Raw genomic sequence first — 56752 nt, forward strand, 5'->3', positions numbered from 1 at the left:
ATGGTAATCAGGCTTGTCATCCTGTTCCGGGCGGTCATGTCCGTATCCCTCAATGATGGTTAGCATCCGCACATTAATGCTTTTTGACAATTGTTAAAAGTTTACGACTTGCTATATCTTAAAAATTGAGTCCCAGGCCACGTTATTACATTGCGTTACGTAAAAGCTTTGGAGTGACAGGTTCGAACCGACTTAATTTATGTCATGGAATGTCATCCACCACAGGGTTTGTTACATTGGAAGTCACGTCATCGGTTCTCTCTGCTCGCTATCACCGTGGTCGGTTGCTGGCCTGTATCGGTGCGCTGTCGCTGACAGGATGCCTGTCTGGCGGTGACAGCCAGAAGGCTGATCCGGTTGTGGTCGAGGAGCCGGTTGCCTACATAGAACGGCAACTTGTATTCAATGAAAACACCGGATCGCTGGTTGAGGATGACCTTGCGAACCCCGCAGAATTCAGGCCAGGCGCCCGCCTTTTGCTGAAGTCCAGCGCCGCAGCACGATCTTCGGCAAAGGATATATCCTCTGCTGCCTTATCTGGTGGTACCCCTGGACAGGGGGTCTACGATGTCAAAGATCTTCACGTGTCCCAGGATGGAAACCGGTTACTGTTTGCCCTGCGTGCCCCAGAGATAGAGGGTGCCGACGATGACGAACAGCCCACCTGGAATATCTGGGAATACGATCGAACCGCGGCATCGCTTCGCCGTATTATTGATTCGGATGTGACCGCCCGCGCGGGTCAGGACGTGTCGCCGGCTTATCTGCCTGACGGCCGGATTGTTTTCTCATCCACACGCCAGCGCGTATCCAAGGCGATTCTGCTGGATGAGGGCAAGCCTCAGTATTCCGGCCTGGACGAGGAACTGGACAGTCCGGCGTTTCTGCTTCATGTCATGGATGAGGATGGCCGCAATATCGAGCAGATCACCTTTAACCAGAGCCATGACCTGGACCCCGTGGTTATGGGCGATGGCACCATCATTTTCAGTCGTTGGGATAATGCCGGTCAGACTCGAAACAATGGTGTGAACCTTTATCGCATCAATCCTGACGGTACCGGGTTGAGCTACCTTTACGGCCGGCATTCCCATGAGTCCATTCCGGAAGCCGGCGACATCCAGTTCCTGCGGCCTCAGGCACTGGATTCAGGCAACCTGCTGGTCCAGTTGCGCCCCTTTGAAAGCGACGACTATGCGTCGGTGCTGGCAGAAATTGATGTTGAAAGCTTTGTTGAGGCCAATCTTCGCGTCGATGGCACTGAGGCTGTGGGACAACGCTCATTGATTCCGGGCATTCGCCTGAATGGAGAGTTGTCTCTTGACGGGCGCTACGGGTTTGCGTCGCCGCTACTGGATGGCACCGGCCGTTACCTTGTCAGTTGGACTCCTTGCCGATTGCGGGAAGTTGCGACCGATCGCATTGTAAATTGTACGGAAGACCGACTGGCTTCTGACCAATATCGTCCGGCCCCCCCGGTGTATGGGCTCTGGCTTCTGGATGCGGCTGAAAGCACCCGCCGTCCGATTGTGACTGCGGTAGAAAGCGTCCAGTTTGACGAGGCCTTGCTGATGCGAAGTCGCCCTCTGGAACGTTTTATTCCAGAGGCCCAGTTCCCCGGCGATGCTGGCGCGTTGGCGGATGACGGCTACGGAATTCTGCACATTCGCAGTGTTTACGATCTGGACGGCACGGACACCACGCCAGCCGGCATCCCCGCCATGGCCAATCCGGTGCAAACGCCCCCGGAGCAGCGGCCAGCAAGATTCCTGCGGCTAGAGAAGCCCGTGGCGATACCCGATGACGACGTACGGGATTTTGACAACAGCGCTTATGGGCGAAGCCGTGGCCAGCTAATGCGTGAGATCCTCGGTTATGTGCCTGTTGAGCCGGATGGCTCGGTGAAAGTGGCGGTCCCTGCCAATGTTTCCTTTGCGATCAGCGTGCTGGACGGGCAGGGGCGAAGACTCGGGCCAAGGCATGAGAACTGGCTGTCCGTGCGCCCTGGCGAGACCCGGGAGTGTTCAGGTTGCCATGATCCGGATAGCTCCGCTCCTCATGGCCGCACCGATGCCGGCCCCGCGCCCGCCTGGGCTGGGGCGCCAACCACTGGCCGGCCTTTTCTGAACACTAATCCTGCACTGTTTGCCGACATGGGCGAAACCATGGCCGAGGTCTATGGTCGCATCAACGGCATTCGCCGACCGTCACCGGATCTTGAGTACGAAGATGAATGGACCGACCCGAATGTGGCGCCATTGGGCGCGAGTTTCGCGTACGCTTACGGTGACCTGGACACGGCTCCGCCCATTTCCGGTGTCTGTGCTGGGGAGTGGTCGCCGAACTGCCGTATTGTGATTAACTACGAACAGCATATCCATCCACTCTGGGGTAAGCTCCGGCAGGAAGTGGACCCTGTCACCATGGACGTCATTTCTGATTCCACCTGCACCGGCTGCCACACTACCGCCGATGCAGCAGGCGCTGCTCAGGTGCCCGCCGGGCAGCTGGATCTGGGCGATGGCCCGTCATCTGCAGAGCCGCTGCACTTCAATTCTTATCGCGAACTCCTCTATCCGGACAACGAGCAGGAGTTGATGAACGGCGCCCTCGTGGATGTGCGGGTGGATTCCGGGGAGGTGCTAAGGGATGAAGAGGGCAATCCGATTCTTGATGCTGATGGGAACGAGCAACCGATCATGGTCACCGTGCCGGTTCGGCCATCCATGTCTGTCAATGGCGCTCGGTTCAGTCGATTCTTTGGTGTGTTCGCAGCCGGTGGCAGCCATGAAGGTTTTCTGAAGCCTTCCGAACTGAGGCTGATTTCAGAATGGCTGGATATTGGTGGCCAGTATTACAACAACCCCTTCGATGCCCCGGAAGACTGATCCAAGGACTCAAGCTCGCGCCATGCCCATCGCCATTCTCATGATTTTACTCTTGCTCCCTGCCCAGAGTTGGGCCGGTGGGTTATGGGGCTCGGAGGGCCAGGATGTGGCCCGGGTGCAGGTAACCGAAGCCTATCTGTCCTGGAGGACGGGCCCGGCATCCGGATACCCGGTGTTCCATACAAGTGAGAAAGGGGAGTGGCTGACCATCCTTCAGCGCAAGACCAGCTGGATCAAGGTGATGGACTCCCGAGGCAGGGAGGGCTGGGTGTCGGTGGCGGACCTGGCTCAAACCGTGGATGTCACGGGAGAGACCGTGAGCCTCCAGGTTCCTGACCTGGATTCGTTCGGGAAGCGACGGGCAGAAGCCGGTTTGATGATGGGCGAGTTTGACGGTGCTGCCGTGATGGCTGGCTATGGAGGTCTTTGGCTGACCCGGAATCTGTCTGCAGAGCTGTGGGGGTCTCAGATTCTTGGCAGTGCCTCCGAGATTCGGATGGTTAATGGCAATTTGGTGCATCAGCCATTTCCGGACTGGCGGATATCGCCTTTTTTCACCCTGGGGATTGGCCACATCTGGGTTGAGCCGAAAGCGTCTCTCGCCCAGCCGGAGGAACGTGATAACAGCATCGGCCATGCCGGCCTTGGAATCAGGGCCTACATCACTGATCGATATTTCATCCGTGCCGAGGTGAAGGACTACAAAGTCTTCACGACCCGGTCCACCAACGAAGAAGCGACAGAATGGAAAATCGGACTAAGCATCTTTTTCTGAAACCACTGTGCCTTGCGGCAGGCCTTTGCACCGCTGCGGCAGGACAGGCGCAGGAAGACCGCCCGCTGATCGAGCCCGATGTGACGCCGGTGCCGGTTACCGAAGCCCTGATCGATACCGAAAACTTCGAGATCGGGGCATTTGTGGGTGTGCTGAACATAGAGGATTTTGAATCGTCCCTGTTGTACGGCGGCAAGCTGACATACCACCTGAGCGAATCGTTCTTTTTCGAAGCAGGTGTGGGCTTTGCGGAAGGCGGCGAGACCAGTTTCGAGAAGCTGGCCGGAGATGTGGAGGTGCTGACCGACAGTGAACGGGACTATAGCTACTACAACATCAACCTGGGGTACAACGTGCTGCCGGGTGAGGCGTTCCTCACAGAGAATTACGCCTTCAACACCAATTTCTATCTGATTGCCGGGGCAGGGGCCACGGAGTTTGCCGGCGATACCCGTTTCACCCTGAATGCGGGTGCCGGCTATCAGGTTTTATTGACCGACAGCGTGTCGGTGCATTTTGGGGTACGGCAACACTTTTACGACATTGATGTGCTTGGGGAAGAGAAGACCTCCGTCAATACCGAGGTCAGTACCGGGTTGTCTGTGTTTTTCTGAAATTAAGGAGGAATGGCTGTGAGAGCATCCATAGCAAGACTGGCATTGGCGGGTGTACTGGCCTGCGCGAGCCCCTTGGCCGCGGCTGAGGCCATTAACGTACCGGCGCCAGACTTTACCCTGGAAAGCCGCTCCGGGGAGAACCTGCGGCTGGAGGATCATCGGGGCGAGGTCGTTATGCTCAACTTCTGGGCTTCCTGGTGTGGGCCCTGCCGCCAGGAAATGCCCCTGATGGACGAGCTATACAGCCAGTACAAGGATCTCGGTTTCATCATTCTGGCAGTGAACGTGGATGAGAATCGGGACGAAGCCCTCCGTTTCCTCGACAAGGTGCCGGTCAACTATCCGATTCTTTACGATCCGGAAAGCTCGGTCAGTGAACTGTATGAGGTTCAGGCCATGCCAACGACGGTGATGATTGACCGGAACGGCAATGCCCGATATCTGCACTACGGCTACCAGCCAGGTTACGAGGATGAATACGAGCAACAGATTCGCGAACTGGTGCGCGAGTAACTTCTGGACGGTGCCCGCTATGCGAATTTTGTCGATCCTGTCGTCCCTGTCTCTGGTTGCACTGCTGCTGATGGCGACCGGCTGCAGCTCGGTAAAACCCTGGGTGAAACCCTACGAGCGTGACAATCTGGCGGATCCGGTCATGAGTCTGAGCAGGCATGGCACGGCTGACGCCTACATGCATCACGTCTATCAGGCCAGAGAATCCGCTCGCGGCGCTGAAGGCGGTTCAGGGGGTGGCTGTGGCTGTAACTGACAGATTTCGGGTTGCTGCACTCAGTCTGATGGCCCTGATGGCGTTACTCACGGTTCAGTCCGCCACAGCGGCGACCTTACCCGTGGACAAAGTAGACGTGCTCTATCATCGTTACGATGGTGGCGGCATGGTGATTGATGGCCCGTCGGTGCTGGTCCGCAAAGGCATTGGACCCCAGGTCTCATTTTCCGGTCAGTATTACGTGGATTCTGTGTCTGCTGCCTCGGTGGATGTATTGGCGACAGCCAGTGCCTACGAGGAGGAGCGCACAGAATACACCGTGGGTGTGGATTACCTGTACGACAAGGCCATTCTGAGTCTGGGTTATACCAACAGTACGGAAAATGATTACGAAGCCAATACCCTCTATTTTTCGGTGAGCCAGGAATTCTTCGGAGGCATGTCCACGGTGACCATGGGCTATGCCAGTGGCTGGGACGAAGTGGGTCGGGTTGGTAATGATTCCTTCAGCGAGGAAGCCGATCGTCGTAACTACCAACTGGGCCTTAGCCAGGTCGTTACCCGTAACAGTCTGGTAGGCCTGGACCTCGAAGTGGTCACAGACGAGGGTTATCTGCAAAACCCGTATCGTGTGAACCGCTACATTAATCCCGATAATCCAGCGGAGTTCCTGACTCAACCGGAACAGTATCCGGAAACCCGAACCAGTACCTCCGTGGCCGTGAGAGCGCTTTACTATCTGCCGTATCGCGCCTCAATACGCGGTGAATACCGCTATTTTTCAGATACCTGGGGCATTAACGCCCATACCATGGAACTGGGCTACGTGCACGGGTTGACCCAGCACTGGACCCTTGAAGGTTCCGTCCGCTATTACACCCAGAACGAGGCGGATTTTTACAGCGATCTTTTCCCGTTCAAGAACTCTCAGACCCATCTTGCCCGGGACAAGGAGCTCAGCTCGCTTTCAGGGACAACCCTGGCAGTAGGCGCGGTGTACGAATGGAAACAGACGTCGCTTCCGGGCATTGATCGTCTGCAGTTCAGTCTGTTGGTGGACTGGCTGAATTTTGATTATGACAACTTCCGGGATGTCACCGCGGCCGGAAACTATCTCCCCGGCGAAGAACCCCTTTATTCCTTCGATGCCTATGTCACCCGGGCGTCATTGATTCTTGAATACTGAGCATGCAGGAAGAACGACCATGGCCACTTGCTTGAACTCCCGATTTCCGGCGCTGTTAGCGGCATTGACCCTCGCCCTGACAGCCCCTGCCTTCGCCCAGTCCAATCCCGGGGAGGAGAAGGACGAGACCGCGGTCGCCGAGCAGGTTGAGGCCCTCAAGAAGAAGGTTATCCGGCTTAACCGGGATCTGTTTATCCTTGAGGAGGACCTGCTGTTTCCGGCCAACACCCAGGTTGCGGTGTTTCTCAGCGTGGATGCTGGCAAGTTTCTGAAGCTGGATGCGGTCAAGCTGAAGGTTGACGACGAGATCGTTGCCTCTCACCTCTATACCGAGCGTCAGGCGAAAGCACTTGAACGCGGCGGTATGCAGAGGCTTTACGTGGGCAACCTGAAGACCGGAGCCCATCAGGTGACGGCGTTCGTTGAGGGCATCGGGCCGGATCAGCGGCCTTACAAACAGGCAGCGTCGCTGGAATTCGAGAAGGGCACCGGCACAGCTGCACTGGAGGTCCGTGTTGAGGATCGCTCTTCCGATTATCAGCCCTCAGTTTCCATCGTGGAGTGGGAGTAAGCCGCGCCGTGGGATTGACAGTGATCAAGCCATTTCGAACGCGTTCGGTATTGTTTACCGGCGCTTTGTTATGGCTGACGATGGTTGCTCCGGCCCAGGCCGATGAGCCCGGACCTGAGCGGGCGAAGGACCTTCGGTACGGTTGGGCTCTGTATGAGTATCATCAGGGCAATGTCTTTGAGGCTCTGACCCAGCTGGCGGTTGCCAGTGAGCAAGGCGGTATCGAAGGACATGGTGATCACCCGGCTTTGGTAGAGGGTGGGCTGATGTTGTCCTGGGGCATGACCCGTGAGGCCAGCAAATTGTTCACGGAACTGCTCGGTAGTGACGGCGCGGGTAGCACACTTTCGCCGGAGGTTCGCAATCAGGCCTGGTTCTATCTGGGTAAGGTGTTTTTCCTGGAAGGTAATCGTGAGCTGGCCGGCGAGAATCTTGAGCGCGTGGATGGTGAGATACTCGCTGAGGCCAACCATGACCTCTTTCGGGAGTGGGTTTATCTGCGAGCACGAGTGGCCATGATGTCTTCGAGGATCGAAGACGTATCGAAGCTGACGTCGCTAAAGGAACAACTGGAAGACACGGACATCTGGTCCCTTTACCTGCAATACAATTCTGCCGTCGCCGCTCTGGACGCGGGAGACGTCGCGACAGCCGAGGCTGAACTGCAGACACTCATCGCCATCATTCAACAGTCTGCCGATTCCGCCGAACCAGAGGCCGAACGCGAAGGCCTGTTGGACAGGGCCCGACTGTCACTTGCCCGGCTTTACCTCAGGGATGGCCGGTTCGACGCGGCGCTTGAGATCCTTGGCGACATGCCGCTGAATGGCGTATTCGCTGACCAGGCCCTTTTCGACTATGCCATAGCGGCGGCCGGGCAGGGCAGGCCGGATCGGGCACTTGATGCGCTCGATACGCTGTCGAGCAGGGATCTGTTTTTGCCATGGCGCCAGCAGGTTCCGTTCGCCCGGGCCTATGTTCTTGAGCAGATGAACAAACCACAGCGAGCATTGCCGGCCTTCAGGCAAGCGGCCGACCTTTACCAGGCCCGTATTGAGGAGCTGGACATTATCCGGAATCGGCTCACTGAAGAGAGTCTGATGGCGCAGCTTGACTTCACTCGTGACAGCGACGGGATTCTCACGGATTCCTACGGCCGTTTGCGGGTCCAGCCTTCCGATTTCGGCATGGCCGAAGTGCTGGCTTCGGAGACTTTCCAGCAGGCGCTTGCAGAATTGAACGAGCTCTACCAAATGCAATCCTTTATCGCCGAGCGGCAGTCCCGGTTTGAATCCTTCCGAATCATGCTGGAAACCCGCGAACAACAGCGTCAGGTGCGGATTGCGGAAACTCGTCGGGCGCTCGAAAGCCAGCAGGCGAACCAGTGGCAGACATTGCATGAGGAATTCAGGGAAACGATCGCCACTGCGTTGGCTGAAGAAGACGCTCAATTCTTCATGACCGCAGAACAGAAAGCACTGAGAGACAAGCTCAACGAGGTTGAAGAAACTCTGGCGGGCTTGCCTGACGACGCCACCACGGCCAGGCAGCGTGAGACTTACCGGAGGATGCGTGCCTACTTCGACTGGTGGATTGCGGATGACTATGGCTTGAATCGCTGGGCGGCGCAAAAGCAGTTGCGGGAGCTGGATCGTGAAATGCAGCACTTCCAGGCCCAGCGGCAGAGGGTTGAAACCCTGATGTCCGACGATGGCCGCCATGCTGAACTGGCTCGCCGCATTTCTGCCAGCGAGCGCGAACTCGCCACCCTTGGCCAAGAGGTGGCGGTTGCATTGAGCAACGCCCGGCGAATCCTCCTGAGCCAGGTAGACAGCATGCTTGTCGCCCAGCAGGAGGAGCTCAATGGGTATCTGGTGGCTTCCCGCCATGCCCAGGCCAGGTTGGCGGACCAACTGTTCCGTAGATCGCAAAACCCGGGAGCCGGTGATGAGTAACGGGACTCCTGGAAAGATGGTGAAAGGCCTTGTCGTAGCAGGTGCGCTGCTCATGGCCAGTGGCTGTCAGATGTTACAGTCGATGATGCCCGCCGGCGACGAGGAAATGCCCAGGGTCCGTGAGGGTACCCTGGCCGCGCTTCCGGCGACTGAAACCCGTCAGGTTCAGGGTATCGAGGCTGGCAGCGGCCCCGCGGATGATGTCTCCATCGAAACAGTGATGGAAAGCTACAAGGCGCTTTTGCCGCTGGTGGACGATCCCCGCAAGCTGGTTACCATCCGCCACCGGCTGGCCGATCTGGAATTCCAACGGGCGGAGCGGAAAATGGCCGATACCGCTGTCGATGAGCTCGCCGGTGCTATCGAGGCCTACCAGCGTCTTCTGTCCGAATACCCGGAGCGCGAGGGCAATGACAAGATCTATTATCAGCTTGCCAGGGCCTGGGAGCTTCGGGGCGCGACGCCCCAGCAACTCGATACTCTGGATACTCTGGTCCGGCGGTACCCCGATTCGGACTACTGGATAGAAGCTCAGTTTCGCCGCGGCGATCTGCTGTTTATCGATGGCCGATACCGGGATGCCGAGCAGGCCTTCAACGAGGTTACTCTGGCCAGCCAGGAGCGTATGGCCGATGCCTCATTTCTGGTGAACGCGCATTACATGAAGGGCTGGAGTCTGTTCAAGCAGGCGCAATACCAGGAAGCCCTGTTCAGCTATGTAGAAGTGCTTGATTTGGTGATGCCTGAGGGGCAGCCGGTGGAAGATGTGGATCAGCGGAGCCAGACCCTGATCGAGGATCTGTTCCGGGTCGTAGGGCTGTCCCTGTCTTACCTTGATGGCGCGGAAACCCTGCAGGCGTTGTTTCGCCAGACGGGCGGGCGTCCATACGAAATTCTGGTTTATGACCGCTACAGTGGGCTTTTGGTCGAGAGGGAACAATACGGTGACGCCATCGACGTATTTGAAGCCTTCATAGAAGACCACCCTGCGAGTCCCTGGGCGCCTCGCTACCACATGCGGATTATCGATACCCTGGAACTGGCCGGTTTCACCCGTACTGTGCCTGAACGAAAGGCCGACTTTGTGAGCCGTTACGGAATTTACAGCGCCTATTGGCAGTCAGCGGGCCCCGATGCGATGGGTTTCATTGAGCAACAGCTGGAGCAGCTTCTGCCTGAGCTGGCAGACCGTCAGTATCTGTTGGCGGGGGAAGTCATGGATGAACAGCAGGCCAACGATCACTACCGCAAAGCCGCCAGTTATTACGCCGAGTTTGCCGCTACCTTCCCGGATCATCCCCGCACACCGGAGCGTCTGTTCCTTCTGGGTGAAACCTATCTGGAGCTGGAAGACTGGGCGGAAGCCATCGCCGCTTTCGAGCGTGTGGCCTATGACTACCCGCAGGACACCGTATCCGGGCGGGCAGCCGAAGCCGGCTACGCGTCGGTTCTGGCTTTCCGTGAGTATTCAATAACCTGGAACAGTCTATCCGTATCAGAACAGGCGGCTTATCAGGAACTGCAGCAGTTGAATCGGCTGCGGTTTGCAAATGCGTTTCCCGAAGACCCCAGGGCCCCGGCGGTGTATTACATTGCACTGCAGCGGGAGTTTGACCGGAAAAACTGGGAAGAGACCGTCAATATGGCGGCCCGGCTTGTGACCTGGCAGCCCACGCCTTCCGCTGAGTTAACGACAGAAGCCTTGCTGTTGTCTGGCCACAGCCTCTCTGAACTGGCCCGATACTCCGAGGCGGAGCAGGCTTACCGTGATGCCCTGGCAACCATGGCCGAGGATGATGAGCGAAGAAGCGGGGTACGTGAAAACCTGGCCGCTGCGGTCTATCGGCAGGCCGAGCAGTTGGCCGATGCCGGTAATGTGGAAGCTGCCGTCAGCGAGTTCCTGCGAGTCGGTGCTGTGGTTCCGGAATCCGCACTAAGGGCAAACGCTGAATACGATGCCGCCTCACTTCTGATAACCGCCAAGCTCTGGGAACCGGCCATTGGTGTGCTGACCAGTTTCCGAAGGGCTTTCCCGGACCACGAATTGATTGATACGGTCCCGGCAAAACTGGCGTTGGCCTATCGTGAAACGGCGCAGTGGGAGCGAGCAGCCGACGAATTGCAACAAATGGTGGCTCTGGCGACAACGCCGGAAGAGCGAAGAGAAAACCTGTTGATTGCAGCAGAGCTGTACGATCAGGCCGGAAACCGTGACAAGGCCATCGATACCTGGCGGAATTACGCCAACAGCCATCCCGAGCCGGCCGATGTCTACATGGAAGCGGCCAATCGGCTGGCTGAGCTCTATCAGCAAGCTGATGACACCGTAAAAAGAGATTACTGGTTGCGCAAGCAAATGGAAACGGTGGACCGGAATCCGGACGCGGCGGACGACCGCATGCGCTACCTTGCCGCGTCAGCCTCGGCCATTCTCGCCCGCGAAGCGCTTGCCCGGTATGACAGCATTCGCCTGACGTTGCCACTGAATGAGAGCATGGCTGCAAAGACCGATGCGCTTGAACGGGCAGTTAATGCCTACAAGAAAACCGCCAGTTACGGCCTTTCGACGTTCGCAACCGAGGCCGGATACCAGATTGCCCATATCTATGGACGCCTCGGTGCCGATCTGATGGGTTCGGAGCGGCCCACCGGGTTGAGTGAGCTTGAGCTGGCCCAGTACGAGCTTTTGTTGGAAGAGCAGGCCTATCCATTCGAAGACAACGCCATCGATATCCACGAGCAGAACATCCGGCGGGCCCGGGAGGGCATTTTCGATGAGTGGGTCAAGCGCAGCTACGAGGCCCTGGGAGTCCTGCTGCCAGGACGCTACCGGAAGGAAGAAGTGACGTCGGGGGTTGTCTATGAACTCGATTAAGTCCGGTGGTCTCTGTCTTTGGTTGTTAGTTGGGTTGTCTGGATGTGTCACGGCCCCGACGCCGCCAGAATCTGATCCTCAGGCCGAGCTGGCTGTCCTCGAGGCGTCATTCAGGGAAGCGGTCCGGGCCATGGAGCAGGGCAACTTTGCCGAAGCCCGGACCGTTTTTGAACAATTGGCCCGGAACTATCCGGACAAAGCCGGCCCCATGGCCAACCTTGGCATCATTGCTTTCCGGGAAAGGGACGCCGATGGCGCGAAAGAATGGTTTGAGCTCGCGCTGGCAGTCAATCCTGAGCATGTCCAGGCGTTGAATCATCTGGGCGTGATTGCCCGAAATGCCGGAGAATTCGATGAGGCGGAACGGTATTACCGAGCTGCGTTGGCGGCGGATCCGGATTACGCGCCTGCGATTCTTAATCTGGCCTTCCTGCTGGATATCTATCTGGGTAACCCTGCCGATGCGATCGAACTCTATGAGCGTTATCAGTCGGCTGCCAGCGAACCGCACCCGAGACTGGAAGACTGGATATTTGATGCGAAAAACAGGATCTGATTTGGATAGGCTGATATGAAACGTCTTGCGCCGATCATTCTGGCCGCCTCCGCTCTGATAGCTGCGGCGCCCATGCTTTACGCCCAGGACACCTCGGGTGTGGTAACCATCGAAGGTACCCGCATTCGTGGCGACCAGGAAGTGCCCACAGTCATGTATCTGGTGCCCTGGCAACCACCGGAAGTTGAACAACTTCGGGCGCCAGACGAGCGGCTCATGGTTAATCAGGGGATTGCGCCGCTGGAACGATATGAATTCCAGAGGCTGGTGCAATACCACAACGAATTCCTGAAACAGACACAACCGGCAGATGAATCGCCAGAGTGAGACATTCCTCACATCTGCTCTGTGTTCTTGCGCAAAAATAAACAAACCCTCACACAGACTTGCGCGAACTTACCCTGTCCGGGCGAGCTCGCGAATAGACTGATCTGAAAACGGACCATGGAGTGCCCAGAAAATGATCGATACCGCCGTTCGCTTCTTCCAGGAAGGTGGCTTTTTTATGTTTCCGATCGCCGTTGTGCTGATCATCGGACTCATTGTTGCCATTGAACGTTACGTCTACCTTTCCGCCCAGAAACTGACCAACCGTCGGGATTTCAACCGCCTGCATCAGATGATTGCAAAGCGCGATCTGAAGGGCGCCTTGAATTACACTCAGGAGTCCGGTAGTGCCATGTCCACCATGATCGGCTTCGGCCTTCAGCGCCTCGCCCGCCGCCAGGGTCGCGAAGAGATCGAATACGCCATGGAAGAGGGGTTGCTGGATGTTATGCCTCGGCTGGAAAAGCGCACACAGTACCTGGCAACACTGGCCAACATTGCCACGCTGCTGGGCCTGCTTGGTACCATTATCGGCCTGATTGCCGCCTTTACCGCAGTAGCCGCAGCGGATCCGGCCCAGAAAGCGAGCCTGTTGTCCCAGAGCATCTCGGTCGCCATGAACACTACAGCGTTTGGCCTGATGTCAGCCATTCCGATGCTGCTGATCCATTCGCTGCTGCAAACCAAGACCAACGAGATTGTTGATAGCTTCGAGATGGCCGGCATCAAGGTTCTGAACCTCCTCAGCGATGGCTCCGGCAACAAGTCCGGTGCACAACCACAGGGTCAGACTGCCGCTGCGCCGGCACAGGTCGCGACACCGGCCGGTAGCCCGGCCTGATAACCAGCCAGAAGGATGTCAGGCCATGAGACGGAAGCATCGTCGCCTACAAAGTGAGGCAGATCTCGACATCACGCCCTTCATGAATCTCATGATAGTGCTGGTGCCGGTACTGCTGCTGAACATGGTGTTTGCCCACACCAGCGTTCTGGAACTCAACTTCCCGACCGGCGAGAGCCTGTCGGCAGAGCAGGCCGAAGAACTGCAGATCCAGGTTGTGATCTATGAAGATCGGCTGGTTGTTGCAGACAACCAGGGCGGCGTCATCAAGGACATACCCCGGCGGGAGGGCGAGTATGATTTTGCTCTGCTCAAGGATGTCATGAAAGAGATCAAGAGTCGGGTGCCGGACAAAAAGGATGTGATCATCATGCCGTCCCGGCAGACCTCCTATCAGTCTCTGGTTTCCGTTATGGATACGGTGCGCTCCTATGAAGCCGTAGTGGCTGGCAGTGTTGTCGAGGCAGAACTGTTCCCCGAAATCTCCCTCGGAGATGCACCTGCCCAGGCCTCGGGCTCCGCGGAGGTAAGTTCATGAAAGAATCCGCGAAAGCCCGTCGTCTGAAACGGCATTACCGGCGCAACAAAAGCCAGGGAAAAATGAACCTGGTGTCGCTGATGGATATTTTTACCATCCTCGTGTTCTTCCTGATGGTGAACTCTTCGTCTGACGTACAGGTACTCAACCAGAACAACACCATCAAATTGCCCGATTCGACTGCCCAACAACCCCCGGGTGATGTACTGGCACTAACCGTGACCGACCGGGATATCCTGGTGAACGGCCGGCTGGTGGTGAAACGCAACGCGTTCCAGACCTTCGAGGGGCAGGTTGAGCCATCGCTGAAGCAGGAGCTCGACTACCAGGCCAGTCGTGCGTCGGCGCCAGCACCGGAGGCAGGTCGCCCCATTACCATTCTTGCGGACCGGGAACTTCCTTACGAGCTGCTCAAGAAAATCATGTCCACCTGTGTGGACGCCGGTTATGCCAGCATTTCCCTGGCGGTTAATCAGCGCACGGAACAGGGGGCCTGAAGCTAATGGATTATCGCTACGGATTGCCCTGGAATCAGGAGAGGGGAGAGCGCAAGAGACTGTTTGCGGCGGCGGTTGTCGTGGTGCCCCTGTTTCTGATTTTTGCGGGCTATGTGAGTTGGGTTGAGTTGCCGGAACAGGATCGGCAGGAACAGGAAGCCTTGCCGCCCCAGTTGGCGAAGCTGATTGTTGAGAAAAAGGAGCCACCCAAGCCGGTATTGCCAGAGCCCGAGCCGCCAAAGCCTGATGAAAAGCCCGTGGAGCAGGCGAAGCCTGAGCCAAAACCCGAACCCGCTCCAGCGCCGGTTGTTCCAGAACCGGAAGTGGCTGAAAAGCCGGAACCAGAGCCCAAACCGGAAGAGGTGGCCAAGGCTCGGGAAAAGGCGAAAAACACAGGTATTCTGGCCATGGGCAACGAGCTGTCGAAGATCAGTTCGCTGGCGGAATCGGTCAAACTGGATAGTCCGGTTACCAATACGGCCGAGCCGATCGCCAGGAAGACCGGTGATACCCTGGCTTCCCGCGCTACCGAAAACACCCGCAGTAGTGGCGTGAACGAAACCGCTTTGAGCCGGGAAACCCGTGAGCTTGCCCTGGCAGAACGGGAGCGCGCGGAGGTGGCCGAGGCGGAACGTGTGGCTGCGGTAAAAGAGACGGTGCGCAGGGAAAAGCAGGAAACTGCCTCGAAATCGCGTAGCCGGGAGGAGTTGCGCCGCACCATGGATGCCAACAAGTCCGCCATTTACAGCATCTACAATCGCGAGCTGCGCCGAAAACCCTCGCTGCAGGGCAGTATCACGCCCGAACTGGTTATCGAGCCAAATGGAGCGGTTTCCAGTTGTTCGGTCGTGGAGTCAACGCTCAATGAACCGGCACTTGAGAGCAAGATCTGCAACCGGTTGCGGCTGGTGGATTTTGGCGCACGGCCAGGGGTAGACAAGACCACCATTCGTTATCCGATCGAGCTGTTGTCGAGCTGACGGTTTGCTCCGGATCAGGGGTGGTGGCTGGGCCGCCCCTGATCAGGCACTTTCAACAGCGTTGGGCGCAAACAGCTTGTAACGGTTCCGGCCATCCCGCTTGGCGCGATACATGGCAATGTCAGCACCGTTGATCAGTTCCTGTACGGTCGTGCCATCTTCGGGATACAGGCTGATGCCAATGCTTGAACCCACGTTTATATGGTTGCCGTTAATCTGATAAGGCCGCTTGTTTACCTCGATTAACCGGTCGGCTACGGCGAACACATCAGAAAGTTGTTCCATCTCCGGTAACAGCACAATGAACTCGTCGCCCCCCAGTCGGGCGAGGGTGTCGTCTTCCCGCAGGCAATCTTTTACCCTGGCGGTGAACTGAAGCAACAGGTCGTCCCCCACGGCGTGGCCCAGGGTGTCATTCACTTCCTTGAAACGATCCAGGTCCATAAACATCACCGCAAGCAGCATCTCCTTGCGGTGGGCATGGCGAATGGCGTGATCCAGCCGGTCTTCCAGCAATCGTCGGTTGGGCACGCCGGTGAGGGCATCGTAGTAGGCAAGCTGTCGGATCTGTTCCTCGTTCCTGCGATTTTGCGTGATATCCGTGAACAGGCCCGCGTAGTGTGTGGTATTGCCGTCATCGTCGGTGATAGCCGTAATGGTCAGAAGTTCCAGATAAAGCTCACCGGTTTTTCGGCGATTCCAGATTTCTCCGCGCCAGTAGCCGTGGGTTTCCAGGGAATTCCACATGCGCCGGTAGAACTCGCTGTCGTGGCGCCCGGATGAGAGCAGATCCGGTGACCGACCGATGACCTCTTCGGCGGTATAACCGGTCAGTTGGGTGAATGCCGGGTTGACGAATTCAATGCAGACGTCTTTGTCGGTCACCATAATGCCTTCAAAAGACGATTCAATGACCCGCTCCGCCAGTTGCAGTGTTCGCCTGGATTTCGCTAGGGCCTGATCCCTTTGTTCGAGGGCTTCGCGAAGATCGTCCAGATACATCTGCTCAGCCCCGGTCAGCATGTCGTGGTAACCGATAAGGCCGGTAACCTCTCCAAGCTGATTGACCACGGCAAGATGGCGGATGCGATGATCTATCAGCAGATCGCGGGCGTGAATCAGCGGGTCTTCTTCGTTTACGGTGAGAAGAGGCCGGGTCGCCAATTCATTGACCAGGGTGTTGCTAGTGTGGCGGGCAATAAACCGGACCATATCCCGCTCGGTCAGAATCCCCAAGCCTTCCTCGCCGCAATCGACCACCACCGCATCGGCATGATGGCGATGCATGTAACTGGCCACTTCCGCCAGAGACTGGTCGCCCCGAACCACCAGTGGCGGGCGCGGTACGGCCGCCCGCACTTCCCGAAGTCGCAAGTAGGGTTCCAGGCCCTGGTTGAGGGCCAGATCGGTTTGGGAAAGGATACCGACCGGTTTGCCACTACTGTTAGTCACCAGAAAATGGCGTTTTCCGGTATCACGCAAACGAACCGCGGCTTCACCGGCATCCAGAGTCTCGGGCAGGGACAGCACAGGTGAGCTCATCACTGTACTTACCGGCTGCCGGAATGTTTCGGGATCTGTAAAGTCGATCGCCAGGGCGTCATGTTCTGTCCAGATACCAACAACCGTTCCGCCATCGGTAATCAAAATGGAACTGACCGAGGTTTCGGACATCCGGGCAGCCGCATCGGCAATGGTTGTGTCCAACTCACACTGAAGCAGGACGCCCGTGTGCATAATGCGTGATATCGGAAGCGGCTGCCCCATGGGCACTCCTGTTATTCTTGGTCGGTCTGTTGCGAAGAATTCGGTAAAAGTGAACCTTCGCTCATTTATATTGAAGTCTATCAACCCCCGGCTTCCGATGCCTTAACTTTTACGTAGCTTCCAGGCGCGTCCTCAATCGCCTCAAGCGGGCCTTCCCCGGGCTGACGGGGCTGAACTTGCCCTCCCTCGAAAGTTGCCAGCCATTCACGCCAGTGTGGCCACCAGGAGCCAGGGTGATGTTCTGCGCTATCAAACCAGTCATCCGCTGAGCCTGGCAATTGGTTATTGGTCCAGTACCCGTATTTTTCCTTGTAAGGGGGATTGATGACCCCGGCAATATGGCCGGAACCGGACAGAACGAACTGCACATTGCCACCGTAAACCCCGGCGCCCCGATAAGTCGTTTTCCATTTAGCGATATGGTCCTGGCGGGCGGAAAGGAAGAAGGAAGGTACCCTGATGGCGGAAAGATCAATGCTTTCACCCGCAATCGTCAGGGCATCCGGCTGCACCAGCCGGTTATGCAGGTACATTTCCCGAAGGTAGTAGCTGTGCATTCTGGCGGGGAGGTTGGTGCCGTCGGTATTCCAGTACAGTAGGTCGAACGCTTTGGGTTTCAGGCCTTTGAGGTAGTTGTTGGTCCAGTACGACCAGAACAGATCGTTTTCCCGCAGCAGATTGAAGGTAAAGGCCATGGCCCGGCCATCCAGATAGCCTTTGCGCTCCATGGTGCGTTCGATGCCGCGGATTGAGTGATCGTTAATGAAAACGCCGATGCCGCCAGGGTCTGAAAAATCCAGCAGGGTGGTCAGATAGGTGGTGCTGACGATCGGGTTACGTTGTTTTTTTGCCAGCCAGGCCATCGTAGTTCCGAGCAGCGTACCACCAATGCAGTAGCCAATGGCATTCATCTGGGGCTCGCCAGTCGCTTCAGTTACGGCATCAATGGCAGCCAGCGGGCCCAACGTCATGTAGTCGTCCCAGCCCCGGTTTTTCTGGGCTGGCCCGGGATTCCGCCAGGAAACCATAAACACCGTCTGGCCCTGGTCTACCAGCCAGCGAATGAAGGAATTGCGTTCGGTGAGGTCGAGAATATAGAACTTGTTGATCCAGGGGGGGACGATCAGAAGCGGGCGCCGGGCCACGGTTTCAGTTGTTGGCGAGTACTGGATCAATTGCATCAGTTCATTCTGGTACACCACTTTGCCGGGCGTTGTTGCCAGGTTGCCGCCCACCTCGAAGGCCGAACGGTCGGTCATGGCGACGTTGAACAGATTCGGGTTCTGCCGGATATCGTCTACCAGGTTGCGGGCCCCATCCACCAGATTCATGCCCTTTCGCTCCCAGGTTATCCTGAGGACTTCCGGATTGGTCAGCGGGTAGTTGGAAGGTGAAAGCGCGCTCGTCAACTGGCGGGCGTAGAACAGCATCTGGTCGCGACTCGGGCCGGGCAGACCCTCCATACCTTCAACCCAGTTCAGGAAGGCGCGGGAGTTGATCAGATAGGCCTGCTGGAGCACATCAAAGGACAGATGCCGGTGCCAGTCCTCCGCCATGAAGCGCCGGTCGTCCGGGTCCGGTTCGGCGACCGGTTCCATCGGTTTGCCGGTGAGTCTGGTCAGGGTGTAGCGAGCCAGCCCCAGATGTTTGCGGGCAAGATCGATTTCTGCACTGGCGAACCGGAGCGGGTGCAGCAGCAGATCTTCGGCCATGGTTCGATAGGCGTCCGAGATTTCGCTCAGCGTCGAGAGTTTGGTGTCCTCCATCATCCCGGTGTCGCCGAGCCATTTTTCCAGCTGTTGCTGGCCCTGGCGGACGTTGTCCTCGAAGGTTTTCACCAGATTAGTGGCGGTTTTGCTCACGAAATCCAGACCGAACATAGGGCTCTCCTGCCGCTGAATAAAAAACGGCCGGAATGGATACCATTCCGACCGGTTTTGGTCCTGCCTTTCAGGCTACAGATTTGGAACCGCTGGCCTTGGCGGTTGGTGTCTTCTCTTTGGCAGGTTCGCTCGAATCCTGTTCAAAGGCTTTCTGTACCTGGTCACGGGTTTCGCTGAAGTAATCCTGCCAGGCTTTCCAGTCCTGGGTGAACTGGTCACTGAGGGATTTGAGGGTCTCTGCCTGGTCGGTGGTCAGTTGCTTCAACCCATCCAGATCGCGAACTTCGGCGACTTTTCGAGCCTGGTCCATGGCGACATCGGCATAACGACGAAACGCATTCATCTGCATTTCGGCGGCCTTGCTGAACTGGGTGAAAAGGGTTTCGTTGAGGCGGTTAGCCTTGTTGATCATATCCTGGTTCATTCGTTACAACTCCTTTGTAGTGATTGTCGGAACAAGTAGTTTAGCTCACGTTCGATGACACGATTTTGACAGGCATCAAACCGGCTTCCACCCTATCTCCTAGTCTATAGTTAAGCAGATGGCACATAGACCCGGGAGGCATTCGATGGCAAACCGTCAATCCGAACTGGAAACCCTGAAAGCAGACCTTGAAGCCAGGCTGTCCCGCTACCAGGCGCATCAGCGCAGGGAGACAGGGGCTCTGGAAAAGGATTTCGAAGAGCAGGCGAGCCAGACCCAGAACGATGAGGTAGTGGATTCCCTGGAAGCGGAAACGCGAGCGGAACTCCAGCAGATTGATCACGCCCTGGAGCGGATAGAGCAGGGCGTCGGCAACGAATGCGAGCAGTGTGGTAATGACATCGATCCCAGGCGGCTTCAGGTATTGCCGTATACCACGGTTTGTGTAGATTGCGCGTCAGACTGACAACCTGGACGCAAAAGTACAGGATGAACAATGGCTGAAGTGCAACGCAACGACGGAACCCGTTCCGGGCTGCCGAAGAGTCAGGTAATTGGTCTGATCCTGGGGGTGGCGTTCCTCCTGGCAACGCTGGCCCTGCCTGCGCCAGGCTCCATGGGGGCGGAGGCCTGGGCGGCGCTGGGGCTCATGCTGCTGATGGCCACCTGGTGGTCCACCGAAGCGATACCGATTCCGGCCACAGCCCTTTTACCGATCGTGCTGGTACCCGCGCTTGGGCTTGGCACTATCGGGCAGGCAACGGCGCCCTATGCCAATCCGATCATCTTCCTGTTTCTCGGTGGGTTTACCCTGGGCCTGGCGATGCAGCGATGGAATCTTCATCGGCGTATTGCCTTGCTGACGCTCAAAGCCATGGGCGATCAGCCCAAGCGACAGATTGCCGGCTTCATGCTGGCGACGGCTTTTTTGAGCATGTGGGTGAGTAATACCGCAACCGCCATCATGATGTTGCCCATTGGCTTGTCCGTGGTAGCTATGATGGACAACTCGAACCCGGAGGGTGTTCGGAAGTATGCAACAGCGCTGCTTTTGGCCATCGCCTACTCTGCAAGCATTGGTGGTATTGCGACTCTGATCGGGACCCCGCCCAATGCTTTGCTGGCGGCCTATCTGAGTGAAAACCAGGGCATCTCGGTGGGCTTTGCCCAGTGGATGGTGCTGGGGGGGCCGGTCACTCTGGTAATGCTGGTGCTGACCTGGTGGTGGTTGACCCGGAGGGATTTCGGAATTGGTCAGGCATCGGACAGCGGCCAGATGATCCGGGATGAACTGGCCAAACTCGGAGTCATGAGCCGGGGAGAGCGTTTGGTGGCCGTGGTATTTGTCATCACGGCAACGGCGTGGATTTTCCGCCCGCTGTTGTCTGCCAGTCTCATGCCCTGGTTGAGTGATACCGGCATCGCGATCGCGGCAGCGATCGCCATGTTCCTTATCCCGGTAGATGCCCGTCAAGGCACGTTTGTGCTGGATTGGGATTCCGCCAACAAATTGCCCTGGGGAGTACTGTTGCTCTTCGGCGGTGGCCTGGCGATGGCGGGGGTAATCAGCAGCTCCGGTCTTGCGGAATGGATCGCCGGCAGTCTGGGCGTGGCTGGTGTATTGCCAACCATCGTCATGATGGTGATAGTGGCCTCAGTGATTATTTTCCTGACCGAAGTGACAAGCAATACCGCCACTGCCGCCGCCTTCCTGCCATTGCTGGGAGCTCTGGCCATGGCGCAGGACGTGTCTCCGTTGCTCCTGACGGTCCCCGCCGCGATTGCAGCCAGCTGCGCCTTCATGATGCCGGTGGCCACGCCGCCTAACGCGATTGTCTTCTCCAGCGGCCACATGCAGATTTCGGACATGATCAAAGCGGGTTTTGCCCTGAATCTGATGGGCATTGTGGTCGTCACTCTCATCACATACGGGTTGCTGGGGCTGGTGTTCTCGCTCTGATGCTCCCCGCCACTTCATGGCTTTGCCTCCGGTCTTGAACCAGTTCTCATACCGGTTCCCGGAGGCCCCTTCTGCAGCGACAGATTTGAGGCACAGTTATCTTTAAGCCAGTTGCGATTTCGGTATCGTACGGTAACAACATGTAACCCGATAAGTTGCACGTCTAATAAAAACAGGGACTTTCCAAAATGCTGCTGGTGCTGGCCGGATCCATTCTCACGTTCACCATGGTGCAGGAAGCCACCGAGGTCGAGCCATTCGATCGTGGCACGATTGTTCTGGAGCAGAAGGTGGATGCCAGCCCTGTCGAGCTTCGGTGGGACACCCGGGTCGAACCCCTGGTAGAGCAGAAATTCCGCAATATCGTTCGTCAGGCGTACGACTACAGTTGCGGCAGCGCAGCCCTGACCACGGTACTCAACTTCTATGTTGGCCGGTCTCTGACCGAACGCCAGGTGATGGAAGGTTTGCTGCACTACGGTGAGAGCGAGCGCATCGTTGAGCGCCGCGCTTTCTCCATGCTTGATATGAAGCGGCTGGTCACAGCCCTTGGCTATCCCTCTGGCGGTTTCAAGGCAGAAATCGAGGACCTGATGGAGTTGGACCATCCGGCAATCGTTCCCATTGATCACGCCGGTTTCAAGCACTTTGTGGTGCTGAGAACCATCCGGGACGGGCGTGTTTACCTTGCAGACCCGGCGGTTGGCAATATTTCCTTCACCGTGGCGCAGTTTCAGGAGAAGTGGGACGACAACGTACTATTCATTGTCTTCCCGGGCAGCGACAAACCCCTGGATAACCTTGAGTTGAAAGAGGAAGACCTGCGCTTTGTGGATGACCAGACAATGACTCTGCTGGCCATGCAGCAGATTCCAGCGTTCCACGAGTCAACGGAGAGACGCATTCAGAACTTGCTGGAACGCCAGAAGAACAATCCGGACGGTAGCGTGGAAAATACCCGCAAACAGCTCCATTACCGTCGTCATTAATTTTCCCGGTTGTTTGATCGGGCAGGAATAAAACAAATAAAAGTAGGGAGTCAGGATGAATCGTTGGTTTGTGCGAGGTTTTATCCTTGTTTCCGCGGCTGGTCTGCTTCCGGGCATGGCCATGGCTCAGGAAGGGAATGTGGATCAGGCGCGGGAAGCACTGGCGCGTCAGGAAGGGGATGAGGATTCTACCAAACAGCTGGAGGAAGTGTTCCAGGCTGCCGAAAAGAACTACTCACTGCAGAAGAAGGGCACCCACTCCCTGAACTATTCGTTCGATTATTCCTATACCGGCGACCAACGGCTGGATCTGGCGATATCGAACGGCTCGGTGCGTAATCTGGACGTTGTTCCATCGGCCACCCATAACTTCACAAATGCCTTTTCCTACGATTACGGGTTACTGGATAACCTGACCATCGGCACCCGTGTTCCACTGGTAGTGAAGTACGACACCCAGGACGAGCTGAACGTTTACGACTTCGGCGATATCTCCTTCACCGGACGTTGGCAGCCGTTTGCCTATGTGCCTGGCAAGATGTCGACCACCTTCTTTGGCACCCTGAACAGTAAAACCGGCGTCAGTCCCTACGAAATCGACATCAACGAGCAGTTGTCCACCGGCAGTGGCTATTACTCCGTGGGCGGTGGCCTGAGTATGTCGAAGGTACTGGATCCGGTGGTGGTCTTTGGCTCGGTCAGCGCAACCTACAACCTCACGGTCGACGGTCTGGAACAGGTTCGGGGCGCCCGGCTGCTACAGGAGGTGGAACCAGGGTTCGGCTTGTCCGGTTCTCTGGGTTTTGCCTACTCCCTTTCCTATGACATCTCTCTCAGTGTGTCTGGCCAGCTCAGCTACAGCGACGAGACGGTGCTGACCTTCTCCAACGGTGACCAGGCCGTGGCCCAAGACCAGATGACTGGCTTCCTCAGTATGTCGCTGGGCACCCGTCTCAGCGATATGACCATCGTGAATACCAGCCTCGGGATCGGTTTGACGGAGGACGCGCCGGACTTCTCCCTGGGTGTATCCCTGCCCATCAATTTCTCTGGCCTCAAAGAGTGATTGAAATCGAGGACGTTTCAAGGGAAGGGGAAGGATTTCATGGGACAAGCTAGTCACAAGCGACATCTTCTGGCCGCCGCCATGGTCGCAGGCGTATCCTGCGGGGCCCAGGCACAGATGACGCAGAACCTGACGATACACCCGAAGGCGCTGGCACTGGGTAACGCCGTTACAGCAGATCCCCCGGGACTGATGGCCATTCACTACAATCCAGCGGGCCTGACCAAACTCGACGGGCGCCAGCTTGAGGTGAACCTCCTCAGCATCTATCTGGATATTGACGCCGACTTCTACGCAGATGAAGACTACGAGATATTCGGAATCAGCGGGCTCGAAACTGACCCTTTAACCGGAAAGCAACGCGACCCGATTGCGAACAGCAGTAGTCATACCAACAACGTAGCTCTCTATGTGCCGGGTTACGGCATTCTTCGTATGCCCCCTGGCCCTGCCGTTGCGCCATCAGCGGGTATCAGTATCAAGCCGCCGGGTTCGAAGCTGACGTTCGCCAACGCTTTTTATCTGCCGATGGCCGCAGGCTTCTACCGGGATAAAAACGACCCCGGTCGCTACCAGCCCCAGGCGGCCACCCTCCAGCGGACCACCTACCTGTCTCCCACCGTCGGGTATGAGATCAATGATGAATGGTCTGTGGGCGCGGGCATTCATCTCTCGCATTTCGGCTTCGCAGCGGACCAGTACATGCGGGCGCCAAACCTGCTGATGGGGGTGGCAGAGGTTCTGCAGGATGCCTTTAACTGTGAAAGCGGTGACGAGCCCCTGCAGCCCTGGCTTGCGTTGTGCGGCGGTAATGTCGGCCCCTGGGACGATATCGGGGCTATGAGCCTGAATCTGCAGGAAACCATCTCGCCCACCTACGCCCTGGGCGTTATGTGGGAGCCGACGGACTGGTTCCGCTGGGGGGCCAGTTATACCTCAGAAGCCGACATGAACCTCAAGGGGCAGTTCGAGATACAGTACACCGATGACTGGTCCGGATTCTGGCAGAGTGTGAATGGCTCTATTCTGGGCGCCATATCATCGGCCATTCTGAGCCTGCCCTCAGGTGCACCGCGGGAGGCGGGCAATGTCAGCATGGATCTGGTTTACCCACAACATTTTCAGACCGGTATAAGCGTGGATGTTCATCCCAAGCTGACCGTGAACGCGGATGTGGGCTGGACGGATTTTGCCCAGTGGGATGCCTTCAATTTCCAGTTTGATCGTAACCTCGAGTTCCTGAACGCGGCACGCATTCTGTCGCCGGACAATGCCACCTCGGATACCCTGCGCTTGCCGTTGGGTTTCAAGAGCCAGTGGAACTGGGCTTTTGGTGTGGAGTTCCATGCATCATCTCGTCTGGATCTGCGGGCTGGGGTGGAAATCCGGGACTCGGTTATTCCGGACGACCAGCGCTCGATTATGGCGCCATTCGGGGGCGCGAACCTGTACAGTATTGGCATGGGGTACAAGTGGGATAAGGACACGGAAATTGATATGAACCTGTCGTATCTGCAATCGATTGAGACCATTCCGGCCGACACCAGTTGCAACGTGAACTGCGACAACATCACCAACATCATCTATAACCCCTATGCCGACCTCACCATCAAGACTTCCCTGCGGGTGGTGATGGCAGGCTTGAGCTTCCGAACCAAATTCTGATCCTGACAGGGGGCTGTGATGGGACTTGGTCGATACAGCGGACTGGCGGTCGGTGTGTTTGCGCTCGCGTTGCTGGCAGGTTGCCAGACTGGAAGCAGCGGCGTTGCCGAGCGGGAAGGCTACTTTTCCTGGGTGGATGAGCAGGGCAGGGTGCGTTATTCCCGGATTCCCGACGCCCAGCGCGAAGACGTTACCCCAGGTGAGCCGGATGCCAAGTCCGTCGCCATCTCAGGCGAAGCCACCGGGTCTGAGGCTTATCGGCCGGCCTCTGGCAGCGACCGCGGCGCCGCCGCAAAGCTGGAAGAAAACCTCGAATACACCACCGAGAATTATCCGGATGGTGAGGAGCTGGCGAAAAAAGGGTTTATCCGGCCTGGCCAGCGGCAACCCTATTTCACATGGCGTGATGCCGACGGCATTGTCCGTGTCAGCTATTACACCCCGGATATGCGAACCGAAGAGCAGAAACAGGCGGATCAGGCGCCGGTCATGCTCAGCGATGCCAGCGTATACCTGCCGGTTACTGTAGATGACCATACGCCGGTTGAGGGCCATGATCCCGACGCCTTTGCCATACTGGGGATTGAGGAAACGGATTCGTTTTTCCCGGTATTTGCCGAAAGCTGTTGCCAGACCCTGCCAGCCCGGGATTTCCTGCAGTGGCAGGAAGGACGTGAGTTTGGTGTTGATTTTGAGGAAGACACGCCCCGCCACCGTTTCAGTACGGGTGATTCGCCCTATCGGCTGATTGCCCTGCCATCCAGTACCTTTGTCCCCGGGTTTGTGATGCGGCTGCGTTCCTACGCCCACAATGGCGTGCTGGTACCCAGCCTGGCATTTCTCGACAAGGACTTTCAGCCCGTGCGGATTGTGACGGACCTGGTTATGAACTACGAACCGGAAAACTGGCGCCGTCGCGGGTATCTGGAAAGCTGGGTGCCGGCGTTTCCCGGCCAGGGCGAGCGCTGGCTGGTGGTATTCACCCGCCCGGAAGACCTGGCTGGGCAAACGGTGACGGAAGCGGGCGACACGCCCAAAGCGATTCCACACGTTGAAACCGGAGAAATTGGCATCACGACATTTGAGGAGTGATGGCGACCATCAGTCTTCCGGTGCGTCCAGATTCAACCACTGCTGGGACAGCCAGTAGAAGCTGCCGTTACCCGCCGGATGGGTACAGTTGTATCGGAACCGACGGCTGTTGATGGCTTTGGGTGCCTGCACCTCTATGCTATCTCCCACCACTTCAAAATTGATTCGACCGAGTCCGGACGCGAAACAGGTAAGCCGGGAGGGGCTGATGGCATCGGTGGGCGTAAACCTCAAACGCGGCGGATTCTGCTCGAACACCCCGTCGGGCAGGTCTTTGGCCGGTACCGGAAAAGCCTTGCTCATCAGTTTGTCTTTCAGACTGCCCAATTGGCCGTAGGCATTGGCCATGGGGAAACGGGGCAGACGGGTTTTACCTGAGTATTGTCCGATAGCTCCCGATTGTTGCCCGTATCCAAGCCAGCCTCTCTCGCTGAGCTTCTGTTCCAGGGCTTGATCGAATTCGCCGTAGGGATAGGCGAACAGAGGTTCCTCCACGCCAAGACGGTTCTTCAGCTCTTGCTGAGCCTCGTCCAGGCTGCTGGTAATCCGGTTTTCCCATGCCTCTTCGGGTTCACCCCGTCTGCGTGCCAGGTGAGCGTGATCCGTACTGTGATTGGCGATGGTTGCCAGCTCGTTGTCTGCCATTGTGCGGAGTTGCTTCCAGGTCATGTAACCCTTGGCGCCCACTGCGTCAGTATTGACGAAGACAGTGTATGGAAGCCCGAGCCTGTCCAGTAACGGCGCAGCAAAGGTATGGACGGATTCATAGGCATCATCGAAAGTAATGGCCACTTCATTGGTGTCAGGGTGTTCGCCGGCCAGTGCCGCCCTGGTGCCGGCTTCCAGCGGCACCACGTCAAGGTCAAGATCCCGGATCATGTTCATTTGCGCCTCAAACAATGATCGGGACGTGCTGGTCGCCGGAGGTGTACTGTCATCCACGTGGTGATACTGCAGAACCACCAGGTCGGCCTGAGCCTGTGTTCCGGCCAGCAACAGGGCACTGATCAGGGGATACGCAATCAGTTTGTTTATTCGAAGCATGGTCTTGTTTCCTGACACACGGGATCTCGTAGGATGATTTAGGCGTAATGGGCTTTCAGAACCGAGAAGGCCTGATTCAGTTGTTGGATTTCTCCGGTATCACCGCCCCGGTCCGGGTGCGCACGCATCACGAGTTTTCGGAAGCGCTTCTTGACGGTAGCGAACTGCCCCGGTAATTCATCGAAACCCAGCGTCCTGGCCGCCTCGGCGGCTTCCGAGTGCTCGGGCCGGGACAGGGTGTTGCCGGCCCAGAAGTTGTCCATCATTTCCTGAATGGCGGCTTCGGAGAGAAAGTACTGTGACAGATCCAGATAGAACTCACGCAGGGCATCGGTAGAATCCGGCAGTGCCGTTGATTCGGTGCGCGTCACCATTTGCCCGATACTGAGCCGAAGCGGAGAGATATTCAGGCTCTCGCCCTCCAGGGCAATCTGATCGCGCAGACGGTAGAGTACGTGGAACAGCAGGAAGTGCACCGGGTACAGCCGATCGGGCTCGTGAAAGTCGACGGTGCCAATCAGGCTCCAGCGCTCGCCCTGCAAGGCCCGAATTAGCTCCAGCTCGGATAGCCCGGCCGGGCCTGCGGCCCGCAGCTCGTGCTCCACGGCAACCAACAGGTGCTGCACCTGTTGCTGTAGCCAGCTGCGCTCTTCACCACGGGCTTCGGGTGAGTCATCGAGTATCTGGTTATCTGCGGAGATGGTCATGGCCATCATGGTATGCCAGTCAGCCTTCGCTTGAAAGCCTGGTCAGGGCCGGGAAGCCGCCCAGAAACAGCTGGGTGGAAAACTCAGCCGCTGTTCTGGCTTCGTCCTGGGCGAGTTCCGGCTTCTGGTGAGCCCGCCTGGCCACCAGCATGCTGGTGTCGTAGGCCACGCCAAAAAACGCGGCGCAAAGATAGTCCGCATCGACTGCCGGCAGCAGCCCACGGGTCATGGCGTTGCGAACGTCTTCCTCAAGGGACAGCATGGTCAGGCCCAGAATATCTGAGCCGAACAGGTTTCTCAGGGCGCGCTGATTCTGATGGGCCAGTTCATACACCACCGGATCTTTCGCGGTGGCACTGTAGAGCGCCAGATAGGCACGGTAGACAAATTCCTGGGTTGAGGATGCAGATTGTCGCTGCTTGCTCATGTCGTTGTTGAGCGAGGTCAGGAAATCGCTGAGCAGGGCCGCGAAGATATCCTGTTTGCTGGAAAAGTAGTTGTAGAAGGTGCCGGCGGCGAGACCGGTTCTGCGGACAATGTCCCGAATGGTGGTGTTGTCGTAACCGTGTTCCTGAAAACAGTCTCTGGCCGCCCTAAGAATGGCGTGACGATTTCGGATACGGTTGAGCGCGCGCTTGCCCGTGGCTTGTGGTGAAGTCAATTTCAACATATCCATGTTGCTATCCTGTCCCTGATGGTTTGTGGCGCGTATAATTGCCCGCTCACTTACCTTGTGAGCGTGAAAACGAATGCCCGAAGCAATGACTGCCAGCCCTGAGAAGACACCGGCTTCTGATTACGAACGTCGCCAGAAACTGGAGCTTAACAAATTGCAGAAACGTCTGCGCCGTGAAGTTGGGCAGGCGATTGCTGATTTCTCGATGATTGAAGCCGGAGACAAGGTGATGTGCTGTCTGTCCGGCGGCAAAGACTCCTACGCCATGCTCGATATTCTGCTCAATCTGCAGAAGAGTGCGCCAGTGCGTTTCGAACTGATTGCCGTGAACCTGGACCAGAAACAACCGGGTTTCCCCGAGCATGTCCTGCCGGACTATCTTGAGTCGATGGGTATCGAGTATCACATCATCGAGAAAGACACCTACAGTATTGTTAAGGAAAAAGTGCCTGAAGGGAAGACCACTTGCGGACTGTGTTCACGCCTGAGGCGGGGCATTCTCTACAATTTCGCCGAGGAGCATGGTGTAACCAAGATTGCCCTGGGCCATCACCGGGATGATTTGCTGGAAACCCTGTTCCTCAACATGTTCTACGGCGGCAAACTCAAATCCATGCCACCGGTGCTCCACAGCGACGATGGCCGCAACACGGTTATTCGTCCTCTGGCCTATGCCAGGGAGAAGGATATTGCCCGCTACGCGTCACTCAGGGAGTTTCCGATCATTCCCTGCAATCTCTGCGGCTCCCAGGAAAACCTTCAGCGACAGGTCATCAAGGAAATGTTCCAGACCTGGGACAAACAGCATCCTGGCCGTCTGGAAACCATGTTCCGGGCCCTTTGCAATGTCGAGCCGTCGCACCTGGCCGATCCGGAATTATATGACTTCAGGGAAGGGCGGCGTCTTGGCGGCAAGCGTCAGGCCGTTCAAACCGCGGAGCCCCAGCAGGATTTTGGCCGGCTGGATGTACTGAATCTCTGATCGTCAGTGATTCAGCAAGGCCTGGAAAGGCAGCGTCCAGAGGCCAAACAGAATTAACAGCAGGCCACTGAGCTTGCGGAAGCTCTGGTTGCTTTTCAGGCCTCTTATCCAGTTGGCGGCGAAGCCCGTCGCCAACATCGACGGCAGGGTTCCCAGTCCGAAGAACATCATCGTGAGAGCGGCGCTGCTGACGGTTGGTTGGAGCGCCGCCCATCCCAGTGTGCTGTAAACAAGGCCGCAGGGCAGCCATCCCCACAAGGCACCGAGAGCAAGGGCCTGGCCGCCATTGTGAACCGGCAGGAACTTGCGGGTAAGCGGCGACAGGAAGCGCCATGCCGGCGCCCCGACCCGTTCGATGTAGCGAATACCCTGCCACCATTGCCCCATGGATAACCCCATCATGATCAGCAGCAATCCCGCCAGGGTCATCAGAGCCAATCCGGCACCATGCCACTGGCTGGCGGCACTGGTGCTGAGCAGGGCAATCAGGGTTGCGATCAGGGCGTAGCTGGCAATCCTGCCAAAATTGAATGCCAGCAAGAGCAGGGTCTGCCGAAAGCGGAAGCCCCGGCCTACCGGCAATGCCATGGACAGCGAGGCGCTGATGCCGCCACACATGCCCAGACAATGGGTACTGCCGAGCAGTCCTATCAGGAAGGCACTGGGGTAGCTCAGATAGAGTTCAGGCTGCATCCGCTATCCTGTCAGCCCTTGTCGGTATCGGTATCGGTTTGCTCCGCTTCGTCTTTCTGGCCGTCAGGTTTCGACTCGTTACGGCGGGCTTCCTTGGGAATCATATCCTTGTCATCGTCGTAGAGAATGCGATGAGCGGGGCCGTCCATGTCATCGTACTGCCCGTTCTTGACGGCCCAGGAAAACAGAAGGACGCCCAGCGCCACCAGGATGAGCATAAGCGGAACCAGTATCATGACAATCTGCACGATAACCTCCTGTTCATAAGTGTATGGCCCAAGGTATCAGGCTGCTTTCGGTGCGCCAAGGGTGGCCTCCGGATGCGCTGTGCTCTTGTTGGACCGGCTGAGTCGTAAGGCGTTCAGCACAACGATCAGTGAGCTCAGGGACATGCCGATGGCAGCAAGCCAGGGGGGCACCAGGCCGGCTGCGGCCAGGGGCAGGGCGCAGACATTGTAGCCGAACGCCCAGATCATATTCTGGCGGATGATTTTCCGGGTTTGCTTGCTGGTTTCAATCGCGGCGACCAGGGAATTCAACTGGCCGTTAAGTAGCACCGCGTCGGCTTTCAGTTGAGTCAGGTCTGCCGCTGTACCCATAGCCACTGAAATACCGGCTCCGGCCATGGAGGGCAGGTCATTCAGTCCGTCACCCACCATCATCACCCGGTGCCCGTCCGCGCGAAGCTGTTCCAGTACTTCCAGTTTCTGCTCCGGTGAGGCTTCACCAATGGCTCGGTCAATGCCCAGTGCATGAGCCACCTGCTGCACGTGGCCGGAGCGATCCCCACTAAGCAGCAAGGTATCGATTCCGGATTTCCGTAACGCTTGCAAGGCTTGTGACGCGTCTTCCCGTATCTTGTCATCCAGCCGGAAGCGTGCCAGCCATTCCTTGTCTGTCGCGAGCCAGATTTCCATGCCTTGGGCGTCTTCACCTTCTGGCGCAATTGCTGACGTGTGCTCGGCGACAAAGGCTTTGTGCCCGATGTAGACCGCCCGGCCATGGTAAAGCCCGGACAAGCCACCGCCCAGGTGGTTACTCACCTGGCTGACGGTTAGCGAAGGCTGCTCGTGGAATACCCTGGCAATCGGATGTTCTGAATGCTTCTCCAGCCCTGCGGCGATCCGGATGCAGGTGTCCTGATCCAGACTGCCGAACACCGATTGATCGGTCAGGCTGAGTTCTCCCCGGGTCAGAGTCCCGGTTTTATCAAACACCACGGTATCGATGGTGTTCATGGATTCCAGGGTGTGACCGCGAGTAGGCAGGAAACCAAGCCTTCTCAGGCGCACCGTGGCAGATGTGATCGCCGTTGGCGTAGCCAGCGAGAGGGCGCAGGGGCAGGTAACCACCAGTACGGAAAGCGTGATATCGAAGGCGTTGTCGGCGCCGGCCAGCCACCAGCCTGCCCAGACCACTGGTGCCAGTATCAGCACACGGCCGACGAACTTGCCCGCAATGCGATCGGCCATTCGGGCCACCGGCGGCTTTTCGGACTGTACGCGATCCAGAACTCGCAAGATGCCGGACAGCCGGGTCTGGGCCCCGGCATGGGTGACGCGGATGTCGAGCGGATTTTCCCCATTTACGCTGCCGGCATGAACGGTGTCGCCCGGCTTGCGGGTTTCTGGAAGGTATTCACCGGTGAGAGCGGCTTCGTTCAGGGTAGACTCCCCCGAGACGATTTCGCCATCCACAGGTAGCGTTTCCCCTGGTCGAACCCGGATCACATCACCCGGTTGTACCTGGTGAATGGCGATGATCTCTGCCTCACCGTTCAGGACCCGCGCCGCGACAGAAGGCTGGAAGCCCGCAAGGGCATTACCGCTCAGCCCGGCGCGATAGCGAGCCTGAACTTCAATGTATCTGCCCAGCAGCAGGAAGAAGGTGAACATACATACGGATTCAAAATACACTTCCTCGCCGCCGATCAACGTGATCCAGGCGCTTGCACCATAGGCAAGCCCGATGGCGATGGCCACCGGTACGTCCATGGTCAGATGGCGGGAGAGCAGGTCCCGGCGGGCATTGGTAAAGAATGGGCGTGCACTGTAGAACACCACCGGCGTGGCAACCAGCAGGCTGAACCAGCGGAAAAAATCCACAAAATCTGTGGAAAGATCACTGACCAGCTCAAAGTACAGGGGAAAGGCCAGCATCATGCTCTGGAAGGAACCGATCCCGGCCACCGCCAGACGAATGAGCATCGAGCGGTGCTCTGCCTTGAGCGCCTGTTCGGCTTCGTCTGCCTGATAGGGGCGGGCGGTGTAGCCAAGTTCGTGGATGGCAATCAGAAGGTCGCTGAGACGTGCCTTGTCCGATGCCCAGACCAGGCGAGCCCGCTGTGTGGTGTGGTTTACGGTAAAGCTCTGCACGCCTGGCTGCTGCTTCATGTGATTCTCAAGCAGCCAGATGCAGGCGGCGCAGGTAATACCGCCGATCAGCAGCTGTGCCTCCTGGCCAGCCTTGACTGGTGCCACAAAGGCTTGCTGGACCAGGGGGTGATCCAGTTCCCGGATACGATCGAGTTCTGACCGGGTCAGCTCTCTTGGCGTAACGGCGGGTTCGGTGCGAAACTCATAGAAACCGGTCAGACCCTCCTGGTGGATGGTCTGACACACAGCCTTGCAACCCTGGCAACAAAAATGCCTTTGCTGTCCCTGCAGTTCCAGGGTGATCGGGGGTTCGCCATCCGCTGGTTCTCCGCAATGGAAGCAGTTCAGGGTGGTCACCCTTGGGCGTCGCCTTCTGCGTTAATGCGTATAGGGGTGGAGGAAGGAAGCCTTACCTCACCCTTTACCCGCCAGTCGTTGTCTGGCCCCTGAAGGTCGTAGTACCAGCGACCACTGACATCCTCAAGGAGCTGGCCCCGGTATTGACCAGGAGCAACCTGGGTAAACTGGATGGTTTTATCCTGACCAGACAATGTCGGGTGATACAGGTTGAACACCAGATACGGGTAATCGGCGGCACCATTCACGGTGCTCAGATCCAGTGTTGCAGAACGACCATTCAGGCTCAGCGTACCCGCCATCTTCAGATCGGCCGCCTTTTCATCACGGGCAATGGACATATTGATGCCACGGCCCTGTTTGGAGTAGTCGTCGGTTACCAGCGAGTTGTCCATGCTGGACGATACTGTCAGGGCAGTGATTCCCCACATGATCGACGCCAGCGGAAAAATGGTCAGGAACCAGAACCACGGCTGGCGATACCAGGGGGCAGGTGTTGCGTTATCAGTCATTACGGTCTTGTCTCGGTTTATGGCTTCAGAGCCGGTTGTCGGGCCCTCTTGTTAGCGGGGCCTTGGACCAACAAACCGGCTTTCAGTTTCAAGTTTAATCAAGGAATCCGGTTGGGACTCGGCGTAGAAACGAATGTCGTTATTGGTATCCACCAGCGCTTCCGGTGGCACATCAACAACCGTGGGCAAGGAGAGGTTCTCGCCACTACTCACCGTTACCATGGTGTCTGTCAGAATACGCATGTCTTCAAGGCCGTCCACAGACAGGCTGAAGGTTTGCGGTACTTCTGACATGTTCTGGATCTTGACGGTATACGAGTTTTCCACCCGCCCTTCGCCGTTAAAACTGAACAGGGCGCCGCGATCCCGCAGTACATCCATCTTGGCCGGAACCCGGGTGGCAATGGTAAAGATCACCGCGCTGATCATCAGTATGAGCACGGCGCCGTAGCCAAAGGTACGCGGCCGTAGCAGTTTGGAAGTTTTACCCTCCAGTTCGTTCTCGGTGGTGTAGCGAATCAGCCCCTTGGGATAGTTCATTTTCTCCATAACTTCATCGCAGGCGTCGATACACAGGGCGCAGCCGATACACTCGTACTGGAGGCCGTCACGGATATCGATGCCGGTGGGGCAGACCTGAACACACTGGCCGCAATCAATACAGTCACCCAGGCCAACTTCGGCGGGTTCGACGCCTTTCTTGCGGCTGCCGCGTGGCTCGCCCCTGTTGGGGTCGTAGGAAACAACCCGGGTGTTGGGGTCAAACATCACGGATTGGAATCGGGCGTACGGGCACATATACAGGCACACCTGCTCCCGCATCCAGCCGGCGTTCAGATAGGTGGCGACGGTAAAGAAGGCTACCCAGAAATAGGCCCAGCCGTTGGCCTGTAAAGTGAAGAGGTCAACGATCAGTTCGCGGATAGGGTAGAAATAGCCAACGAAGGTGACGCCAGTCGCCAGCGCAACAAACAGCCAGAGCGCGTGCTTGATCGATTTTTTGGCAAGTTTCTCCCTGGAGTTCGGAGATTTATCCAGTTTCATCCGCTTGTTGCGGCTGCCCTCAACCTTTTCCTCGATCCACATGAAAATAAAGGTCCAGACAGTCTGGGGGCAGGTATAGCCACACCAGACCCGACCGAACAGAGTGGTGATGAAAAAGAGTCCAAATGCTGAAATGATCAGCATGCCCGAAAGCAGGAAGAAATCTTTCGGGAAGAAGGTCACGCCGTACAGGTGAAATTCTCGGGCGGGCAAGTCGAAGTGGATCAGGGGCTGCCCGTCCAGGGTAAGCCAAACGAAGAGAAAGTACATGCCCATCAGAAGGGTCAAGCTGACATTCCGGATTCGCTGGAAAAAGCCTTTGACTTCCTTGACGTAGATTTTCTGTCGACTGGCGTACAGGTCGACGGTTTCTGGCTTTTTCTTGTTATTGGAGGAATCGCCGTTCGGGTCAACCTGTTTGACCGGAATCTCGTTGCTCATGGGTACCTCCCGGTGAGTGGTAAAGCTGGGAGCGGGCCTCGGAGGGTCAGCTGATCTTCTCAAGCCTGTACCCGCGGGCGCAGATACAGGGTTGAGAAGACCGGGCCAGGGCGAGCCTGGCCGGGTCGGATTCAGTTAGACAGGCTGTAAACGTACGCTGCCAGGATCTGAATCTGGTCGTCGGACAGACGACCGCCTTGTGCAGGCATCTGGTTCTGGCGACCGTTCATCACGGTCTCCTTGATCCACTCATAGGTGGAACCGTAGAGCCAGACATTGTCGGTCAGGTTGGGCGCACCCATGGCTTCCATACCTTTGCCTTCCGGACCGTGGCAGGCAACGCAGGCCTGTGCGAACACCTGGGCGCCAGCTTTGGCCGCCTCGGCATCTTCTTCGCGTCCACTGAAGCTCAGCACGTAGTTAACCACCTGATCGACTTGCTCATTGGTCATATTCGGCATGACGCCCTTTGCAGGCATATTGCCGTTACGACCCTGGGCAATGCTGTGCAGGATCTGGTCTGGTTGACCACCCCACAGCCAGTCGTCGTCGGTCAGGTTGGGGAAGCCCACCTGGCCGCGAGCGGCGGTGCCGTGACAGACCGAACAGTTGTTGGCAAACAGGCGCTGGCCGATCTTCATGGCGTCGTCGTTCTGCGCCAGTTCAGGAATGGCGGTGTCGCCGAACTGGGCATAGATTTCGCCGTATTTCTCTTCGGCAGCTGCCACTTCCGCTTCCCACTGGTTGGTGGATGTCCATCCCAGCAGACCCTTGAAGTTACCCAGGCCCGGGTACAGAGCCAGGTAGCCAAGGGAGAAGATGCAGGTTGCCAAGAACAGGTAGAACCACCATTTCGGCAGAGGGTTGTCATACTCCTCAATGCCATCGAAGGAATGGCCCATTGTCCGGTCGGTTTCAGTATCGGTTGTCTGGCTCTTGCGGGTGGCCCAGAGGAGCCACCAGCAGCCGAAAACGGTACCGAGCACGATCACACTGACCCAGATGCTCCAGAAGGTACTCATTGTTTCTTCTCCGTTTTTTCCTGTTCGAGAGTACGCTTTTCGACTTCGTCGTCATCGAAGGGGAGGTGTGCTGCCTCGTCGTTGGCCTTCTTGCGGTGGGCGCTGTACGCCCACCAGACGATTCCGAAGAACGCTGCCATTACCAGCAGCGTGTGAATGCCGCGTAACTCATTAATATCCATGGGATCACCGCTTCTCTGAAATCACAGTACCCAACTGCTGCAGGTATGCGACCAGCGCTTCGATTTCAAATTTGCCTTCGATCTCATTCGCTGCGTTGGCAATCTGTTCGTCGCTGTATGGCACGCCGAGCGTTTGCAGCGTCTTCATCCGGGACTCAATGGAACCGTGATCAACACGATTCTCGAACAGCCACGGGAAGGCAGGCATGTTGGATTCGGGTACCACGCTGCGCGGATCGTACAGGTGCTGGCGCTGCCAGGCATCCGAGTAACGACCACCTACACGAGCCAGGTCCGGCCCGGTACGCTTGGAACCCCACAGGAACGGACGGTCATAAACGAACTCGCCCGCAACGGAGTAGTGACCATAACGCTCAGTCTCAGCCCGGAACGGACGGATCTGCTGGGTATGGCACACGTGGCAGCCTTCACGGATGTAAATGTCCCGGCCTTCCAGTTCCAGAGCGGACAGAGGCTCCAGGCCTTCGACCGGCTCGTTCACCTCTTTGTGGAAGAACAGGGGCACCACTTCCGCAAGGAAACCGCCACTGATGGTCAGCACGATCAGCACGATCATCAGACCAAGGTTCTTTTCGACTATTTCGTGTCTCATCTGGTCTCTCTCCCTTACGCCGCCTGAACCGCAGCATTATCTTCTGCAACGGCGTCTTTCTGGCGTACGGTCATGTACACGTTGTAGGCCATGATCAGCATGCCGGTCAGGAAGATCGCGCCACCGATGAAGCGTACAAAGTAGCCCGGGTAGGAGGCTTCAAGCGCTTCCACGAAGCTGTAGGTCAGGGTGCCGTCTTCGTTCACTGCACGCCACATCAGACCTTGCATGATGCCATTCACCCACATGGCGGCGATGTAAAGCACGGTGCCTACGGTAGCCAGCCAGAAGTGAGTGTTGATCAGGGCAGTGCTGTACATGGCCTGGATGCCCCACAGTTTCGGGATCAGGTGGTAAACCGCACCGATACTGATCATGGCAACCCAGCCCAGGGCGCCGGAGTGCACGTGGCCGATGGTCCAGTCAGTGTTGTGGGACAGAGCGTTGACGGTCTTGATAGACATCATCGGGCCTTCGAAGGTAGACATACCGTAGAAGGACAGAGAAACCACCAGGAAGCGCAGGATAGGGTCAGTGCGCAGTTTGTGCCAGGCGCCGGACAGGGTCATCATGCCGTTGATCATACCGCCCCAGGACGGCGCCAGCAGAATCAGGGACATTACCATGCCTGCGGTCTGTGCCCAGTCAGGCAGAGCGGAGTAATGCAGGTGGTGACCACCGGCCCAGACGTATGTGGCGATCAGTGCCCAGAAGTGCACGATAGACAGGCGATAGGAGTAAACCGGACGGTTGGCCTGCTTGGGAACGAAGTAGTACATCATGCCCAGGAAGCCGGCAGTCAGGAAGAAGCCCACCGCGTTGTGACCGTACCACCACTGCATCATCGCATCGGTAACACCCGCATAGGCGGAGTACGACTTGAAGGCGGTGGCCGGCAGCGCCATGTTATTACCGATATGCAGTACAGCAACGGTAATGATGAACGCACCGTAGAACCAGTTGGCAACGTAGATGTGCGGAGTGCTACGCTTCATCACGGTTCCGAAGAACACCAGGGCGTAGCTGACCCAGACAACCGCAATCGCGATGTCAATCGGCCATTCCAGCTCGGCGTATTCCTTGGACGTTGTCAGGCCCATCGGCAGGGTGATGGCAGCAGCCACGATGATCGCTTGCCAGCCCCAGAAGGTGAACGCCGCCAATCCGTCAGACATCAGGCGAGCCTGGCAGGTTCGCTGAACGACGTAGTAGGACGTTGCAAAAAGGGCACTTCCGCCAAAGCCGAAGATTACGGCGTTGGTATGCAGCGGCCGCAAGCGACCGAAGTGAGTAAAGGGCAGGTCGAGGTTGAGGGATGGCCAAACCAGCTGTGCTGCAATCAGCACACCCAGAGCCATACCTACAATACCCCATACCACTGTCATGATGGCGAATTGTCTCACCACCTTATAGTTGTATGTCAGGTTTGCATTTACTGTGCTCATAGCCTTACCAATGGGTTCAGGATGGGGAATTATGCGGGGGCAAGTATGGAGAAACGATTATTCCTTTGCAATGATCAAGATCAAGTTATGACATCCGTCAAATCCGCCGGAATCAGTAGGCTGGCCAGTAAGTTGCAAGTCTATTCAATATGTTTTTATTGACGCTTTAATGGCTTGCCAGATCCATTCTGTCATCGGGTTTGATCCGCAACAGGAGCGAGAGAGAGAAAATTGGTGAAAAGAATTAAGACCAAAGGCTACGGAAAAGATGCCAAAGCCGTAATGATACTGGCCCACGGCGCAGGCGCGCCCATGGACTCATTGTTCATGGAGTTGTTAGCTGAGGCTCTCGCAGGGCAAGGCATCGAAAGTGTGCGGTTCGAGTTTCCCTATATGGTGAAGCGTCGGGAGGATGGCAGAAAACGACCGCCCGATCGGCAGCCGGCTTTGCTGGCGGCATTTGAAGATCAGGTATCCCTGGCCAGAGAGGAGCTCGGAACTCAGGTACCACTACTGGTGGGGGGGAAATCAATGGGAGGGCGGATGGCCACGCTTCTGGCTGCCGGGAAGTGCAGGGATATTAATGGCGTTGCCTGTTATGGCTATCCGTTTCACCCGCCGGGGAAGCTGGATCGTTGGCGGACTGACCATCTGGATAAGGTCGCGGTTCCTCTACTGGTGGTGCAGGGTACCCGGGACCCATTCGGCAAACCGGATGAGCTGAAGGCACAGGGGCAGATCCCGGGCCTCACCCGGCTGTGCTGGCTGGACGGCGGAAATCACGATTTTCAGCCTCTGGCGCGGCAGCCAGAGCAACAGTCCGACCTGATTGCGCAGGCTGCTCTTCTGACGCGTCAGTTTGCCGAAGATGCCGTACTGTGATCAGGCGTTGAAACACGATTGGCGAGTACGATCTGATCCCGCCCTGCGCCTTTGGCCTGATAGAGTGCTTCATCGGCTTTCCGGAACAGGTCGGTCGGCTCCTGTCCCGTGGCCAGTTCGGCAATCCCGGCGCTGAGTGTCAGATGGAACGTCTCATTGCCCGGAGCGATAAGCGGGGTTTTCCGCATGGCTTTGAGTATGCCGAGACAGAGCGTGCGTGCACCGTCCAGGTCAGTGCCCGGGAGCAGCAGGGCAAATTCCTCACCGCCAAACCGGATGGCCACATCCCTGGGGCGTTTGACATGCTCATCCAGAATACCCGCGATCTGTTTCAGGCACTTATCGCCAAAGTCATGGCCCCAGGTATCGTTAATTCGCTTGAAGTGATCGGCATCAATCAGGGCCAGGGATAATGGATTTCCGGTTCGACGGGCCTCCCTGCAGAGCTCAGGTAAAAGGTTATCCATGTGACGCCGGTTGTACAGGCCGGTGAGCGCATCATTGAGGCTTATAGAGGCCAGTTTCCGGTTTGCCTGCTCCAGTTCCCGCATGGTGTTGCGGAGCTGGGCCGTGCGCTCATGAACCTTTAGTTCCAGTTCCGTCCGGGCCTGGTGTTCGACATCCAGCAATTTCTGGTTAAGCAGGCGCCAGCGTTGCACCAGGGCATAGTTCAGCAGGATCACCTGGCCGCCGACGATCGCCTGCATCATCACTTCCCGGGCCGGGTAATCGCCCAGATAGCCAAACGCGGCCATGGCATAGATCAGTGCGCCGATAACCATCACCATCCAGGCTGCCAGGTACCAGAAGGCGGGTTTGTAGCCCTGTCGCCAGCGGACGTAGGCGATGACCTGCAGAGCCACAATTACCACAAGCGCCAACGCGGTGTTGATCAGAATGGATTTTGTATAGGGAATGATGAGTGTCACTGTCACAGCGCCCGCGGCGATTGTGGCCAGTGATTTCAGCGCTTTGGCCGAAAGAGTTCCCGGGCCGACCTCCAGAAAGGAACTGCCAAAAAGGGCCATTGCCAGTGCACAGACCGCGAGCGTCAGTGGAATGGAGAGATTTGCCAGCGCCGTACTGTTGGGCCAGAAGTACTGGTTGGCAAAGCCGCCCATGGCGAACAGGAACATACCCAGAGAGGCAATGTAGAAGGCGTTGTAAAAGTAGTAACGGGTGCCGGAACTGAAGAACAGCAGAAGGTTGAATGCCGCCAGTACCAGCATCGCGCCATAAAACAGGCCGTGCACGAGAGTGAGATGATTGCTTTCGGCAACAACCTCACCCGGTGTCATCAGGCCCAGGGGCACATTCAGTGCGCCACTGCTATGCACCCGGATGAGGATGGCGCGGCTTTCCCCGGCATTCAGTGTGACGGGGAGCAGGTAATAACGGTAATCTATGCCTCTTGTGGAAAACGGGAACAAGTCGCCGGTCGCCAGTGGCGGTCGGACGTCTTCAGGGCTGTAGCCGCTTTGGTAGCGGCTTTTTTGCCAGAACGTCACCTCATCCAGCAGTGGGTAATGAAGCTTCAGGTACCAGAGACCGGATTCTGTGCTGCTGTTGCGGACATTGAGCTGAATCCAGTACACGGAATCCGTGTGACTGAATACCAGATCATGGCCCCGGGCTGATTTCCAGGCCAGTTCAGCCGGCAGGTCCTCCGGTGCGGTTGCTGAATGGGCGGGTTCACCCGGGCGGGCCGAGTAGAAACAGATGTGGTGGTTGATCGCACTTCGGGCGTCCGGGCTGGCGGCATCAAGGGCTGGACACGGTTCCATAGCTGCAAGCTGGCCGCTGAACAGTAGGCCAGCCGTGGCCAGAAAACAGGCCGTAAGCAGGTTCCAGAGTCGGAGCATCTTCCACCAGGCGGTACGTTGGGAGGCGGAAAGTGTAGCCAGCGTGAACAAGTGCTGCCGTTAAACACGTTCAAGTTTTATCGCTGTCAGTGCGTCAGAATCCTGACAGTGGTCACCAACAAGGTTATGGAATGCAACAGATAATGCTGATGTGTCGCCCGGGGTTTGAAACCGAGGCGGGCCAGGAGTTGATGGATTCGGCGGCCGCTTGTGGCCTGTTCGGTTACTTTCAGCCGATCAGGAACGCAGGGCTCGTGCGGTTTACCCTTGGCGGGCCCGAATCCGCCTTTGAATTGATGCAGAGAATACCGCTGGGCGAGCTGGTCTTTGTGCGGGACTGGTTTCTGGTGATTGGCGATTGCCCGCTGCCGGCCAGGGACCGGGTTGGAGCCGTTATCGAGTTCCTCCGGGGCGCCGATTGGCAGGGCAGCCTGGCATCACGACTGGAAACCCGGCTTACGGAAACCAATGAAGACCGCGATCTGGGCAACTTTGCCCGAAAATGGGTGGCACCCCTGTCCCGCGGACTCAGGGAGGCGGGCTTGCTGGCGCAGGACTCGGACAGTGCCAAAGGTGACCGTCTGGAGTTGCTGTTGCTGGATTTTGAAACGGCCGTTGTCGGGTTAAGCCTGGCCGATAATCGATCCCCTTTTCCGCAGGGCATACCCCGTTTGCGTTTGCCTGCCTCCGCGCCCAGCCGGTCTGCGCTCAAACTCGAAGAGGCGTGGAAAGTCTTCATTCCTGAAGATCGTTATCTGGACTACCTGGGTGGGGGGCGGAAAGCGGTGGATCTGGGCGCCGCTCCCGGCGGATGGACCTGGCAACTGGTACAGCAGGGCATGATGGTGACGGCGGTCGATAATGGCCCCATGAATCCAGAGTTGATGGCCACGGGGCATGTTGAGCATGTCCGGGCTGATGGCTACGCCTGGCGCCCGAAGCGGGCCGTGGACTGGATGGTCTGCGATATCGTCGACAAGCCCCGAAAAACTGCGCGCCTGGCGCTGGACTGGGTAGGCGGCAAGCTGTGTCGCTACACCGTGTTCAATCTCAAGCTACCCATGAAGAAACGTTATGAGGAGTGGCTGATCTGCCGGGACATACTGCTGCAGGGGCTGGCGGAGGCCGAGCTCAATTGCCGGCTCCGGGCCCGGCACCTCTACCATGACCGGGAAGAAATAACCTGCTTCATCGAGCGCCTGGACTGATCGTCGGGCTCACGGCATATCGCTGTGCTGGAGCACGGTAATGGCTTCATCCCGGTCCATCATGGGGGTGAGTTCCGCCATTAATTCCCGGCGTTCAGGAGAGCGGTACCAGCGATCCCAGTCTGCCTCTGAGCGCCAGTTTGCCAGTGTCATGCGATGGTTGGGGTCGCGGCAGTCGACCAGGGTCTCACCGGAGATAAAGCCCGGGGCACTGACGGCCTGCTGTAACACTTTTCTGGCCCGGTCTTCGTAGGCCGACTCCAGAGTTTCGGCAATATGGCGTTCAATAAGTACCCGAATCATGACAATCTCCCTTTATTTTCGCTGCTATAAACAATAATTTAGCACTGGATTCAGAAAAATCACGTTACTTGCAGGAGGTCACGCTTGTCCGATCATGATTATCACGCAGAACTGGACGCACGGGGACTGTTCTGTCCCGAGCCGGTCATGATGCTGCACAATCGCATCCTCGATGTTGAGGTTGGGCAGGTGCTGCGGGTGGTGGCCACCGATCCTTCAACCACTCGGGATATCCCGAGGTTCTGCCAGTTCCTCGGGCACGAACTTCTCAGTCAGCAGGAAGCGGGCGGCGAATTCCTGTTTCTGATCCGCCGCTGTCAGGACGCCTGACTCAGAGTTTCTGACCAATGTTGGCCACGTGCTCCAGAAACTGATCCCGATCCATCTCGCCCAGTACGCGGGCGTTGCTGAGCTCTGACCCGCTCGCCTGATAGAACAGTATTGCCGGGGGGCCAAACAGGCCGAGTTCATCCAGCAGGGCCTGCTGGGCGGGCGTGTTGTCCGTCATGTCGATCTGCAGCAGGGTGTAGGGTGACAGTGCCTGGATGACCTGGGGATCGCTGAACACATTGCGTTCCATGACTTTGCAGGAAATACACCAGTCCGCATAGAAGTCCAGCATGACGGGCTGCCCCCGGTCACTGGCATTGGCCAGCAATGTGCGGATCTGGTTCGGATCTTCAACACGCTGGAAGCTGGCATGTGATAGCTCGCCCGCCACTGGTCCCGGCGCCGCGGAGGCCACAAAGGGCGCCAGCGGCTTGAGCGGGTCGTTGGCGCCGCTGACGGCACCGGCCAGCAAGGCCAGGCCATAGGCAAACATAACCAGCCCCAGCCCCTTACGGGTGCGCTGCCAGCCAGCCTTGGCGGCATCGAATGCGCCCAGCTGCACGCCAGTAATAGCAATCAGCAGCCCCCACATGGTCAGGCTGAACCAGACCGGTACCAGGCGCTCAACCAGCCAGATAGCCACGGCCAGCAGCATGACACCGTAGAAGTGCTTCACCGTGGTCATCCAGTGCCCTGAGCTTGGCAGCAGTTTCCGGCCGCCAACGGCAACCAGAATCAGGGGAACTCCCATGCCCAGGCCCAGTGCCAGCAGCGCCACACCGCCGATCACGGCATCCTGAGTGGTGGAAATGTACAGCAAGCTGCCGGCCAGTGGCGCAGACACGCAGGGCGAGACAATAAGTGCTGAAAGGGCACCAATGCCGAAGATGCTGGCTACACGGCTACCAGTCAGGCGATGGCTGGCATCGTTGAGGGGTTCCCGAATAAAACGTGGTAACTGGATTTCGAACAGGTCGAACATCGACAGCGCAAAGATCACGAACAGGCCAGCGAAAACACTCAGCACCCAGGGCGACTGCAGCTGCGCCTGGAGATTGAAGCTGGCGCCCAGCAGGCCGGTAATGACACCCGCCGCGGCGTAGGTCAATGCCATGCCCAGCACATAGCTGCCCGACAGCAATAATGCGTGGCTGGTGGTTCTTGTATTACGCCCGGAGACCATGGAGGAGATGATGGGTACCATGGGCAGAACGCAGGGCGTAAAGGTCAGCCCCAGACCGAGCAAAAAGAATACGCCGGCGATCATCCAGATCGACTGGCTGGACAGAAAGCCGGCGAGGCCGGTTGCGGTGGAGGTATCTGCGGGCGCCGCATTACCGGTATCGGAGGTCACGCTGTTGGCTGCGGTCTCGGCAGCGTCGCCACCAGGGTAATAGAAGATGTCCCGGGTCTGCGGGGGATAACAAAGCCCGGCCTCTGCACAGCCCTGGTACGTCACCTGAAGCTCCGCTTCCCGGACACCGTCGGGCAGGGTGATGGGTACCCTGGCCTGGACCGGATCAAAAAAAACGGTGATCTCACCAAAGAATTCGTCTTCAGTCAGCGTGCCCGGCAAAGAAAAGCCGGGTTCGCCAACCTGTACACCATCAGTTACGGCATTGATCTGTATGCGGCTTTTATAGAGGTAATGGCCGGGGGTGATATTCCAGGCCAGCACCACAGCCCCGTTATCAGTGGTGTAATCAAAGGACAGTGCTTCATCTACCGGCAGAAATTCGCTGTTACCAAACAGGCTGCCATTGCCGGACCCCAGAGCCTTGGCTCCGGGAGACGCCAGCGACAGACCCACTGCCAACACAAGCAGGAGATGGTAGGACAGATTTCGCAAAGAAGCACTGAAGGCCTGGACTGCTGACATGGATACGGTCATTTCCTGATTCTGGTATGCATGAAGTCGGTTCGAAGCCAGTGGACACCATGCTGTGGCGAAAGTTCCCACTGGTATTGGCCGCGTTAAAGTCGCACAATAGCCAACCGATGAATCACAATCCAGACGATCTTATCATGCTGTTCAATGACCTGTTCCGGGAATCATACCGGACGATTCTGGTCAGGGGCAGCGACGAACCGGAATATCTCCCTGTGAGCGAGCCCGAGGGCCTTGCCAGGGTAGTCTTTGCCCATGGTTTTTTTGCCAGTGCCCTGCACGAGATTGCCCACTGGTGCATTGCCGGTGAGCATCGGCGCACAATGTACGATTACGGATACTGGTACTGTCCGGATGGACGAACACCTGAACAGCAGCAAGCGTTTGAGCAGGTGGAGGTGAAACCTCAGGCCATAGAGTGTCTGTTTTCCCTGGCGGCCGGCTTCCGCTTTCACATCAGTGTCGACAACCTCGCCGGCGGAGGCGCTGCCGATGGAGATGCATTCCGCCTGAATGTGCTCAACCAGGCGAGCGATTACCTTGCCTGTGGATTACCCCGCCGTGCACAGCAGTTCTACGATTCGCTCTTGCAGTTTTACAGCACTGGTGCCCGGATAGATGAAACCTGGGCTCGAGTGAAGACCCGTCTGTTAACTGCAGAGCAGGAATACGATCAATCAAGGATACCTGAACCCCTATGACATCAGAACCAAAGCATACCGGCGATTTACGCTTCAGCGACCTCAATCTGGACAAGCGACTGCTGGATGCCATTTCCAAAATTGGCTTCGAGTACTGCACGCCCATTCAGGCAGAAACGCTGCCCTGGACCCTGGCCTGTGAAGACCTCATTGGCCAGGCTCAGACGGGCACCGGCAAGACTGCAGCCTTTCTGATTACCGCGATTCAGTCTTTGCTGGAAACTCCGATCGACGAGAAAGAGCGTTTTGCCTCCGAGCCCCGTGTTCTGGCGCTGGCGCCCACCCGCGAACTGGCCATGCAGATTGCCAAGGACGCCGAACAGCTGTGTCATTACACTGGCCACAATGTGGTTACTGTGGTTGGCGGGATGAACTACGACAAGCAGCGGGAGCAGTTGCAGAACGAAATTGTCGACATCCTGGTGGCTACCCCGGGCCGATTGATCGATTTCCTGGGCTCACAGGATGTTTTTCTGGATCAGCTCGACATCCTGATTCTGGATGAGGCGGACCGGATGCTCGATATGGGCTTTATCCCGGACGTCAAGCGCATCATCCGCAAGTGTACCCCCAAGGATGAGCGCCAGACCCTGCTGTTCAGTGCCACCTTCAACCAGGATGTCCTCAACCTGGCATCCATGTGGACCCGCAATGCCGAGTTTGTCGAAATCGAGCCGGAACAGAAGACTGCAGAACGAGTTGAACAGACCGTTTTCCTGGTGTCCGATAACGAAAAGCTGCCGGTACTGGTGAATTACCTGAAGCGGCCGGAAGTAGAGAAAGCGATTGTTTTTGCCAACCGTCGTGACCAGTGCCGTGATCTTGAAGAGGATCTTAAAAACCAGGGTGTGAAAGTGGCGTTGATGTCTGGCGAGATTGCCCAGAACAAGCGGCTGAAAACGCTTGACCAGTTCAAGAAGGGACAGATTCAGGTGCTGGTTGCTACCGATGTGGCGGGCCGTGGCATCCACGTAAACGGCGTGACCCATGTATTCAACTACAATTTGCCAGACAATGCCGAAGATTACGTTCACCGCATTGGTCGTACTGGCCGTGCCGGTAAAACCGGAGTATCGGTGAGCTTCGCTGGTGAAGAGGACGCGTTTGCCCTGCCGGAGATTGAAAAATACATCAGCCAGAAGCTGAAGACGGCGGTGCCTGATGAGAATCTGACAGCCGCCATGGATAACCCGCCGATTACCCGCAAGCGGGGTGGCCGCCGGCCGCAGGGCAACAGCGGTCGCGGGCCCAGACCACGTCGTCATTGAGAGTCACTGGTGAGACCACTGTTATGCTGATCGTTGCGGACGAGAATATACCCTTACTGGATTCCTTTTTTGGCGACATCGGAGAGATTCGCCGGGTAAATGGCCGGACGCTGGCTCCGGACCAGGTAAGGGATGCCGATATACTTCTGGTCCGTTCGGTAACCCGGGTAGACCGGCAGTTGCTGGATGGTGCCCGGGTGCGGTTCGTTGGTACGGCCACGATTGGAACGGACCACATAGACCAGACCTGGCTCCAGGAACAAGGCATCGGTTTCGCCGCTGCGCCAGGCTGCAATGCCGTCAGTGTGGCAGAGTATGTGCTCTCGGTATTGTCGCTGTACGCAGAAAAGCGGGGTATTGAAGACTGGTCATCCCTGACGGTAGGGATTGTCGGGGTGGGTAATGTCGGTGGTGAGTTGGCCCGAATGCTGGAGCGGCTGGATTTCACGGTAAAGCTCTGTGATCCGCCCAGGCAGGAAGCTGAAGAAGAGCACGCAGAGGAGTTTGTGCCGCTGGCCGAGGCTCTGGAGTGTGACGTTGTAACCTTGCACACGCCGTTGACGCGAATTGGAGACCATCCCACCAACCGGATGATCGCGGGCAGCGAGCTCGCGGCGCTTGGGCAGGATCAGTTGTTGATCAACGCCGGCCGGGGCGAGGTGATAGACGGAGAGGCATTGCTTGCCCGGCTTCAGCAGGCGGACTCGCCCACGGTGGTGCTGGATGTCTGGGAGCATGAGCCCAGAATCAATCCGGATCTGCTAGACCGGGTGTGGCTGGCGACGCCACACATTGCCGGCTACAGCCTGGAAGGCAAGATGCAGGGCACGGAGATGATCTACCAGGCCCTGTGCCGTTACCTGGGGCTGCCTGTGCGCAAGAAAGCCGGACAGTTTCTGCCGGAGCCGGCCCTCAGTAAAGTGTCCTTTACCAGCAGTGCTGATGAGGATGAGGCCGTTCAGGTTGCTTTGCGCGCCTGTTACGATCCCCGCCGGGACGATGCCCGCCTGAGGCTGACCATGCGCGGTAATCCTGAAGAGCGGGCGCAGGCCTTTGACAGGTTACGCAGGGACTACCCGGTGCGCAGGGAATGCTCGAGTCTGAAAGTGCAGTTGAAGGGTAGCAGCAAGTCGATTCAGGACAGCTTCAGGGCCATCGGGTTCAAACTGAAGATCTGACACCCTGGATGTCTTACTCGTCAAAAGAGAAGGGCGCCTGTGTGGCGCCCTTTTTCATGTGATTACAGTTTGGCGTTCTGTAGCGCTGCAATTCGGTCCTCCAGCGGCGGGTGGGTCATGAACATTGCTGCCAGACCTTCGCGGGCGCCCCGGTTGATACCGAATGCCTGCAGAGTGTCCGGCATCTGATCCGGAACCTCACTTTCCTTTTTCAGGTGCGCCAGGGCGCTGATCATGGCGCCTCGCCCTGCCAGTTGGGCACCGGCAATGTCGGCACGGTATTCCCGACGACGGGAGAACCAGAACACGATGGTGCTGGCCAGGATGCCGAGCACGATTTCTGCCACGATGCTCACGACAAAAAAGCCGATACCATGGCCGTTCTCATTCTTGAAGATGACCCGGTCCACGAACGAGCCGATCACCCGCGATGCGAAGATAACAAAGGTGTTTACCACGCCCTGGATCAGCGTCAGAGTCACCATGTCGCCATTGGCCACATGGCCAATCTCATGGCCCAGTACAGCCCGGATCTGGTCCTTGTCGAAGCGGCTTAACAGCCCCTCGCTGACCGCCACCAGAGAGTCGTTTTTATTCCATCCGGTGGCAAAGGCATTGGATTGCTGAGCAGGGAAGATCGCTACTTCGGGCATGCCGATGCCGGCTTTCTTTGCCAGTTCCGCGACGGTTTCAACCAGCCAGCGCTCCGCCGGCGTGCGAGGCGAGTCAATCACCCGGGCTTTGGTGCTCCACTTCGCCATGGGCTTGGAGAGAAACAGCGAGATAAACGCACCAGCGAAGCCGAACACCGCCGCAAACGCCAGTAGCGAGCCGTAGTCGATGCCTTGTTGTGCCAGATAACTATCGACCCCCAGCAGTCGCAGGGTAAAACTGGCAACCAGAATAACGGCCAGGTTAGTGGCCAGAAACAACAGAATACGCATGGTTTTTTCCTGTATCAGCTTACCGGGAAACGTATCGCCTTTCTGACCGATATATGTGGATCCGGTTCAGCGGTTCAAGAACCTTAACGCCATTTAATGAACGGGTTGCAGGCCTGAATCGTTGAAGAAGGTTGATTGCACCGCCAGACTGATGCGGCTCGAACTGCCGCTTTTCAGGGCGGAGCGCAGCAAATGAATATAGGTGGACAAGTCTTTCTGAACAGAAGGCGGCAATTCGGGCTCGTTTGAAACCGCCGACAGTTCCCTCAGAAGCGCCTGAGGGGCCGGGGCGCTGAGCCGAACAAATGCCTCCCGGGTCAGCACCGCCTGATCCAGAGCTTCCTGGCGAATGGTATCCACGTAACGGAGCAAGCCTTCTTCGGACAGCCAGAGCAGGGCACCGAAACAGGCCATATGGCGCTTGCTGTGCAGGCCGAATTCGTCGGGCTCGTCTGGCCCGGCGATATCCTCCACGAACAGGTTTACCCGCCGGGGAAACGACATGTAGAGCTGAACCAGAGCAATTGCAACGTCCTTGTAGAATTCCTCGACATGAATGTCTGCCATACTGACTCCGGTTTACTGGCGATAGTGTTCAAGGAAATTGCCCAGACGGCCCATGGCATCCGACAGCGTGTCCGCTCTGGGCAGGAAAACAACCCGGAGATGCTGCTTGTCATCAATGTTGAAGGCCGAGCCCTGAACCAGAAGAATTTTCTCCTGAAGCAGCAGATCCAGAACCAGCTTCTCGTCATTCACCACCGGGAAGTGCTTGGGGTCCAGCCTTGGGAACAGGTACAGCGCCCCTTTGGGCTTGACGCAGCTCACCCCGGGAATGTCGTTCAGCATGCGCCAGGCGGTCTCGCGCTGCTCGTACAGACGCCCGCCCGGTGCCACCAGATCGTTGATGGACTGATAGCCGCCCAGAGAGGTCTGGATTGCCAGTTGGGCCGGTACGTTGGCGCAAAGGCGCATGTTCGACAGCATGTCGATGCCTTCGATCAGATCCCGGGCCTTGTGTTTGGCTCCGCTGATGATCATCCAACCAGAACGGTAACCGGCCGCCCGGTAGTTCTTGGACAGACCGTTGTAGGTGAAAAACAGCACATCGTCCGCCATCGAGGCAATGGATGTGTGCTGGGTACCATCGTAGAGAATCTTGTCGTAGATCTCGTCCGACAGGATGATCAGATTGTGTTCCCTGGCCAGTTCCAGAACCTGCTGTAGCAGTTCCTCTGAATACACGGCACCGGTCGGGTTATTCGGGTTGATCAGCACAATAGCCCGGGTCCGACGGGTAATCTTTTTGCGAATATCATCAATGTCCGGGAACCAGTCCTGTTGTTCGTCGCAGCGGTAATGCACCGGCTTGCCGCTGGACAGCGTGACGGCGGCGGTCCAGAGCGGGTAGTCCGGGGCCGGAATGAGTACTTCGTCGCCGGTGTTCAGCAATGCCTGCATGGACATTACAATCAGTTCGCTGACGCCATTGCCCAGGTAAATGTCATCAATATCGACTTTGGCGATGCCCCGCTGCTGGCAATAGTGCATCACGGCCTTTCGGGCCGAAAACAGGCCTTTGGATTCCACGTAGCCCTGGGCCTGGTGCATGTTGTAGATGACGTCTTGCTGGATTTCTTCCGGCACGTCGAGCTCGAAGGCTGCCGGATTGCCGATATTCAGCTTCAGAACGCGGTGCCCTTCTTCTTCGAGCCTGCGGGCCTCACGCAGAACCACGCCACGGATTTCATAACAGACATTGTCGAGCTTGGCGGATTTGAAAAAGTTCTGCATGGGAGCCTGGGTCCTTCGCTAAGGTTCTGAACGAAAGCCTTATTCTAGCGGAGGGACGCCTCGGGGTAACAGGGGCAATTGTGTGGAATTGTGGCCAAATCAGGATAGTTTACGGACCGTCTTTGAAGTGATGTGTCATCAGGCTGACCCGAACTGACAATTTGCGGTGTTGTTGTGGGAAATTATATTGTGCACAATGTAAATCGGTCGTTCATACAAATCGGCCGGAGCCGGCCAATACAGGAGAGATATTTCATGGCGAGCGAAACCATTTACAGCTTCAGTGCCAAAGATATCAAAGGGCAGGAAGTTTCAATGGACGATTATCGGGGCAAGGTTCTGCTTATCGTAAATACGGCCTCAAAATGTGGTTTTACGCCCCAATTTGAGGGGCTGCAGTCGCTCCATGACGAATTGGGGGAGCGTGGGTTTGAGGTGCTGGGTTTCCCCTGTAACCAGTTCATGAATCAGGATCCTGGTAACGACGATGCCATCAGCCAGTTCTGTTCCCTGAACTACGGTGTCAGTTTCCCCATGTTCGCCAAGATTGAGGTGAACGGTGACGGCACGCATCCGCTGTTTCGGTTCCTGAAACGTGAGGCCAAAGGCCTGATGGGTTCTGAGAAAGTGAAGTGGAATTTCACCAAGTTTCTGGTCAACCGGGAAGGTCAGGTTGTGCGGCGCTATGCGCCAACGGCGAAGCCGGCCGACATCCGCGCCGATATCGAGAAATTGCTCTGACCATGACAGATAACGATCAGATACTGGCGCTTGATAACCAGATCTGTTTTGCACTGTATGCAGCGAACCGGGCGGTGACTGCCAGGTACCGGCCGTTACTGGAGGAGCTGGGGCTGACCTATCCCCAGTACCTGGTCATGCTGGTGATGTGGGAAGCGGACCGTGAGGGAATCAAGCCGCGGGTCAGCGACCTGGGGGCCAGATTAAGACTGGACTCGGGCACTTTGACGCCGCTGCTTAAACGCCTGGAGCAGCGGGATCTGTTGCAACGGGCTCGGCTCGCCGAGGATGAACGGGTGGTTGGGCTGAGGCTAACCAATGCCGGACGGGCGCTGCGGGCCAAGGCGGCGAACGTGCCCGGCCGCCTTATGTGTGGTCTGGATATTGAACCGGAGCGATTGCTGTCACTGCGACAGGAACTCAGGAGTCTGTTGGCGGTTCTGGAGACAGCGGAGCCCAGCGAGCGATAACCGCCCTGAGTTCGTCACGATTGTAGGGCTTGGTGATGTAGTCATTCATGCCCGATGCCAGGCAATCTTCCCGATCGCCCTGCATCACATTGGCGGTTACCGCAATGACGGGTAGCGTCTGCCATTGGGGGTTCTGGCGGATAGCACGGGTTGCTTCGTAACCGTCCATAACCGGCATCTGGCAGTCCATCAGTACCAGGTCGTAAGTTTTGTTTTGGAGTGCCTCAAGGGCTCTGCGCCCGTTCTCCGCGTGATCTACCCGGTGCCCCAGTTTCTTCAATAGGCTGCTGGCCACCAACTGGTTGACCTGATTGTCTTCCACCAACAGAATGTTTAGAGCCGGTATCGGTTGCTGGCCTGTGCCAAGGGATCGATCCGGGCGTGTTGATTGCCCACCCGAATCCAGTCCGCCGGCTGCGCAGAGGCATCGGAACAGGTCGTCCCTTCGCAGCGGCAGTGCCACGACGCAGTGTCTGGGGTGATTGCTGGTTGCGGTTCCGGACTGATCGGCCAGAATCACCCCTTCTCCTCGCCAGTCATTGGCAAAGGCAAGGCTTTCCCGGGGCGAATTTGCGGCATCAATCAGCAGGATTCCTTCCGGATGTCGACTGGCACTGCGCACCGGTATGTTCCAGGAGCGTAACTGGGACTCAATGGCCAGTCTGTGAGGGTTGCTCTGGGGCAGGGCCATGGCAATACCAATATCGCTCAGGCGTCGTAGCACGCCTTCTGCGATCTCCGGTTCATCGCCCTGGTGTACCGGAAGCGGCAGGGTCACGGTAAAGTGGGTTCCGGCGCCTTCCTTGGAATCCACCAGAATCTGGCCATGCATTCGCTCCACCAGTTGTCTGCAGAGTGTCAGCCCAAGCCCGGTTCCGCCGTAGAGGCGGGTGGTGTCAGTATCGGCCTGGGAAAACGGTGAGAATATCCGGTGCAGGCCTTCTCTCGACATACCGATCCCGGTGTCGATGACTTCCAGTCGCAAGCTGCCCCCGGACCAGCTGGTGCGAATCTTTACGGTGCCTGCATCGGTGAATTTGATGGCATTGCTGAGCAGATTGTTCAGAATCTGACGGGTACGGGTGGGGTCTCCCAGAAAATGTTCTGGCAAATCCGGCGCGGTCTCGTTAACCAGGTTAATGCCTTTGCGCCGGGCTTGTTGAGCGTGCAGGGTTGCGCATTCTTCAATCAGTTTTCTCATGCTGAAAGGAATGCTTTCCAGGGAAAGTTTGCCAGCCTCTACCTTGGAGATGTCGAGAATGTCGTTGAGCAGGCCAAGTAAGCTCTCACCGGCATTCAGAGCGATTTCCAGGCGATTGCGTTGACCGGCGTCTTTCTCGCTTTCCAGTGCCAGACCCAGCATGCCCAGAACACCGTTGAGTGGTGTGCGAATTTCGTGGCTCATGCTTGCCAGAAAGTTGGCCCGGGCGCGAGCTCTGCGAACAGCGTCTTCCTTGGCGCGGACCAGCGCCCGGTTACCGCGCAGCAAAGCTTCATTTTTTTCCGAAATCTCCCGGGTGCGGTCCTCCACTTCCCGTTCCAGCTGGCTGGAATAGTTTTTCATGGCGCTTTCGGCGGATCGCAGCTTGGCCACGCTCACTTCCATGTTTTCCAGGTGCTGGTTGATGATGCCCACCATGGTGCCGATTTCATCACCTTTGTGGTTTTCCGGAATCGGAAGCCGGACTTTCTCCGGAGAACTTGCCCGCACCTGACTGAGGGCGTTGATGACGTTCATCATGGGCCGGGTCAACACAAAATAGAAAATGGCGAGCAGTACACCGGAGAGCGCAAGGCTTTTCAGCAGCCCGATAATCAGGGTATTGGTCGCCCGGGTGAGAAACTGTATGCCGTAATGATAGGTGTCGATGGTTACAACAAGCTGGCCCAGAGGCAGATCCGCCAATTGCGGCACCTGCAGTTCCTCATTGAACACGCGGCTGGCGCCAAACAGCAGATCGCTGATCCAGCGATAGCGGGAAACCGGGCTGCTCTGGCTGGCCGCAGCCATGGTCTGGCCATCGCTGTCAATAATTCGGGCGTCTATGGTGGCAGGGTGTTGCAAGAGGCCGTCGAGCAGCTCCTCCGCGAGCCGGACATCAATGTTGTAGGCAATCTGGGAGGCCGGGCTCTGGCTGATTTCAATCAGGGCGCGAACTTCGCGATCCATCGATTCCCGGGCGGTGAAGTAGTCCAGGGTGATCTGGATCAGGTTCAGTACCAGGCCCAGCACCATGGCGACCAGGACCGTGTCCCGGGTGAGGCGATAGGAGAGCCGTTGCCTGATTCTGTTAAACACGATGTTGCGTCATCCTTGAGATATGGGCGTTTACGAAGCTGCGTTCAGTCGTCGTAATCCGCTTTTTTCTTCCAGGTGTCGTCGTCCTGCAGAAAGTTGTCCCATTCCTTGTCGAGCTTGGAATGGTTTTCCTCATTCATCTTGCCTTCTGTGCTCATTTCCTCAAGTTCCTTGATGCGGGTACGGAAGCTCTTCACCGCTTTCATGGCAAGAGGGTTGTCCCGGGATTTGCCCATCTCAGTACTGGCAAGGTGATAAGCGTGAATGGCCTTGCGGATCTGGTTCTGGCGAATGAAATCGCGGGCCTGGAAAACGTGCAGGTCGGCGTGGGTTTTGTGCACCAGAAACAGAACATACTTCAGATTCTTCTTGGCGGTGGCAGAGTCTATCCGGCCGGCTTTATGCATAGCCTCAATCAGCTTGAACAAAGCCTGTAACAGCTCTTTGATATAGCTGGATTTTTCTGGCGTGTCGATTTTTACCGGTGGGCGCTGGTCGTTCTTTTCCAGAATCTGCTTCTTGGTTTGCGCAATGTTCTCCAGCCACTGTTTTACCGGCTGATCACTCTTCAGCGCGGTCAGTTCCTGGCAGGCGTCTTCCATGCGCTTGAGCAGCAGCAGTTTAAGGTCTGGCGTGAGGTATTGGCCGGGAATCTCGGTAAGCAGGCGGTAGGCCTTGTTGTAGGCATCTTCCTGAGCCGTCATTTTGCGAACGCGTTCGATCCTCGCTTTTTCCCGCATCTGGCTGAAAACGATAATAACCAGGGAAACGGTGACGATCGCGGCGAGCAGCAGCACAATGGTAGTGGTATCCATGGTGTGGGGTTAGGCTCCGGATTGAATGAACGTCTGGCCCGAGGGCTTGTTTTATTGGTTTTGATATTATTCGGTAACGCTCTGAAAGCCTAGCAGAAATATGCTATCCCGTCCTTTTCTGGTTGTAATCAGGGCGGAAGGTTCATTTATTACGTGAATTTCCAGATTCCTGTATATTACGGAAATGAATAATACACCCTGCTGCTGACGGTGAGGTCTGGCTGCCTATGGATATTTCCCGCGTTGATCTGAACCTGCTTGTGTACCTGGATGTGTTGTTGCGGGAGCGCAATGTAACCAAGGCGGCCAATCACCTTGGCATCACTCAGCCGGCCATGAGTAACGGTTTGCGGAGGCTGCGGGACCTGTTTGGCGATCCCCTGCTGGTGCGAACCAGTGAAGGCATGACGGCCACAGAGCGGGCCAGGGAATTGCAGCCACTGGTTCGCGGGATTCTATCGGATATCGAGCAGGCGGTGCAGGAAAAAACACCATTTGCGGCCGGTGAAAGCCAGCGGGTGTTCCGGATCATGGCCAGTGATTACGCGGAATCCTGCCTGATGCCAAGGGTTTTGCGCCGTATCCGGCAGGAAGCACCGCATGTCACGCTGGATGTTCTGACGCCCAGTGATGTCAGTTTTCTGGATGTGGAGCAGGGTCGTCTGGACATGGCGATTAACCGTTTCGACAAGATTCCCCAGTCGTTTCATCAGAAAACCCTCTGGACGGAATACTTTGCGTGCCTGATGAACGCCCGGAACCCAATCCTGAAAGAGCCGTTTACACTGGATACCTATCTGGACGCCAGTCATATCTGGGTTAGCAAGACCGGTTTTGGTGTCGGGGTGGGGGTGAATCCGAAGGATGTTCAACGCCTGGGCTGGGTGGACGAGGCACTGGGCAGAATGGGGCGCAAGCGCCAGATTTCCGTGTTTACGCGCCATTATCAGGTGGCGATGCTGCTGGCGGAACAACACGATCTGATCGCCACACTGCCATCGAGAGCAGCCTGGCTGCAAAAAGATAATCCAAATCTGGTGGTTAAGGTGCCGCCTTTTGAGATTCCGCCCTTTGAACTCAAGATGGCCTGGAGCCCGCTGCTGCAGCACAACTCGGACCATCAGTGGCTGCGCAAACTGATTGTGGAAGTGGCGGAAGAAGTGGATGAGGAATTTGCGCCATTCGGGGCCAGTTTCGAGTCACCTCAGGCGGTTCAGGTGTCCCACTCAGAGCGGTAGTTCGCGTAACTCCAGAGAGGGGCGCGCGGCGTCCCACATTTTCTGGAACGCCTCTTCCATCAGCCGGACCCGCCGGCCGGCGGAAAAATCGGCAAAGCCCTCGGTCTTGTCAAAGCTGTGTCGGTACAACACGCCCTGGCGGTCGACCAGCAGGAAGGGCTGATCCTCCATGGGGTAGTCCTCGTTCACCAGCTGGAGCTCAATGCGGCTGGTGAGCCGGCGCATCAGTTCTACCAGTTGGTGTCGTCGTTGCACTAATGGCTTGTCGTCGTGAATCAACAAACGGACCTCGCTCAGTCGATGGCGACGGGCGAGGGCAGAGACCAATTCCCGCAGGCGATGCCTGTCGTAGAATTCATGGTCCAGAATCCGGTCGTAAAGCCATAGGCGCTGGCCAGCCTGGCCAACCAGGGAATCCATCAGGTTCATGAAGGATGAGGGCTGGTCAAACAGCCAGGATTCCTCATCGGCTCCCAGGATTAACGGGTTGCTGCGTCCTGCACCGGCCCGATGGGCGAGATCCGGTGCCAGACAGCGCATGTCGAGGTGCGGAATG

56 protein-coding genes (2 of these 56 cut by a window edge) are annotated in these 56752 nt (G+C 57.2%); 31 read left to right on the forward strand and 25 right to left on the reverse strand.

Annotated features, from left to right (window positions below; all coding sequences use genetic code 11):
- Positions 1-20: the beginning of a hypothetical protein gene (locus Q674_RS38790; RefSeq protein WP_023009959.1), read on the reverse strand. Its footprint begins 1186 nt before the window's first position; 20 of the gene's 1206 nt are visible here — the first part of the coding sequence; it begins with the start codon at positions 18-20; the stop codon falls past the left edge of the window.
- Between the two features lie 189 nt (positions 21-209).
- On the opposite strand from Q674_RS38790, the gene Q674_RS38795 reads away from it, so the two are divergent.
- The 15 genes from Q674_RS38795 to Q674_RS38860 all read left to right on the forward strand — a co-directional run bounded on the left by Q674_RS38795 (position 210) and on the right by Q674_RS38860 (position 15336).
- Positions 210-2888 (forward strand): PD40 domain-containing protein, encoded by a 2679-nt coding sequence (locus Q674_RS38795; protein ID WP_031210486.1) that lies wholly within the window; start codon positions 210-212, stop codon positions 2886-2888.
- A gap of 22 nt (positions 2889-2910) precedes the next feature.
- Positions 2911-3663 (forward strand): SH3 domain-containing protein, encoded by a 753-nt coding sequence (locus Q674_RS38800; protein WP_023009961.1) that lies wholly within the window; start codon positions 2911-2913, stop codon positions 3661-3663.
- Positions 3633-4277, forward strand: a complete 645-nt coding sequence (locus Q674_RS38805) for an outer membrane beta-barrel domain-containing protein (protein ID WP_014421172.1) — start codon at positions 3633-3635, stop codon at positions 4275-4277. The genes Q674_RS38800 and Q674_RS38805 overlap by 31 nt, the downstream gene beginning before the upstream one ends.
- A gap of 12 nt (positions 4278-4289) precedes the next feature.
- Positions 4290-4793, forward strand: a complete 504-nt coding sequence (locus tag Q674_RS38810) for a TlpA family protein disulfide reductase (RefSeq protein ID WP_031210487.1) — start codon at positions 4290-4292, stop codon at positions 4791-4793.
- A 19-nt stretch (positions 4794-4812) separates the two neighbouring features.
- A complete protein-coding gene (locus Q674_RS38815; RefSeq protein ID WP_014421175.1) occupies positions 4813-5049 on the forward strand; it encodes a DUF4266 domain-containing protein in 237 nt (78 codons plus the stop codon).
- Positions 5050-5077: 28 nt separating this feature from the next.
- Positions 5078-6196: a DUF3570 domain-containing protein gene (locus Q674_RS38820; RefSeq protein WP_051993070.1), complete on the forward strand. Its 1119-nt coding sequence runs from the start codon at positions 5078-5080 to the stop codon at positions 6194-6196.
- 19 nt (positions 6197-6215) lie between these two features.
- Positions 6216-6767: a hypothetical protein gene (locus tag Q674_RS38825; RefSeq protein ID WP_023009964.1), complete on the forward strand. Its 552-nt coding sequence runs from the start codon at positions 6216-6218 to the stop codon at positions 6765-6767.
- 20 nt (positions 6768-6787) lie between these two features.
- The gene (locus tag Q674_RS38830; protein WP_227501260.1) at positions 6788-8722 is read left to right on the forward strand and encodes a tetratricopeptide repeat protein; all 1935 of its coding nucleotides are present in this window, start codon (positions 6788-6790) and stop codon (positions 8720-8722) included.
- Positions 8715-11597 carry a tetratricopeptide repeat protein gene (locus tag Q674_RS38835; RefSeq protein WP_227501261.1) on the forward strand — a complete coding sequence of 961 codons (2883 nt, stop codon included), beginning with the start codon at positions 8715-8717 and terminating at the stop codon, positions 11595-11597. Before Q674_RS38830 ends, Q674_RS38835 begins: the two co-directional genes overlap by 8 nt.
- Positions 11584-12153 (forward strand): tetratricopeptide repeat protein, encoded by a 570-nt coding sequence (locus Q674_RS0121030; protein WP_031210490.1) that lies wholly within the window; start codon positions 11584-11586, stop codon positions 12151-12153. Before Q674_RS38835 ends, Q674_RS0121030 begins: the two co-directional genes overlap by 14 nt.
- A 15-nt stretch (positions 12154-12168) precedes the next feature.
- Complete coding sequence (locus Q674_RS38840) at positions 12169-12480, forward strand: hypothetical protein (protein ID WP_023009968.1); 312 nt, start codon at positions 12169-12171, stop codon at positions 12478-12480.
- A gap of 133 nt (positions 12481-12613) precedes the next feature.
- Positions 12614-13321 carry a MotA/TolQ/ExbB proton channel family protein gene (locus tag Q674_RS38845; RefSeq protein ID WP_023009969.1) on the forward strand — a complete coding sequence of 236 codons (708 nt, stop codon included), beginning with the start codon at positions 12614-12616 and terminating at the stop codon, positions 13319-13321.
- Between the two features lie 25 nt (positions 13322-13346).
- Positions 13347-13859 (forward strand): ExbD/TolR family protein, encoded by a 513-nt coding sequence (locus Q674_RS38850; protein WP_023009970.1) that lies wholly within the window; start codon positions 13347-13349, stop codon positions 13857-13859.
- Positions 13856-14356 carry an ExbD/TolR family protein gene (locus Q674_RS38855; RefSeq protein ID WP_023009971.1) on the forward strand — a complete coding sequence of 167 codons (501 nt, stop codon included), beginning with the start codon at positions 13856-13858 and terminating at the stop codon, positions 14354-14356. Before Q674_RS38850 ends, Q674_RS38855 begins: the two co-directional genes overlap by 4 nt.
- 5 nt (positions 14357-14361) lie before the next feature.
- Positions 14362-15336 (forward strand): AgmX/PglI C-terminal domain-containing protein, encoded by a 975-nt coding sequence (locus Q674_RS38860; RefSeq protein ID WP_023009972.1) that lies wholly within the window; start codon positions 14362-14364, stop codon positions 15334-15336.
- 42 nt (positions 15337-15378) lie between these two features.
- On the opposite strand, the gene Q674_RS38865 is transcribed toward Q674_RS38860, so the two are convergent.
- The 3 genes from Q674_RS38865 to Q674_RS38875 all read right to left on the reverse strand — a co-directional run bounded on the left by Q674_RS38865 (position 15379) and on the right by Q674_RS38875 (position 19410).
- Positions 15379-17103 carry a diguanylate cyclase domain-containing protein gene (locus Q674_RS38865; RefSeq protein ID WP_023009973.1) on the reverse strand — a complete coding sequence of 575 codons (1725 nt, stop codon included), beginning with the start codon at positions 17101-17103 and terminating at the stop codon, positions 15379-15381.
- A gap of 80 nt (positions 17104-17183) precedes the next feature.
- Positions 17184-18983: a PHA/PHB synthase family protein gene (locus Q674_RS38870; protein ID WP_023009974.1), complete on the reverse strand. Its 1800-nt coding sequence runs from the start codon at positions 18981-18983 to the stop codon at positions 17184-17186.
- Positions 18984-19053: 70 nt separating this feature from the next.
- A complete protein-coding gene (locus tag Q674_RS38875; protein WP_023009975.1) occupies positions 19054-19410 on the reverse strand; it encodes a phasin family protein in 357 nt (118 codons plus the stop codon).
- A 145-nt stretch (positions 19411-19555) separates the two neighbouring features.
- On the opposite strand from Q674_RS38875, the gene Q674_RS38880 reads away from it, so the two are divergent.
- From Q674_RS38880 to Q674_RS38905, 6 genes are all read left to right on the forward strand, one after another.
- A complete protein-coding gene (locus tag Q674_RS38880; RefSeq protein WP_023009976.1) occupies positions 19556-19876 on the forward strand; it encodes a TraR/DksA family transcriptional regulator in 321 nt (106 codons plus the stop codon).
- Between the two features lie 30 nt (positions 19877-19906).
- Positions 19907-21370 (forward strand): SLC13 family permease, encoded by a 1464-nt coding sequence (locus Q674_RS38885; RefSeq protein WP_023009977.1) that lies wholly within the window; start codon positions 19907-19909, stop codon positions 21368-21370.
- 188 nt (positions 21371-21558) lie between these two features.
- Complete coding sequence (locus Q674_RS38890; protein ID WP_011785280.1) at positions 21559-22359, forward strand: C39 family peptidase; 801 nt, start codon at positions 21559-21561, stop codon at positions 22357-22359.
- Between the two features lie 55 nt (positions 22360-22414).
- The gene (locus Q674_RS38895; protein WP_011785279.1) at positions 22415-23425 is read left to right on the forward strand and encodes a hypothetical protein; all 1011 of its coding nucleotides are present in this window, start codon (positions 22415-22417) and stop codon (positions 23423-23425) included.
- A 39-nt stretch (positions 23426-23464) separates the two neighbouring features.
- Positions 23465-25090: an OmpP1/FadL family transporter gene (locus Q674_RS38900; RefSeq protein WP_014421190.1), complete on the forward strand. Its 1626-nt coding sequence runs from the start codon at positions 23465-23467 to the stop codon at positions 25088-25090.
- 18 nt (positions 25091-25108) lie between these two features.
- Positions 25109-26182, forward strand: coding sequence for a MalM family protein (locus Q674_RS38905; protein WP_023009978.1), 1074 nt, complete (start codon positions 25109-25111; stop codon positions 26180-26182).
- 9 nt (positions 26183-26191) lie between these two features.
- On the opposite strand, the gene Q674_RS38910 is transcribed toward Q674_RS38905, so the two are convergent.
- Genes Q674_RS38910 through Q674_RS38920 form a run of 3 tightly spaced genes read right to left on the reverse strand, consistent with a single transcriptional unit; the run spans position 26192 to position 28609 of the window.
- Positions 26192-27226, reverse strand: coding sequence for a polysaccharide deacetylase family protein (locus Q674_RS38910; protein ID WP_014421192.1), 1035 nt, complete (start codon positions 27224-27226; stop codon positions 26192-26194).
- A 38-nt stretch (positions 27227-27264) separates the two neighbouring features.
- Positions 27265-27933 carry a DNA-J related domain-containing protein gene (locus Q674_RS38915; RefSeq protein ID WP_227499484.1) on the reverse strand — a complete coding sequence of 223 codons (669 nt, stop codon included), beginning with the start codon at positions 27931-27933 and terminating at the stop codon, positions 27265-27267.
- Positions 27934-27952: 19 nt separating this feature from the next.
- Positions 27953-28609 carry a TetR/AcrR family transcriptional regulator gene (locus Q674_RS38920; protein WP_014421194.1) on the reverse strand — a complete coding sequence of 219 codons (657 nt, stop codon included), beginning with the start codon at positions 28607-28609 and terminating at the stop codon, positions 27953-27955.
- Between the two features lie 73 nt (positions 28610-28682).
- On the opposite strand from Q674_RS38920, the gene ttcA reads away from it, so the two are divergent.
- A complete protein-coding gene (gene ttcA, locus Q674_RS38925) occupies positions 28683-29591 on the forward strand; it encodes a tRNA 2-thiocytidine(32) synthetase TtcA (protein WP_011785273.1) in 909 nt (302 codons plus the stop codon).
- 3 nt (positions 29592-29594) lie between these two features.
- Here the strand turns inward: ttcA and Q674_RS38930 are convergent, their stop codons facing one another.
- From Q674_RS38930 to ccoN, 9 genes are all read right to left on the reverse strand, one after another.
- Positions 29595-30284 carry a sulfite exporter TauE/SafE family protein gene (locus Q674_RS38930; RefSeq protein WP_011785272.1) on the reverse strand — a complete coding sequence of 230 codons (690 nt, stop codon included), beginning with the start codon at positions 30282-30284 and terminating at the stop codon, positions 29595-29597.
- Positions 30285-30295: 11 nt separating this feature from the next.
- Complete coding sequence (ccoS, locus tag Q674_RS38935; RefSeq protein ID WP_023009979.1) at positions 30296-30532, reverse strand: cbb3-type cytochrome oxidase assembly protein CcoS; 237 nt, start codon at positions 30530-30532, stop codon at positions 30296-30298.
- 36 nt (positions 30533-30568) lie between these two features.
- The gene (locus Q674_RS38940; protein WP_023009980.1) at positions 30569-33016 is read right to left on the reverse strand and encodes a heavy metal translocating P-type ATPase; all 2448 of its coding nucleotides are present in this window, start codon (positions 33014-33016) and stop codon (positions 30569-30571) included.
- Positions 33013-33528 (reverse strand): FixH family protein, encoded by a 516-nt coding sequence (locus tag Q674_RS38945; protein ID WP_014421197.1) that lies wholly within the window; start codon positions 33526-33528, stop codon positions 33013-33015. Before Q674_RS38945 ends, Q674_RS38940 begins: the two co-directional genes overlap by 4 nt.
- Before the next feature lie 51 nt (positions 33529-33579).
- Complete coding sequence (gene ccoG, locus Q674_RS38950; protein ID WP_023009981.1) at positions 33580-35013, reverse strand: cytochrome c oxidase accessory protein CcoG; 1434 nt, start codon at positions 35011-35013, stop codon at positions 33580-33582.
- Positions 35014-35144: 131 nt separating this feature from the next.
- On the reverse strand, positions 35145-36035 hold the full coding sequence (gene ccoP / locus Q674_RS38955; protein ID WP_023009982.1) for a cytochrome-c oxidase, cbb3-type subunit III: 891 nt from the start codon (positions 36033-36035) through the stop codon (positions 35145-35147).
- On the reverse strand, positions 36032-36217 hold the full coding sequence (locus Q674_RS38960) for a CcoQ/FixQ family Cbb3-type cytochrome c oxidase assembly chaperone (RefSeq protein ID WP_011785266.1): 186 nt from the start codon (positions 36215-36217) through the stop codon (positions 36032-36034). The genes ccoP and Q674_RS38960 overlap by 4 nt, the downstream gene beginning before the upstream one ends.
- A gap of 4 nt (positions 36218-36221) precedes the next feature.
- Positions 36222-36830, reverse strand: coding sequence for a cytochrome-c oxidase, cbb3-type subunit II (ccoO, locus tag Q674_RS38965; protein ID WP_011785265.1), 609 nt, complete (start codon positions 36828-36830; stop codon positions 36222-36224).
- 14 nt (positions 36831-36844) lie between these two features.
- Positions 36845-38275 carry a cytochrome-c oxidase, cbb3-type subunit I gene (gene ccoN, locus Q674_RS38970; protein ID WP_023009983.1) on the reverse strand — a complete coding sequence of 477 codons (1431 nt, stop codon included), beginning with the start codon at positions 38273-38275 and terminating at the stop codon, positions 36845-36847.
- A 234-nt stretch (positions 38276-38509) separates the two neighbouring features.
- Between ccoN and Q674_RS38975 the strand changes: the two genes are divergently transcribed.
- On the forward strand, positions 38510-39157 hold the full coding sequence (locus Q674_RS38975; protein ID WP_036199948.1) for an alpha/beta family hydrolase: 648 nt from the start codon (positions 38510-38512) through the stop codon (positions 39155-39157).
- On the opposite strand, the gene Q674_RS38980 is transcribed toward Q674_RS38975, so the two are convergent.
- A complete protein-coding gene (locus Q674_RS38980; protein WP_023009985.1) occupies positions 39130-41019 on the reverse strand; it encodes a diguanylate cyclase in 1890 nt (629 codons plus the stop codon). The two genes, Q674_RS38975 and Q674_RS38980, sit on opposite strands and share 28 nt — an antisense overlap.
- A 131-nt stretch (positions 41020-41150) precedes the next feature.
- On the opposite strand from Q674_RS38980, the gene rlmM reads away from it, so the two are divergent.
- Positions 41151-42227 (forward strand): 23S rRNA (cytidine(2498)-2'-O)-methyltransferase RlmM, encoded by a 1077-nt coding sequence (gene rlmM, locus Q674_RS38985; RefSeq protein ID WP_031210493.1) that lies wholly within the window; start codon positions 41151-41153, stop codon positions 42225-42227.
- Between the two features lie 9 nt (positions 42228-42236).
- Here the strand turns inward: rlmM and Q674_RS38990 are convergent, their stop codons facing one another.
- A complete protein-coding gene (locus Q674_RS38990; RefSeq protein ID WP_011785260.1) occupies positions 42237-42530 on the reverse strand; it encodes an antibiotic biosynthesis monooxygenase family protein in 294 nt (97 codons plus the stop codon).
- Between the two features lie 84 nt (positions 42531-42614).
- On the opposite strand from Q674_RS38990, the gene tusA reads away from it, so the two are divergent.
- Complete coding sequence (gene tusA, locus Q674_RS38995; RefSeq protein ID WP_023009987.1) at positions 42615-42860, forward strand: sulfurtransferase TusA; 246 nt, start codon at positions 42615-42617, stop codon at positions 42858-42860.
- A gap of 1 nt (position 42861) precedes the next feature.
- Here tusA and dsbD read toward each other — a convergent pair whose 3' ends face one another.
- Positions 42862-44739, reverse strand: a complete 1878-nt coding sequence (gene dsbD / locus Q674_RS39000; RefSeq protein WP_023009988.1) for a protein-disulfide reductase DsbD — start codon at positions 44737-44739, stop codon at positions 42862-42864.
- Between the two features lie 146 nt (positions 44740-44885).
- On the opposite strand from dsbD, the gene Q674_RS39005 reads away from it, so the two are divergent.
- The 3 genes from Q674_RS39005 to pdxB are packed head-to-tail and all read left to right on the forward strand — an operon-like array spanning position 44886 to position 47895.
- Positions 44886-45449 (forward strand): elongation factor P hydroxylase, encoded by a 564-nt coding sequence (locus tag Q674_RS39005; RefSeq protein WP_413540198.1) that lies wholly within the window; start codon positions 44886-44888, stop codon positions 45447-45449.
- Positions 45446-46717 (forward strand): DEAD/DEAH box helicase, encoded by a 1272-nt coding sequence (locus Q674_RS39010; RefSeq protein WP_014421207.1) that lies wholly within the window; start codon positions 45446-45448, stop codon positions 46715-46717. The genes Q674_RS39005 and Q674_RS39010 overlap by 4 nt, the downstream gene beginning before the upstream one ends.
- Before the next feature lie 23 nt (positions 46718-46740).
- Positions 46741-47895, forward strand: a complete 1155-nt coding sequence (gene pdxB / locus Q674_RS39015; RefSeq protein WP_023009990.1) for a 4-phosphoerythronate dehydrogenase PdxB — start codon at positions 46741-46743, stop codon at positions 47893-47895.
- Positions 47896-47957: 62 nt separating this feature from the next.
- On the opposite strand, the gene htpX is transcribed toward pdxB, so the two are convergent.
- From htpX to Q674_RS39030, 3 genes are all read right to left on the reverse strand, one after another.
- Positions 47958-48839, reverse strand: coding sequence for a protease HtpX (gene htpX / locus Q674_RS39020; protein ID WP_023009991.1), 882 nt, complete (start codon positions 48837-48839; stop codon positions 47958-47960).
- Positions 48840-48932: 93 nt separating this feature from the next.
- A complete protein-coding gene (locus Q674_RS39025) occupies positions 48933-49406 on the reverse strand; it encodes a hypothetical protein (protein WP_011785253.1) in 474 nt (157 codons plus the stop codon).
- Between the two features lie 12 nt (positions 49407-49418).
- Positions 49419-50633 (reverse strand): pyridoxal phosphate-dependent aminotransferase, encoded by a 1215-nt coding sequence (locus Q674_RS39030; protein WP_011785252.1) that lies wholly within the window; start codon positions 50631-50633, stop codon positions 49419-49421.
- A gap of 255 nt (positions 50634-50888) precedes the next feature.
- Between Q674_RS39030 and Q674_RS39035 the strand changes: the two genes are divergently transcribed.
- Together Q674_RS39035 and Q674_RS39040 are read left to right on the forward strand one after the other, a co-directional pair.
- Complete coding sequence (locus tag Q674_RS39035) at positions 50889-51374, forward strand: glutathione peroxidase (protein WP_023009992.1); 486 nt, start codon at positions 50889-50891, stop codon at positions 51372-51374.
- Positions 51375-51376: 2 nt separating this feature from the next.
- Positions 51377-51844, forward strand: coding sequence for a MarR family winged helix-turn-helix transcriptional regulator (locus tag Q674_RS39040; RefSeq protein ID WP_023009993.1), 468 nt, complete (start codon positions 51377-51379; stop codon positions 51842-51844).
- Here Q674_RS39040 and Q674_RS39045 read toward each other — a convergent pair.
- The gene (locus Q674_RS39045; RefSeq protein WP_023009994.1) at positions 51795-54143 is read right to left on the reverse strand and encodes an ATP-binding protein; all 2349 of its coding nucleotides are present in this window, start codon (positions 54141-54143) and stop codon (positions 51795-51797) included. The genes Q674_RS39040 and Q674_RS39045 overlap by 50 nt on opposite strands.
- 44 nt (positions 54144-54187) lie before the next feature.
- The gene (locus tag Q674_RS39050; protein WP_014421215.1) at positions 54188-54958 is read right to left on the reverse strand and encodes a hypothetical protein; all 771 of its coding nucleotides are present in this window, start codon (positions 54956-54958) and stop codon (positions 54188-54190) included.
- 227 nt (positions 54959-55185) lie between these two features.
- Here Q674_RS39050 and Q674_RS39055 point away from each other — a divergent pair, with 227 nt between their 5' ends.
- Positions 55186-56196 carry a LysR family transcriptional regulator gene (locus Q674_RS39055; RefSeq protein ID WP_011785247.1) on the forward strand — a complete coding sequence of 337 codons (1011 nt, stop codon included), beginning with the start codon at positions 55186-55188 and terminating at the stop codon, positions 56194-56196.
- Here the strand turns inward: Q674_RS39055 and Q674_RS41580 are convergent.
- On the reverse strand, positions 56185-56752 hold the 3' portion of the coding sequence (locus Q674_RS41580) for a GNAT family N-acetyltransferase (protein WP_023009995.1). Its footprint extends 401 nt past the window's final position; 568 of the gene's 969 nt are visible here — the last part of the coding sequence; its start codon lies beyond the right edge, outside the window; the stop codon is at positions 56185-56187. The genes Q674_RS39055 and Q674_RS41580 overlap by 12 nt on opposite strands.

The sequence above is a fragment of the Marinobacter sp. EVN1 genome, from assembly GCF_000475375.1.
Taxonomy (GTDB): Bacteria; Pseudomonadota; Gammaproteobacteria; order Pseudomonadales; family Oleiphilaceae; genus Marinobacter; species Marinobacter nauticus.

Bases quoted from the DNA above. Each gene is read 5' to 3' on its own strand.
- Q674_RS38795 (WP_031210486.1), top strand. From the start codon at position 210: ATGTCATCCACCACAGGGTTTGTTACATTGGAAGTCACGTCATCGGTT.
- Q674_RS38800 (WP_023009961.1), top strand. From the start codon at position 2,911: ATGCCCATCGCCATTCTCATGATTTTACTCTTGCTCCCTGCCCAGAGT.
- Q674_RS38805 (WP_014421172.1), top strand. From the start codon at position 3,633: ATGGAAAATCGGACTAAGCATCTTTTTCTGAAACCACTGTGCCTTGCG.
- Q674_RS38810 (WP_031210487.1), top strand. From the start codon at position 4,290: ATGGCTGTGAGAGCATCCATAGCAAGACTGGCATTGGCGGGTGTACTG.
- Q674_RS38815 (WP_014421175.1), top strand. From the start codon at position 4,813: ATGCGAATTTTGTCGATCCTGTCGTCCCTGTCTCTGGTTGCACTGCTG.
- Q674_RS38820 (WP_051993070.1), top strand. From the start codon at position 5,078: ATGGCCCTGATGGCGTTACTCACGGTTCAGTCCGCCACAGCGGCGACC.
- Q674_RS38825 (WP_023009964.1), top strand. From the start codon at position 6,216: ATGGCCACTTGCTTGAACTCCCGATTTCCGGCGCTGTTAGCGGCATTG.
- Q674_RS38835 (WP_227501261.1), top strand. From the start codon at position 8,715: ATGAGTAACGGGACTCCTGGAAAGATGGTGAAAGGCCTTGTCGTAGCA.
- Q674_RS0121030 (WP_031210490.1), top strand. From the start codon at position 11,584: ATGAACTCGATTAAGTCCGGTGGTCTCTGTCTTTGGTTGTTAGTTGGG.
- Q674_RS38840 (WP_023009968.1), top strand. From the start codon at position 12,169: ATGAAACGTCTTGCGCCGATCATTCTGGCCGCCTCCGCTCTGATAGCT.
- Q674_RS38845 (WP_023009969.1), top strand. From the start codon at position 12,614: ATGATCGATACCGCCGTTCGCTTCTTCCAGGAAGGTGGCTTTTTTATG.
- Q674_RS38850 (WP_023009970.1), top strand. From the start codon at position 13,347: ATGAGACGGAAGCATCGTCGCCTACAAAGTGAGGCAGATCTCGACATC.
- Q674_RS38855 (WP_023009971.1), top strand. From the start codon at position 13,856: ATGAAAGAATCCGCGAAAGCCCGTCGTCTGAAACGGCATTACCGGCGC.
- Q674_RS38860 (WP_023009972.1), top strand. From the start codon at position 14,362: ATGGATTATCGCTACGGATTGCCCTGGAATCAGGAGAGGGGAGAGCGC.
- Q674_RS38865 (WP_023009973.1), bottom strand. From the start codon at position 17,103: ATGGGGCAGCCGCTTCCGATATCACGCATTATGCACACGGGCGTCCTG.
- Q674_RS38870 (WP_023009974.1), bottom strand. From the start codon at position 18,983: ATGTTCGGTCTGGATTTCGTGAGCAAAACCGCCACTAATCTGGTGAAA.
- Q674_RS38875 (WP_023009975.1), bottom strand. From the start codon at position 19,410: ATGAACCAGGATATGATCAACAAGGCTAACCGCCTCAACGAAACCCTT.
- Q674_RS38880 (WP_023009976.1), top strand. From the start codon at position 19,556: ATGGCAAACCGTCAATCCGAACTGGAAACCCTGAAAGCAGACCTTGAA.
- Q674_RS38885 (WP_023009977.1), top strand. From the start codon at position 19,907: ATGGCTGAAGTGCAACGCAACGACGGAACCCGTTCCGGGCTGCCGAAG.
- Q674_RS38890 (WP_011785280.1), top strand. From the start codon at position 21,559: ATGCTGCTGGTGCTGGCCGGATCCATTCTCACGTTCACCATGGTGCAG.
- Q674_RS38895 (WP_011785279.1), top strand. From the start codon at position 22,415: ATGAATCGTTGGTTTGTGCGAGGTTTTATCCTTGTTTCCGCGGCTGGT.
- Q674_RS38900 (WP_014421190.1), top strand. From the start codon at position 23,465: ATGGGACAAGCTAGTCACAAGCGACATCTTCTGGCCGCCGCCATGGTC.
- Q674_RS38905 (WP_023009978.1), top strand. From the start codon at position 25,109: ATGGGACTTGGTCGATACAGCGGACTGGCGGTCGGTGTGTTTGCGCTC.
- Q674_RS38910 (WP_014421192.1), bottom strand. From the start codon at position 27,226: ATGCTTCGAATAAACAAACTGATTGCGTATCCCCTGATCAGTGCCCTG.
- Q674_RS38915 (WP_227499484.1), bottom strand. From the start codon at position 27,933: ATGACCATCTCCGCAGATAACCAGATACTCGATGACTCACCCGAAGCC.
- Q674_RS38920 (WP_014421194.1), bottom strand. From the start codon at position 28,609: ATGGATATGTTGAAATTGACTTCACCACAAGCCACGGGCAAGCGCGCG.
- ttcA (WP_011785273.1), top strand. From the start codon at position 28,683: ATGCCCGAAGCAATGACTGCCAGCCCTGAGAAGACACCGGCTTCTGAT.
- Q674_RS38930 (WP_011785272.1), bottom strand. From the start codon at position 30,284: ATGCAGCCTGAACTCTATCTGAGCTACCCCAGTGCCTTCCTGATAGGA.
- Q674_RS38945 (WP_014421197.1), bottom strand. From the start codon at position 33,528: ATGACTGATAACGCAACACCTGCCCCCTGGTATCGCCAGCCGTGGTTC.
- ccoG (WP_023009981.1), bottom strand. From the start codon at position 35,013: ATGAGCAACGAGATTCCGGTCAAACAGGTTGACCCGAACGGCGATTCC.
- ccoP (WP_023009982.1), bottom strand. From the start codon at position 36,035: ATGAGTACCTTCTGGAGCATCTGGGTCAGTGTGATCGTGCTCGGTACC.
- Q674_RS38960 (WP_011785266.1), bottom strand. From the start codon at position 36,217: ATGGATATTAATGAGTTACGCGGCATTCACACGCTGCTGGTAATGGCA.
- ccoO (WP_011785265.1), bottom strand. From the start codon at position 36,830: ATGAGACACGAAATAGTCGAAAAGAACCTTGGTCTGATGATCGTGCTG.
- ccoN (WP_023009983.1), bottom strand. From the start codon at position 38,275: ATGAGCACAGTAAATGCAAACCTGACATACAACTATAAGGTGGTGAGA.
- Q674_RS38980 (WP_023009985.1), bottom strand. From the start codon at position 41,019: ATGCTCCGACTCTGGAACCTGCTTACGGCCTGTTTTCTGGCCACGGCT.
- rlmM (WP_031210493.1), top strand. From the start codon at position 41,151: ATGCAACAGATAATGCTGATGTGTCGCCCGGGGTTTGAAACCGAGGCG.
- Q674_RS38990 (WP_011785260.1), bottom strand. From the start codon at position 42,530: ATGATTCGGGTACTTATTGAACGCCATATTGCCGAAACTCTGGAGTCG.
- dsbD (WP_023009988.1), bottom strand. From the start codon at position 44,739: ATGTCAGCAGTCCAGGCCTTCAGTGCTTCTTTGCGAAATCTGTCCTAC.
- Q674_RS39005 (WP_413540198.1), top strand. From the start codon at position 44,886: ATGCTGTTCAATGACCTGTTCCGGGAATCATACCGGACGATTCTGGTC.
- Q674_RS39010 (WP_014421207.1), top strand. From the start codon at position 45,446: ATGACATCAGAACCAAAGCATACCGGCGATTTACGCTTCAGCGACCTC.
- pdxB (WP_023009990.1), top strand. From the start codon at position 46,741: ATGCTGATCGTTGCGGACGAGAATATACCCTTACTGGATTCCTTTTTT.
- htpX (WP_023009991.1), bottom strand. From the start codon at position 48,839: ATGCGTATTCTGTTGTTTCTGGCCACTAACCTGGCCGTTATTCTGGTT.
- Q674_RS39025 (WP_011785253.1), bottom strand. From the start codon at position 49,406: ATGGCAGACATTCATGTCGAGGAATTCTACAAGGACGTTGCAATTGCT.
- Q674_RS39030 (WP_011785252.1), bottom strand. From the start codon at position 50,633: ATGCAGAACTTTTTCAAATCCGCCAAGCTCGACAATGTCTGTTATGAA.
- Q674_RS39035 (WP_023009992.1), top strand. From the start codon at position 50,889: ATGGCGAGCGAAACCATTTACAGCTTCAGTGCCAAAGATATCAAAGGG.
- Q674_RS39040 (WP_023009993.1), top strand. From the start codon at position 51,377: ATGACAGATAACGATCAGATACTGGCGCTTGATAACCAGATCTGTTTT.
- Q674_RS39050 (WP_014421215.1), bottom strand. From the start codon at position 54,958: ATGGATACCACTACCATTGTGCTGCTGCTCGCCGCGATCGTCACCGTT.
- Q674_RS39055 (WP_011785247.1), top strand. From the start codon at position 55,186: ATGGATATTTCCCGCGTTGATCTGAACCTGCTTGTGTACCTGGATGTG.